The sequence below is a fragment of the Candidatus Zixiibacteriota bacterium genome (assembly GCA_029860345.1).
Classification (GTDB): domain Bacteria; phylum Zixibacteria; class MSB-5A5; order GN15; family FEB-12; genus JAJRTA01.
This window is the reverse complement of the sequence record JAOUBJ010000003.1, coordinates 1-57,671: the sequence shown is the minus strand read 5'-3', so window position 1 is coordinate 57,671 and position 57,671 is coordinate 1. Positions and strand designations below refer to the sequence as shown.

General features: G+C 54.0%; 51 protein-coding genes and 1 tRNA gene. 32 read left to right on the top strand and 20 right to left on the bottom strand.

The genetic code is table 11. The features are described 5' to 3' along the window. The first annotated feature begins 33 nt into the window (after positions 1-33). The 3 genes from OEV49_03940 (at position 34) to OEV49_03930 (ending at position 2,914) form a co-directional block, all read left to right on the top strand. Positions 34-945, top strand: coding sequence for a cation diffusion facilitator family transporter (locus OEV49_03940; protein MDH3890211.1), 912 nt, complete (start codon positions 34-36; stop codon positions 943-945). Between the two features lie 133 nt (positions 946-1,078). Beyond that, complete coding sequence (locus tag OEV49_03935) at positions 1,079-2,254, top strand: FRG domain-containing protein (GenBank protein MDH3890210.1); 1,176 nt, start codon at positions 1,079-1,081, stop codon at positions 2,252-2,254. A gap of 312 nt (positions 2,255-2,566) precedes the next feature. Further along, a complete protein-coding gene (locus tag OEV49_03930) occupies positions 2,567-2,914 on the top strand; it encodes a GYD domain-containing protein (GenBank protein ID MDH3890209.1) in 348 nt (115 codons plus the stop codon). Between the two features lie 292 nt (positions 2,915-3,206). Here OEV49_03930 and OEV49_03925 read toward each other — a convergent pair whose 3' ends face one another. After that, complete coding sequence (locus OEV49_03925) at positions 3,207-3,698, bottom strand: dCMP deaminase family protein (GenBank protein MDH3890208.1); 492 nt, start codon at positions 3,696-3,698, stop codon at positions 3,207-3,209. Positions 3,699-3,782: 84 nt separating this feature from the next. Continuing rightward, positions 3,783-4,460, bottom strand: coding sequence for a hypothetical protein (locus OEV49_03920; GenBank protein ID MDH3890207.1), 678 nt, complete (start codon positions 4,458-4,460; stop codon positions 3,783-3,785). Between the two features lie 277 nt (positions 4,461-4,737). On the opposite strand from OEV49_03920, the gene OEV49_03915 reads away from it, so the two are divergent. Next, complete coding sequence (locus OEV49_03915; GenBank protein MDH3890206.1) at positions 4,738-5,280, top strand: YfiR family protein; 543 nt, start codon at positions 4,738-4,740, stop codon at positions 5,278-5,280. A 160-nt stretch (positions 5,281-5,440) separates the two neighbouring features. Here the strand turns inward: OEV49_03915 and OEV49_03910 are convergent, their stop codons facing one another. From OEV49_03910 to OEV49_03900, 3 genes are all read right to left on the bottom strand, one after another. Continuing rightward, complete coding sequence (locus tag OEV49_03910) at positions 5,441-6,403, bottom strand: DUF4097 domain-containing protein (GenBank protein MDH3890205.1); 963 nt, start codon at positions 6,401-6,403, stop codon at positions 5,441-5,443. A gap of 128 nt (positions 6,404-6,531) precedes the next feature. Next, positions 6,532-7,047 carry a hypothetical protein gene (locus OEV49_03905; protein MDH3890204.1) on the bottom strand — a complete coding sequence of 172 codons (516 nt, stop codon included), beginning with the start codon at positions 7,045-7,047 and terminating at the stop codon, positions 6,532-6,534. A 607-nt stretch (positions 7,048-7,654) separates the two neighbouring features. After that, positions 7,655-8,650: a phosphotransferase gene (locus tag OEV49_03900; protein ID MDH3890203.1), complete on the bottom strand. Its 996-nt coding sequence runs from the start codon at positions 8,648-8,650 to the stop codon at positions 7,655-7,657. A gap of 139 nt (positions 8,651-8,789) precedes the next feature. Between OEV49_03900 and OEV49_03895 the strand changes: the two genes are divergently transcribed. Next, complete coding sequence (locus OEV49_03895) at positions 8,790-10,913, top strand: S9 family peptidase (GenBank protein ID MDH3890202.1); 2,124 nt, start codon at positions 8,790-8,792, stop codon at positions 10,911-10,913. Between the two features lie 235 nt (positions 10,914-11,148). Here OEV49_03895 and OEV49_03890 read toward each other — a convergent pair whose 3' ends face one another. Next, positions 11,149-12,741: an acyl--CoA ligase gene (locus tag OEV49_03890; protein ID MDH3890201.1), complete on the bottom strand. Its 1,593-nt coding sequence runs from the start codon at positions 12,739-12,741 to the stop codon at positions 11,149-11,151. Between the two features lie 298 nt (positions 12,742-13,039). Here OEV49_03890 and OEV49_03885 point away from each other — a divergent pair, with 298 nt between their 5' ends. From OEV49_03885 to lptC, 8 genes are all read left to right on the top strand, one after another. Then, entirely contained in the window at positions 13,040-13,459 is a 420-nt protein-coding gene (locus OEV49_03885) for an OsmC family protein (protein ID MDH3890200.1), read from the top strand. 61 nt (positions 13,460-13,520) lie between these two features. Further along, on the top strand, positions 13,521-13,910 hold the full coding sequence (locus OEV49_03880) for a DUF302 domain-containing protein (protein MDH3890199.1): 390 nt from the start codon (positions 13,521-13,523) through the stop codon (positions 13,908-13,910). Between the two features lie 452 nt (positions 13,911-14,362). Then, positions 14,363-14,560, top strand: coding sequence for a zinc ribbon domain-containing protein (locus OEV49_03875; protein ID MDH3890198.1), 198 nt, complete (start codon positions 14,363-14,365; stop codon positions 14,558-14,560). Positions 14,561-14,789: 229 nt separating this feature from the next. Next, the gene (gene kdsA, locus OEV49_03870; protein ID MDH3890197.1) at positions 14,790-15,587 is read left to right on the top strand and encodes a 3-deoxy-8-phosphooctulonate synthase; all 798 of its coding nucleotides are present in this window, start codon (positions 14,790-14,792) and stop codon (positions 15,585-15,587) included. A gap of 7 nt (positions 15,588-15,594) precedes the next feature. Beyond that, positions 15,595-16,125, top strand: a complete 531-nt coding sequence (locus OEV49_03865; GenBank protein ID MDH3890196.1) for an HAD hydrolase family protein — start codon at positions 15,595-15,597, stop codon at positions 16,123-16,125. Further along, positions 16,122-17,087, top strand: a complete 966-nt coding sequence (locus OEV49_03860; GenBank protein MDH3890195.1) for a KpsF/GutQ family sugar-phosphate isomerase — start codon at positions 16,122-16,124, stop codon at positions 17,085-17,087. The genes OEV49_03865 and OEV49_03860 overlap by 4 nt, the downstream gene beginning before the upstream one ends. A gap of 2 nt (positions 17,088-17,089) precedes the next feature. After that, the gene (locus OEV49_03855; GenBank protein MDH3890194.1) at positions 17,090-17,998 is read left to right on the top strand and encodes a lysophospholipid acyltransferase family protein; all 909 of its coding nucleotides are present in this window, start codon (positions 17,090-17,092) and stop codon (positions 17,996-17,998) included. Positions 17,999-18,050: 52 nt separating this feature from the next. Continuing rightward, entirely contained in the window at positions 18,051-18,614 is a 564-nt protein-coding gene (gene lptC, locus OEV49_03850) for an LPS export ABC transporter periplasmic protein LptC (protein MDH3890193.1), read from the top strand. 210 nt (positions 18,615-18,824) lie between these two features. Here lptC and OEV49_03845 read toward each other — a convergent pair whose 3' ends face one another. The 3 genes from OEV49_03845 to OEV49_03835 are packed head-to-tail and all read right to left on the bottom strand — an operon-like array spanning position 18,825 to position 21,645. After that, the gene (locus OEV49_03845; GenBank protein MDH3890192.1) at positions 18,825-20,534 is read right to left on the bottom strand and encodes a YgiQ family radical SAM protein; all 1,710 of its coding nucleotides are present in this window, start codon (positions 20,532-20,534) and stop codon (positions 18,825-18,827) included. A gap of 11 nt (positions 20,535-20,545) precedes the next feature. Next, entirely contained in the window at positions 20,546-21,298 is a 753-nt protein-coding gene (locus tag OEV49_03840) for a hypothetical protein (GenBank protein ID MDH3890191.1), read from the bottom strand. Next, entirely contained in the window at positions 21,295-21,645 is a 351-nt protein-coding gene (locus tag OEV49_03835; GenBank protein MDH3890190.1) for a n-acetylglutamate synthase, read from the bottom strand. The genes OEV49_03840 and OEV49_03835 overlap by 4 nt, the downstream gene beginning before the upstream one ends. A gap of 228 nt (positions 21,646-21,873) precedes the next feature. Between OEV49_03835 and OEV49_03830 the strand changes: the two genes are divergently transcribed. The 3 genes from OEV49_03830 (at position 21,874) to OEV49_03820 (ending at position 25,051) form a co-directional block, all read left to right on the top strand. Further along, positions 21,874-22,605 carry an ATP-binding cassette domain-containing protein gene (locus OEV49_03830; protein MDH3890189.1) on the top strand — a complete coding sequence of 244 codons (732 nt, stop codon included), beginning with the start codon at positions 21,874-21,876 and terminating at the stop codon, positions 22,603-22,605. Positions 22,606-22,607: 2 nt separating this feature from the next. Further along, positions 22,608-23,822 carry an ABC transporter permease subunit gene (locus OEV49_03825; GenBank protein MDH3890188.1) on the top strand — a complete coding sequence of 405 codons (1,215 nt, stop codon included), beginning with the start codon at positions 22,608-22,610 and terminating at the stop codon, positions 23,820-23,822. 161 nt (positions 23,823-23,983) lie between these two features. Continuing rightward, positions 23,984-25,051, top strand: a complete 1,068-nt coding sequence (locus OEV49_03820; GenBank protein MDH3890187.1) for a hypothetical protein — start codon at positions 23,984-23,986, stop codon at positions 25,049-25,051. A gap of 307 nt (positions 25,052-25,358) precedes the next feature. On the opposite strand, the gene OEV49_03815 is transcribed toward OEV49_03820, so the two are convergent. Then, positions 25,359-27,074, bottom strand: a complete 1,716-nt coding sequence (locus tag OEV49_03815) for a lectin like domain-containing protein (protein MDH3890186.1) — start codon at positions 27,072-27,074, stop codon at positions 25,359-25,361. A gap of 361 nt (positions 27,075-27,435) precedes the next feature. Here OEV49_03815 and OEV49_03810 point away from each other — a divergent pair, with 361 nt between their 5' ends. The 3 genes from OEV49_03810 to OEV49_03800 all read left to right on the top strand — a co-directional run bounded on the left by OEV49_03810 (position 27,436) and on the right by OEV49_03800 (position 31,199). Beyond that, complete coding sequence (locus OEV49_03810; GenBank protein MDH3890185.1) at positions 27,436-29,775, top strand: M28 family peptidase; 2,340 nt, start codon at positions 27,436-27,438, stop codon at positions 29,773-29,775. A 749-nt stretch (positions 29,776-30,524) separates the two neighbouring features. After that, positions 30,525-30,597 (top strand) — tRNA-Lys (locus tag OEV49_03805). A 92-nt stretch (positions 30,598-30,689) separates the two neighbouring features. Next, positions 30,690-31,199, top strand: a complete 510-nt coding sequence (locus OEV49_03800) for a hypothetical protein (protein MDH3890184.1) — start codon at positions 30,690-30,692, stop codon at positions 31,197-31,199. A 65-nt stretch (positions 31,200-31,264) separates the two neighbouring features. On the opposite strand, the gene OEV49_03795 is transcribed toward OEV49_03800, so the two are convergent. From OEV49_03795 to OEV49_03780, 4 genes are all read right to left on the bottom strand, one after another. Continuing rightward, positions 31,265-31,447: an Arc family DNA binding domain-containing protein gene (locus tag OEV49_03795; GenBank protein MDH3890183.1), complete on the bottom strand. Its 183-nt coding sequence runs from the start codon at positions 31,445-31,447 to the stop codon at positions 31,265-31,267. Between the two features lie 2 nt (positions 31,448-31,449). Next, positions 31,450-32,310: an SPFH domain-containing protein gene (locus OEV49_03790; GenBank protein ID MDH3890182.1), complete on the bottom strand. Its 861-nt coding sequence runs from the start codon at positions 32,308-32,310 to the stop codon at positions 31,450-31,452. A gap of 234 nt (positions 32,311-32,544) precedes the next feature. Continuing rightward, positions 32,545-32,874 carry a hypothetical protein gene (locus OEV49_03785; protein MDH3890181.1) on the bottom strand — a complete coding sequence of 110 codons (330 nt, stop codon included), beginning with the start codon at positions 32,872-32,874 and terminating at the stop codon, positions 32,545-32,547. 890 nt (positions 32,875-33,764) lie between these two features. Beyond that, positions 33,765-34,199, bottom strand: coding sequence for a hypothetical protein (locus OEV49_03780; GenBank protein MDH3890180.1), 435 nt, complete (start codon positions 34,197-34,199; stop codon positions 33,765-33,767). 257 nt (positions 34,200-34,456) lie between these two features. Here OEV49_03780 and OEV49_03775 point away from each other — a divergent pair, with 257 nt between their 5' ends. Both OEV49_03775 and OEV49_03770 read left to right on the top strand, forming a co-directional pair. Then, positions 34,457-35,368, top strand: coding sequence for an MBL fold metallo-hydrolase (locus OEV49_03775; GenBank protein ID MDH3890179.1), 912 nt, complete (start codon positions 34,457-34,459; stop codon positions 35,366-35,368). A gap of 444 nt (positions 35,369-35,812) precedes the next feature. Continuing rightward, entirely contained in the window at positions 35,813-38,668 is a 2,856-nt protein-coding gene (locus tag OEV49_03770; GenBank protein MDH3890178.1) for a hypothetical protein, read from the top strand. A 746-nt stretch (positions 38,669-39,414) separates the two neighbouring features. Here OEV49_03770 and fumC read toward each other — a convergent pair. The 6 genes from fumC to OEV49_03740 form a co-directional block, all read right to left on the bottom strand. After that, positions 39,415-40,806, bottom strand: a complete 1,392-nt coding sequence (gene fumC / locus OEV49_03765; GenBank protein MDH3890177.1) for a class II fumarate hydratase — start codon at positions 40,804-40,806, stop codon at positions 39,415-39,417. A 244-nt stretch (positions 40,807-41,050) separates the two neighbouring features. Next, on the bottom strand, positions 41,051-41,317 hold the full coding sequence (locus OEV49_03760) for an RNA-binding protein (GenBank protein ID MDH3890176.1): 267 nt from the start codon (positions 41,315-41,317) through the stop codon (positions 41,051-41,053). 189 nt (positions 41,318-41,506) lie between these two features. Beyond that, positions 41,507-43,093 carry a lysine--tRNA ligase gene (gene lysS / locus OEV49_03755; GenBank protein ID MDH3890175.1) on the bottom strand — a complete coding sequence of 529 codons (1,587 nt, stop codon included), beginning with the start codon at positions 43,091-43,093 and terminating at the stop codon, positions 41,507-41,509. 35 nt (positions 43,094-43,128) lie between these two features. Continuing rightward, complete coding sequence (gene coaD, locus OEV49_03750) at positions 43,129-43,647, bottom strand: pantetheine-phosphate adenylyltransferase (protein ID MDH3890174.1); 519 nt, start codon at positions 43,645-43,647, stop codon at positions 43,129-43,131. 54 nt (positions 43,648-43,701) lie between these two features. Next, positions 43,702-44,586: a hypothetical protein gene (locus tag OEV49_03745; protein MDH3890173.1), complete on the bottom strand. Its 885-nt coding sequence runs from the start codon at positions 44,584-44,586 to the stop codon at positions 43,702-43,704. Further along, entirely contained in the window at positions 44,583-45,008 is a 426-nt protein-coding gene (locus tag OEV49_03740) for a helix-hairpin-helix domain-containing protein (protein ID MDH3890172.1), read from the bottom strand. Before OEV49_03740 ends, OEV49_03745 begins: the two co-directional genes overlap by 4 nt. Before the next feature lie 194 nt (positions 45,009-45,202). Between OEV49_03740 and OEV49_03735 the strand changes: the two genes are divergently transcribed. From OEV49_03735 to OEV49_03685, 11 genes are all read left to right on the top strand, one after another. Then, positions 45,203-47,470: a C25 family cysteine peptidase gene (locus OEV49_03735; GenBank protein ID MDH3890171.1), complete on the top strand. Its 2,268-nt coding sequence runs from the start codon at positions 45,203-45,205 to the stop codon at positions 47,468-47,470. A 2-nt stretch (positions 47,471-47,472) separates the two neighbouring features. After that, positions 47,473-47,850, top strand: a complete 378-nt coding sequence (locus tag OEV49_03730; protein MDH3890170.1) for a cupin domain-containing protein — start codon at positions 47,473-47,475, stop codon at positions 47,848-47,850. Positions 47,851-48,374: 524 nt separating this feature from the next. Next, positions 48,375-48,995 (top strand): hypothetical protein, encoded by a 621-nt coding sequence (locus OEV49_03725; GenBank protein ID MDH3890169.1) that lies wholly within the window; start codon positions 48,375-48,377, stop codon positions 48,993-48,995. A 132-nt stretch (positions 48,996-49,127) separates the two neighbouring features. Further along, on the top strand, positions 49,128-50,135 hold the full coding sequence (locus OEV49_03720) for an HD domain-containing protein (GenBank protein ID MDH3890168.1): 1,008 nt from the start codon (positions 49,128-49,130) through the stop codon (positions 50,133-50,135). A 441-nt stretch (positions 50,136-50,576) separates the two neighbouring features. Further along, complete coding sequence (locus OEV49_03715; GenBank protein MDH3890167.1) at positions 50,577-50,942, top strand: hypothetical protein; 366 nt, start codon at positions 50,577-50,579, stop codon at positions 50,940-50,942. 517 nt (positions 50,943-51,459) lie between these two features. Next, a complete protein-coding gene (locus OEV49_03710) occupies positions 51,460-52,065 on the top strand; it encodes a TetR/AcrR family transcriptional regulator (protein MDH3890166.1) in 606 nt (201 codons plus the stop codon). Beyond that, positions 52,062-52,835 carry an outer membrane lipoprotein-sorting protein gene (locus OEV49_03705; GenBank protein MDH3890165.1) on the top strand — a complete coding sequence of 258 codons (774 nt, stop codon included), beginning with the start codon at positions 52,062-52,064 and terminating at the stop codon, positions 52,833-52,835. The genes OEV49_03710 and OEV49_03705 overlap by 4 nt, the downstream gene beginning before the upstream one ends. 12 nt (positions 52,836-52,847) lie before the next feature. After that, positions 52,848-54,065 (top strand): FtsX-like permease family protein, encoded by a 1,218-nt coding sequence (locus OEV49_03700; GenBank protein MDH3890164.1) that lies wholly within the window; start codon positions 52,848-52,850, stop codon positions 54,063-54,065. A 12-nt stretch (positions 54,066-54,077) separates the two neighbouring features. Then, a complete protein-coding gene (locus OEV49_03695) occupies positions 54,078-55,301 on the top strand; it encodes an ABC transporter permease (GenBank protein MDH3890163.1) in 1,224 nt (407 codons plus the stop codon). An 11-nt stretch (positions 55,302-55,312) separates the two neighbouring features. Beyond that, positions 55,313-56,017 (top strand): ABC transporter ATP-binding protein, encoded by a 705-nt coding sequence (locus OEV49_03690; protein ID MDH3890162.1) that lies wholly within the window; start codon positions 55,313-55,315, stop codon positions 56,015-56,017. Positions 56,018-56,061: 44 nt separating this feature from the next. After that, positions 56,062-57,330, top strand: a complete 1,269-nt coding sequence (locus tag OEV49_03685; GenBank protein ID MDH3890161.1) for a hypothetical protein — start codon at positions 56,062-56,064, stop codon at positions 57,328-57,330. The last annotated feature ends 341 nt before the right edge of the window (positions 57,331-57,671 follow it).

The window sequence follows — 57,671 nt, the reverse complement described above, 5'->3', positions numbered from 1 at the left end:
ACGATGGGTGGACTTGGCAGGGGAGACATCGCGATGCACGATAGATCCAACAACCAAATGAACTCCAACCATACCGATTTGACAGCCGGAATGCGGGTCACCTGGGTGGGTGTGGTCGTGAATGTGTTCCTGTCCATAATCAAAGTGTCGGCCGGGATACTCGGACGATCTCAGGCTCTGATCGCCGACGGCATTCACTCGTTGTCCGATCTGCTCAGTGATCTGGTTGTCATGCTGGGTCTGAAGTGGGGTCGCAAAGGTGAGGATGAAGGGCACCCCTTTGGACATGCTCGTATCGAAACGGTGGCCGGCATGCTGACCGGGATTATTCTACTAGCCACCGGGATTGGGCTGGCTTATCGGTCCATCGATGCTATCTACCGACATGAATATTCATCGCCGGGTTACTTCGCTATCGCTGCTGCCCTGGTAAGTGTCCTGCTGAAAGAAGGGCTGTATTGGTACACGGTAAGAGTGGGACGGCGTATCAAGAGTCTTGCCTTGATCGGAAACGCCTGGCATCATCGGGCCGACGCGCTCAGTTCGGTGGCTGTGCTGGTTGGTGTGACCGGCGCCCATTTCAGTCCGGCCTGGGGTATGGCCGATGCCTACGCTGCGCTGGTCGTCACTTTTTTCGTGCTGAAGGTCGGCGCAGAATTGATGTGGACCGCCGCCAAAGAAGTGATCGACACTGCTCCGGATGAAGCCGTGATGAAACAACTGACTCTGACCGCCATGTCTACCGACGGCGTCAGGCAGACGCATGACATCCGCGCCCGTCTGTCAGGCGGGCAGGTTTTTGCCGAGGTTCACATTGTAGTCAATCCCGATCTCACTGTTCGTGCCGGTCACGACATTGCCGCCACGGTCAAGCATCGTTTGTTGACGGAGATACCTCAGATAGCCCGTGTCATCGTGCACGTCGATCCCGAACTGAAAGAGTGATTGGGTGGATGTGTTGGGATACCTGCTGCTGTTAGAAACTCCAAAATGAGCAGAGCAAGGATCGTCTTCTTGACATTTGTGTAGGCTTTGCATAGTATTATGAGTTCATGTTAGGTAGTAGATAGGGTGTCTTATGTCAGATTGGACCAGGCTACTCAAACGAGTCGACGCCATCGTTGCTCACCACCCGCAGGCCGACAGAAATGAGCTATTCTTTCGAGGACAGTCAGACGCTAATTGGAGGCTGGTTCCGTCTTTGGGTCGGCAGTACAGTACTGCTCCAACGGAGAATAGAGTTTACAACAAATTCATGTCTCATGGAGGGCATTTGATCCGCCCGGGTGCCGAGTCCTGGGATATCCTCTTTCTCATGCAACATCACGGCATTCCAACAAGGTTGCTCGATTGGTCAACAAGCTTTTCAGTCGCACTGTACTTCGCAGTGAAGGACATGAAAAGAGGAGGCAAAGCCGCCATTTGGATTCTCAACCCTTACAGTTTGAATGAGAAGTGGTATAATCAGCGGGTAATTGCAAATGTCGACGATGATTTTGAGTATGGATATGTCGACTTCTTCATAAATGCTAAGGAGGTTGAAAGAAAGGAATTTCCTGCTGATGTTTGCGCCGTTTTTGGGAGCCCGTTACATTCTCGAATGCGTTCTCAACGGTCCTATTTCACTCTCCATAGAGAGTATGATATCCCACTTGAGAGTGTCCACCCAGATGTTCTAGATAAAGTGATTATCAACGAGAAATGCGTGCATGAGGCAATAAGATTTCTGACCTACTCGGGAGTAAGCGAATTCTCGCTTTTCCCGGATATTGATGGTCTTGTCCGCCAAATAAAACAAGAAGAGTTCTCCACCAATCGGCTATCCCTCGATACACGACCGCGCCTAGAAGTACGCATAAGAGATTTCAAACCAAACCAGGACATCTCAACGAAGATCATGCAATCGCTTGTCAAAGACGGTATTCCAAAAGCTTACTTCCGAAAAGGGTTGTATGACGAATCGACGGAAAGGAATGAAGCCATTTTGATAGGAAAACGATTCCCCGTAGCATTGGCAAAGAGAATTATACGAACTTCTCTCAAGTATGCTCCCTTCCTCAAGTACATTCGACACTACGATGATCACGACAGCTCCATCTTGATAGGTGGAAAATCTCAACTCGCAATCGGCTTGGGTGCTCGGATAGTAGGAGAGAATGAGTTCGCCGAGCTAGTCAAAGTGAGACTTTCAGCAAGCGAATTCCATAAAAGAATCGATTCTTTTTGTGACTCAAAGTTTGCGCCTCGTGGCTAATTGGGTACTTCCACTTCTCGGAAGATGGAAGGATTAGTATGTACCGTGGTTCGTCGGTTTGCAGCGTTGGCTATCAGAATGCCTATCGCAGACAGAAGGCGATACCGTTGATTGATGCTCATCTCTGATATGACAAATCAAGAAAAACACCTTGTATAGCCAGAAACCCCTGTTATCTTATTAGTGGACGTTGTTCACATTGAGATGACACTTCAACGAAATACCAATCGAGCCTGCCGGTAAAACCGGCTGAGCTTCATACAGTACGTTGTCACCGGTAGTCGGCAGGCCAGCAAACAGCCGGAGGTTACCATGAGAACGTATGTCCTTATGTCCAGGCTTGCTATCCAGGGACCCAGCATGATCGAGGTGGCGTCAAGTATGAAATCGGGACCCAAAACGCGCCGCGCCTGGCGAACCCAAGTTGCACGGCAGTGCCCGGAAGTCCGATTTCTGGCTTCGTATGCGCTTTTGGGAGGCTGGGATTTCATGGATATCTATGAAGCGCCGGATGAAGAGACGGCGGCCAAAGTGTCCATGATCGTAAGCGGAACAGCAGCTTTCCAAGTGGAGAGTTGGTCCGCAATTCCTGAAGAGCGTCTGCAAGCGTTGGCCGACGAGGTGCACACAGATGTCGAGGAAGTCCAGCCACATCCGTAGCGGAAGACCCTACGGTGATCGTGCTGAAGAGGTTGCCCTCGCGGGTGGTGTTGGGCGCCCCCCCCGACACAGGCAAGGCGACAAGTCGCTTCCTTGCGCTTTGCGCGCCGTCACTTACTGTCAGGCTTTGCTCCAATAATGTGCGCGGCGATCACTCAACAGCCGTCAGGCGAGTCGCCTGACAGCACCCACAATTTGGGTGACACAAGGCGCCCGCTGGGCAGTGTTGGAGAATGAGCGCTCAGATTAGTGATTAAGACGATGTCCTACTAATCCGGATTTAGCACCACCTCTACTCCAGCACCAGCTTGATGTCTTTGTGCTGTGGTGTCATCTGGCGGTACTCGACTAAGGCCAGGTCGAAAATCCTGCGGGCCGCGACGAAGATATCCTCGTCGTGATACTTGTCCGACAAGAACACCACCGCCCGGATTCCGACCTGGACGATCAGTTTGGCGCACTCGTTGCATGGAAAGAGCGAAACATACATGGTTGCGCCGTCCAGATCCGGCTTGTTGGCGGCGTTGGTGATGGCGTTCATTTCGGCATGGCAGACGAACGGATACTTGGTGTCGAGAAAGTCGCCTTCCCGTCCCCAGGGAAGTTCGTCGTCGGAACAGCCGGTGGGAAAACCGTTGTAGCCGATGCCGATAATCCGCTTGGTCGCATTTACGATACAGGCGCCCACCTGGGTGCTGGGGTCTTTGGAACGTCTGGCCGAAAGTTGGGCGATGGCCATGAAGTACTCTTCCCAACTTATGTAATCTTCGCGCTTGGTCACCATGGACTCATTATAGATAACGGTTGGTCGGGGGTCAAGATTTGACTCGGTGTCGACACGTGGATTTGCGTTCTTCGGGTTCCCAGTCTAGCGAGCGAAAGTATACACCAATCCCGCTGAGAATACCCAATTGCTGGCCGAGAGCGTGTTGATAGTCCGTCCAGCCAGGGTTCTAAAGCGACCTACTCGAAACTCAGCTTCTGAGCGCATCGCCACAGAGCCGGTAAAGTTCAACCTGAGCCCGCCGGCCAACCTGAGCCCAATTCCGCCGCCGTACATCTCTCTGACCGTATCCAGGGAGTCGGTCTCAAGATCAATAGCGCCTTCCTTCAAGACCAGAAAATGCAGCAATAAGCCGATTTTACCGAAAGGCTGCACCGGACCGCCCGGGAATAAGTACCCTCTGGCATCGGCGCCGACCTCATGGTGGATTGCTTCGCCCGTAATGCCCAACCATTCGGTAGCGTGGGTGGACATCTGATAGGACGCTTCGGCGCCGAATCGCTGATCGCGGAATCCCAGCCCTATTCGAAAGCCATTACCGGCCGCCAGTTTTGGGACAGTGTACAGGTTAATCCCATCGCTGTAGAAACTGAATCCGTCAAAATCGTCCGGGAAATCCTGATAGATGTAGTCTGCGGCAATGTATGTCCTAAATCTCGGTACGCCATCGAATGGTTTGTCCTGGCTCCGGGTCGGCGAGACTGGAGCCAAGATCAAGATTACGCCCATAACGAGCGGCCATGCATTTAGGTGGGTCTTCACCTTTTGGGGTCTCCGGCAAATCGACGATCGGCAGGATATTGATGGTCTATGTTAACCATTATTAGGAACTCCCGCCGATGCGGCGTTGTTTATCCATTGAAAGGTATAATAGGGTTTGTGTGCCGCGAGATCAAGCAATCCCTACTGTGATTTGTGCCGCCGAAATGGCCGGTGTTAAGTCCCTGCCTGCGTTTTGCGAGAACTAAGAAAATCGTGCTTGCAAACCGATCATTAGGAATAGATATTGTATAAAGAAGGAAGACAATAGGTACCTTTTATGACTTTGCGACTGTCCATTTTCACTATTCTGCTGCTGGCCTTGGCCGCTACCCTGAGCGCCGTCGAAGATCCGATCCAGGAGCAGATGGTTTCGATAATTAGTGACATTGACAATTATGTCTCCTGGCCTGCGGCCAAAGCCTCAGACAACGGGAAGCCGTTTTTTGTGGCCATTTTGGGAAAATCAGAACTGGCTACCCGGGTCAAAGAACTCAATCGTACCAAGCTGCCGGACGGTCGCAAGATTCGAGTTCGTATCGTGGCCGGTGATTTGCTACCTTCAAACGCCCATATCGTCATAAACTCGCTGACTGATGAAAAACAAGTGCGAAAGTATCTTAAGAAACTGGCCGGCACCAGTACTCTGACGATCAGCACCGGCGACATCGATGTCGAGACCATTTTGCACATGGATGTTGTCGACAAGGGGGGGAAGCAGGAAGTCCGCACGACACTGAATGCCAAACAGGCCGCCGATGAAGGGCTCAAGATCAAGTCCAAGCTTGAGAAAATGGCGGTTGGTACCGACGACAATTCCTGAACGACGGGGCAGCCACCGGCCCAGGCTGGACTAAGACCAATCAGGTCGATCTGCAAACAGAACATACAGTTCACAAGAAACGGCGGGAAGTTGCCTTCCTGCCGTTTTTCTATCGGTATCAACCCCGGCGCCGCTTGGCGCCTGAATAACTACTGTGCTACTACTCTACCAGTTCGGCCCGCCCCGAAGCCGTTTCGATAGCGATCATGGGTCCGTCGCTACCACGTTTGAAACTCTTGCGGACGTAGTCTTGTCCCCACCGTTCAAACTCTTCCTCATCGTCGAAGTCGAACGGAGCCACGATCCGTCCTCGGCGCATCCTGGCCAGGAACTCGAATGAACCGTTGATGGGGTGACCGTTGTAGTCCAGGGTAGCCGATCCCGACGCAGTCGACAAGACCAGATCGTACTCACTGCTGGCACCCAGAACAACATCGACATCGCCCGAAGCTGTCTCGAACATGGAGTGGCCGGTGACAACGACTTCTTCTGCCTCGACATTTCCGGACGCCACCCCGGCTTCGAACTCCCCTTTTGAATCTTCAATCTCAACGTCACCGGAGGCTGAGGCCAGTTCAAAAGTTCCGTCGCAGTGGTCGATTGAGACATCACCGGAAGCCGAACTGAAGTCGAACTCTCCATTGCAGTCGATGGCAAGGAGGTCGCCCGAGGCCGTCTCGAAATCGAATCGGCCGGAACAGCTCTCGATGACCATATCGCCCGAGGCGGTCTCAGCGCTCAGATGGCCGTTCATACCGGTTGCTTCAAAATCACCGGAGGCTGTGGAAAACCGGACTCGCGTTTCGGCGGGCACGGTAATTGTCCAGACGGAGTTGCCGCTGTTCGACTCATAATGATTTTCGCTCAGCCTAAGGACTTTGCCGCGTTCTTCAAACTCCGGCTCAAAAGAGCCGCTGGGTCGATAATTGTGGACCAAGTGGACGTGGATCTTGTCGACATCACCCTGCTTGACGATTAAGTCGCCACTGACAGTGTTAACGCGGACCGACTCCTTAAGGTCGAACTCCTTCTCGACGACCTCTTTACGGCCTGCAAAAGCGCTCATGCTGAAGACCAGCATAAGTAATCCCAAAATGGCGATGGTCTTTGTCGCTGACGACATGGAAACCTCCTGATCTGTGCGTTGCTCGCTGCTCCGGCGAACGTCAAATGCCGGTTGTTATCTGCAATATATACGGACCTGTGGTGGCGGGGTTGCATTTGACTGTGGTTGGGAGCCGGCGGTTCGTTTCAGCCAAGCGCGGAGCAAAGGCCAAAATACAATACGCCGGGAATGCCCGAGCCGAACTCAAACGGTCGCTGCTCCAAACGGGTTAGTTCACCCACGATCCGGTTGAGATGGATAGACTGCCATTGCTCGTTCTCATGGTCCAGCGGGAAAACCACAAACAGGATGCCGCGTTTCGAGTATCCAACCGAACGCCCGGGGTTGGATATCTTCAGAATATCTTTGATCAGCCCTTCGACGTGGCGGGTGGTCGGGCGCTTTACCGGGGGAGCCTTGGGGTGCGAGAAATTGGTGGTGAGAGTATGCACGTTGATAGCCCAGTCGCCGAAGGCCAGGTCGAACTTGTGGGCTTCCAACTCCGGATGCATGTCGGCTTCGAGCAAAACCTTACAACTCTCCACGACAAGCCAACCGGCAAAATCGGCACGCTCACGCGCAAACGCAGTCAGTCCTTGATGGCTCTGGAGCCTGTGCGTCAGGCCGTCAAAAATCAATCCAGCAAGTTTCTCGAACTCCATGGGACACACCTGTCGAATAACGGTGCGGACTAACACCCTCCCGCAAGGTTGACTCAGCCGGGACGGGCATCATCTTCCGCTCTATAATAGAATAACGTCGACCCTCGTGTCAAGCGGAGAATGGACCCCGTGGTTCGCGAATGTTGACTAAGCCCCCATGGCCCATTGCGACGGGTCTTGCGACTTCGCGCACGGTTAAGTCATGTCCTTCACCTTTCGCGCACTGTTCCGTCATTGCGAGGCAAGCCTTGTGTGCCGCGGCAATCTCATCTTATCATCACCCTGAGTGCCCCACCTCACCCCGAGCGGAGTCGAGGGGTGAACCCGGATTTGTCTGTTAGCAGGTACAGTCAAGCGACTCGCCTGACTGTCCTTGGGTAGTACGGAAAGTGTCGGGCGGGGTCGCCCAACACCACTTGAATGGTATGTCGGGTCAAAACCCAGGTCGAGTACCGGAAGGTCGTCTTCAATTCGCTGACGGCTGGGTGGCACCCTCAAACTCGGTTTGGGGGTGGTTCTTGTCATCCGCCCCAAACAAGGTTTGAGGCGGCCACCCCACGGGACACACGTACCGCAAAAATAAGACTTATCGGGATATATGAGCCGCTCAGAGCAGGCGCGAAAAATCCAGGTCGAGTACCGGAAGGTCGTCTTCAATTCGCTGACGACGACCTTCTGCAAACCTGCGACACCAATCATTTTCTTCGAATGCGTCTTCGGCGTGGAGGATTATGTACAGTTCCATCTCACGCACCTTCAAAAACAACGGGAGCGTCTCGCCCGCGCGGCTATCCAGGTGGTGTTCCTCTCGGTATCCTGTCAGGAAGTTGGTGAGAAAGAACTCAGCAAAGGCATTATCATGCTCCATCTCAGCGCTGCGCATCACGTAAAACAGAGGCATAGCAAGATCATGAGCAAACCAATCGTAATGACAGTCATCAAAATCAAACACGGTCATGCGCCCGTCGGCGATAAAGAAATTGCCGTGATGCAGATCACTGTGGACTAATCCGTAAGTATCTCCATCCGTGGTAAGTTCACTAAGCCGCTTTTGGAGTTCCCGGCAGCGCTCAATTACGGCGGTTTGTTCCGATGGTAGATGGCGGTTAACATACATTGAGACTTCTTCGCGCCAGTCGTGCCGTCGGATAGTTGGATCAGACGGTTCATAACTCATCGTTGCGGCATGCATACGGCCCAGGGTGCGTCCCCACGTGCGTATCATTGGTTCGGTCCAGTCATCCTTACCGGAAAGCCGTCCCTGAGCCTTCTCGAATCCGTAGACGATGAAGTACGAATCCTCCACATCTATCTTCTCCACCGTCTGTCCCCGGCTGGACAAAACCACCGGACTGCACGACACGCCGTTGGCCACCAGGTGATCGACCCATTCCAACTCTCCACGCACGGCATCAACGCTTCGGTGCAGACTGTGCGTTAGCTTGAGAATGGCACTACGGCCGTCGCGTTCAAACTCATACACTATGCTTTCGAAGGCGCCAAGGCGCTTTAGGTTCTCGGGCGTGATGCCGAAGAGCGCGGTGGCTTTGTTGAGGATGTCGTCCTTGTTATCATCAAACAGTTTCTTGCTTACCGGGTCCATTTGTACTACTCACTCTCCGTCAGAGGTTGATCTGGCTTTCTCCACACAATACAGCCCTATACGACTTGACGCGCCGGTTGTTGTCGCCTATACTCATGTTTCTGCAAGGTGCAGGTAGTTAAACCGAGAGGATACTCAAATGCGCGTCTCGATGTTTCTCAGAACAATACTGACTCTTATCGCTCTGACCACCAGTCTTACCAGCTGCGGGCGACGGCTCGAACCGGCGCCGGTGGCGAAAATAGAACCAAAAGTCGACACCATGTTTTCAATCGAAATGGTGGACAATTATGCCTGGTTGCGCGATGATTCGCGCACTGACCCGGAAGTCCTCGACTACCTGAAAGCGGAAAACGAGTACACGGCCAAAGTCATGCAACACACCCAGCAGTTGCAGAGTGATATCTATGACGAGATGTTGGGGCGCATCAAAGAGACCGACCTGTCGGTACCAGTGAAGCATGGCGATTATTATTACTATGATCGCACCGAAGAAGGCAAGCAGTACGATATATACTGTCGCAAAAAAGGGAGCCTTGAGGCCGACGAAGAGATACTGATAGATGTCAACGAGTTGGCCGTAGGCCACGATTTTATGAGCCTGGGGACCTATCTGGTCAGCCCCAATCACCGACTGTTGGCCTACTCAACCGACACGGCAGGCAATGAGCGATACACCCTTCGCGTGAAGAATCTGGAAACCGGTGAGCATTTCCCGGACATGATTCCCAATATTTCCGGATCGGTGGAATGGGCCGCCGACAACAGTACGCTTTTCTACACTGTCCCCGACGACGCCTGGCGGCCGTTCAAACTGTTTCGCCATCAACTCGGTCAGGATAACTCAGAGGACGAGCTGGTTTTCCATGAAACCGATGAAGGTTTCTGGATGAACATCGCCAAGTCCAAAGATGAAAAGTACCTCCTGCTGGAACTGGGCAGCGAAACCAGTTCGGAAGTCTGGTACCTTGACTCGGGCAATCCGACCGGCCAGTTCCAAGTCATCTCGGCCCGCCGGCCCAAGCTGGAATACTCAGCCTGGCATCACGATACCAAGTTCTATATTGTCACCAACGATGAGGCGAAGAACTTCAAGCTGGTAACGGCACCGGAAGAAGATCCCTCCCGCGACAACTGGACCGATCTGATCGAACACAATCCGGCCGTCAAGCTGGACTATCTGTCGATGTTCAAAGACTTCATGGCCATATCAGAGCGTGAGGGTGGTTTCAAACAACTGCGGGTGCTCGACTTCAAGACCCAGGAGACCCACCGTCTGGAATTCGATGAGCCGATATACCGTTGCGGCATAGGTGACAATCCGGAGTTCAACAGTCCAACCCTGCGTTATAACTACCAATCGCTGGTCACGCCAAGTTCTGTTTTCGACTATGACATGGGTTCACGTGAAGCGGAACTCATGAAGCAGAAGGAAGTACTGGGCGGCTATGATCCCGACCAGTATGCGTCGGAACGACAGTATGCGACGGCCCAAGACGGCGCCAAGATACCGGTGTCCATGGTCTATCGTAAAGGCATGAAAAGAGACGGCAGCCACCCCCTTTATCTGTATGGCTATGGCTCCTACGGCTACAGCATGGACCCGCGTTTTTCTTCCAAACGCCTCAGCCTGCTCGATCGCGGCTTCATCTTCGCCATTGCCCACATTCGTGGTGGCGGCGAGATGGGTCGGTCTTGGTACGAGGATGGTAAGCTGATGAACAAGAAGAACACTTTCACCGATTTCATAGCCGTCGGCAACCATCTGGTGAAAGAGAACTACACCAGTCACGAAAAGATGGCCATCACCGGCGGCAGCGCCGGCGGACTGTTGATCGGTGCGGTGGTCAACATGGCGCCGACGTTGTGCAAAGTGGCCGTGGCCGACGTGCCCTTTGTGGATGTTATGAACACAATGCTTGACGCCAGTATCCCGCTAACGGTGATCGAATATGAGGAGTGGGGTGATCCCAATCAGGAAGAGGCCTTCCGCTACATGATGTCATACTCACCCTACGACAATGTTATCGCACAGGGCTATCCCAACATGCTTATCACCGGCGGCCTCTACGACACGCGGGTGCAGTACTTCGAGCCGACCAAATGGGCGGCCAAATTGCGGGCCACCAAAACCGACAACAATAGGTTGCTGTTAAAGATCAACATGGGCGCGGGGCATGGTGGCTCTTCGGGACGGTATGACTATCTGAAAGAAATCGCGCTTGAGTACGCCTTTATTCTGGATGTCCTCGGCGTAGAGTAGCGAGACCGGTACGCTTCTCTGACAGTAACATATTAGGGACAAAGTTGTATTACTAAGCTGTTTCGCAGGGTCCTGATCACGCCGCCGGCGCGGTTGTGACCCTGCGATTCCACGAAAGCCGTTGCGGCCAAACAACCGTCAGCACCACCGGTTCACACGCTTGCCTTCGGCAAACGCAGGAACCAGTGGAACATTCGATTACAGTACAACTCAGTACGCCAATCATCTACGACCATTAGTCGGTGAGGGCTTGTTTGTTGACCTTGCCTGACTGGTAGCGGGGGAGACTGTCCATGAAAACGACATGCTTGGGTACTTTGTTGGCCCCCAGTTGGGCCTGACAATGTTTCTGAATGGTCTGTGTCTCAATCGTCTGCCCTTGACCAAGGACCACTACCGCCTTAAGCGCCTCACCCAGGATATCGTCGGCCACGCCCACCACGGCCGCCTCCGTGATATGGGGATGTGTTAACAGACACTCTTCCACCTCGCGCGTGCTGACACGATTGCCGCCGACCTTGATGATCTCCTTCTGGCGCGACACCAGCCACAGCAAACCATCACTCTCGATCCGTCCGAGGTCGCCGGTAAACAGGCGACCGTTCTTGAGGACCTGACCCTGCTCTTCGGGTTGATTGAAATAACCTAACATGACATTGGGACCCGACACCACAACTTCACCAAGTTCGCCTTGAGGCAACTGTTGTCCCTGTTCATCATGGATGGCCAGGGTTACGCCCGGCACCGGCACACCGACCGAACCGATTTTGGTTTTCAACAACTCGGGCGGCAGATAACTGATGCGAGGTGACGCCTCGGTCTGGCCGTACATGATGAATATCTCACGATTCGGAAAGGCATCAAGCAGATTGCCGATAATGTTCGGCGGCATAGCCCCGCCGGCTTGTGTGAGATACCTTAGATGCGGCACGCCCGAAGAGTTGAAACCGGCATTGTTCAAGAGGATCATGAAATTCGAGGGCACGCCGGAAAAACCGGTGACTTCTTGCTCGATCATCGTCTGCATCACCACTTGCGGATAGGCGAACCGGTTCTCTATGACCATTCGGCCACCGCACAAAAGATGCGTCAGCATGAGTGAGTTGCCATAGATGTAGTATAATGGAAGGATCACGATTATCGAGTCATCGGCTGTCAGGTTCAGGTATTCGACTGTGGCCACCGTGTTGGAGACCAGATTGCGATGGGATAGCATAACACCCTTGGCGGCGCCGGTGCTGCCGGAGGTGTAGAATATCGCGGCTAAATCGTCGGAGCAGTCTTTCAGGTCGTCATGCTTAACGGTCTTGGATGACGCCAGTTGTTTCAGCCTGGTCTGAATTGTATCCGGGACAGACGGAGCATCTGTTCCATCCAAAAGTTCGGCCACGGAGAGAGTCTCCGGCGGTTGGTTCTCAAACTCGACCGGTTTTTCGGAGATTATCAACTCTATCGGTGAGTTCTCGCCGGTCAGTTTCGTAAGCGTGGAAGCAAATCGTTTTGACACGATCAATCCGGCAGCGCCACAATCATTCAGGATTCTGAGTAGCGAGTCAGGTTTAAGGGATGTATCCAGCGGCACGACAACTTGCCCGGCAGCGCTCACGGCAAAGAAGCCGATAACATAGGTGATACTGTTCTCACACAAAAGGCCGACCCTCGACCCTCTCGGCAGCTTCTCCAGAGCCTGGCTGACCCGCACGGTTCGGGCCAACAGGTCGCGATAAGTTACATTCTCTCCACCGTGAAACAGAGCCACTCGTTCGGGAGTCTGGGCGCCGCCGGTCAGTAGTATGTCGAACAAATTGGTCAAATACAGTTCCCGCATCCAAAAAACTGGTTCACTCAGAACATAGTAAGAGTTTCACCACCGTTCTGTAAACCTGTTTTCTTGCTGGTGAGCCTGTCCGACAGAGTTTCGGTGTTGGTTGCCAAGTTCACTATGTGAGTTTTAACAGGGTTTTGCAGGGTTCTGATCTCGACGCAGTTGGGATTTCGGTAGTTGTTGTTTCTGCGGCCCCGGAGGGCTATTTTCGGAACTTGTAACTTGTGAATCGGTTGTGTCTATCGATGATCCGATGGCAGAATTTTTTTGATCGATGGAAGATGCCTGAGAAGGAGGACGAATGTTAGAGGTGAAAATGCACTGGACGGGCGGTCTTAAGTTCGAAGGGGATTCCGTGTTCGGCCATAGAATCGTGACTGATGGCGGCCGTCAGGCAGGTGGCAGTGAAGCCGGATTCAAACCGCCGGAGTTATTGCTCTTCGGTATTGCCGGGTGTACGGGGATTGATGTCGTGCGCCAGTTGGAAAAGCAGCGTCAAAAACTTGGCTCTCTGGAAATTCAGGTCACGGCGCACCAGAACGAAGATTATCCCAGGCCGTACCATACTTTCGAAATCAAGTACTGCTTCAAAGGTGACAACCTCAGTGCAAACATGCTGGCCAGGGCTATCGAACTGAGCGAAAGCAAATACTGCATGGTCAGCCAGACAATGCAGTCCGAGGCAAAAGTCACTTCGAGTTTTGAGATAGCTGAAGAATGAGTGAATCGAATCAGCCGGTTCAGTATCTAATAGCGTAAAGAAGCCCAATGGAGTCCTAACTATGACCGACAGACTTGCCTACCAACTGAAATCCGACAAACCATACGACGAAGTGGTCGCCAATCTTGAGCGACTGTCGCCGGAACATCAATTTCGAGTTCTGGCCGTTCATAACGTTCAGGAAACACTGGCCGAAAAGGGGTTCGAGCGTGGACCGTTGAAGATTATTGAAATATGCAACGCCGGTTTTGCACACCAGGCCACACAGAAAGATATCAATGTGGCGCTCTTCATGCCCTGTCGGTTTACTGTTTATACGGACGACAACCAAACGGTGGTCACACTGGCGCGACCGAGCGTGATTGCTGAGATGCTGCCGGAGGCCGGACTGAACGAATTGGCCGCCACCGTTGAAGAAACACTCAAGACGGTTATGACCGAGGCGGTTTAGACGATTGAGCATGATCCGACCGCTCTTTGTGTCGCCACAGGCGCATGCTGAAAAAGTCTATCTAGGTTGTTGCGGTGGGTCCTGCGTACCACGCGCTAAGCGTGGTTCGTGTGACCCGCCGCGGCTATCCAACATCGGGTCAGGTGTCGGGTCACCACTACGCCTTCGACGCGTTCAGGACCCGACACAACGGATCATGGGTCTTTCAACGCTCCCACAGGCGGAGGTTGTGACCCGACGGTTAGACAAGGAGGTTTCCAGGTGAACCGACGAAGGATTATTCGAACTCTTGTTTTCGCAGCTGCCGGCGGTTTGCTTGGTTTTGGCGCCATGATGCTGTATACTCAGTTTGGTTCGACCTGACCTTTGATGTGCGATCCGTTGATTACCAGCGGATTGGGCGCGGTGACCGGTGCGGTCCTGTCGATATCGGAGGGTGGTGGAGAGAAGTAGTGCCGATTTACGAGTACAAGTGCAACAGTTGCGGTGAAGAATTCGAAGAACTGGTTGGTTCGGACGCTGTGATTGTTCCCTGCCCCAAGTGTCGGTCTACGTCGGCGGAGCGACTCTTTTCTGTTGCGGCCGTATCTGTTTCTTCGTCTCGTCCGTCCGGCTGTGTACCTTCGGAGTGCCCACGCGGCGGCACTTGAGGCGCCACCTGACCCTGCGGTCGCAGGCCTGATAAATCAGCCATAAATGGCCCACTTGTCGCATAACCTTAGGCGGGAATCCATCTTCTGTAGCAAGGTTGGCCGGGTCCGTCATCGAACCCGCTTCTGCCGCCGGTTTTGAAGCCAAACCTGCACCACAAAATCAGCCCCCGACTTACCCCCTCACAAATCGCTGGCGTTTCGGTCGGCACTATTTATATTGCCCGGCATGACTGAGAATGTTCTGTCGAGAGTCGAGCGGGGTGATTTTTTCCTCATCGCCGGACCCTGTGTCATAGAATCAGAATCACTTGTCCTGCAAGTGGCTGACACCATGGCCAAGCTGGCCGCGTCGCATGATCTGCCGTACATTTTCAAAAGCTCGTTTACAAAAGCCAATCGAACCTCGGTAGATTCACCTACCGGCCCGGGCTTGGACGAAGGCTTACGCATTCTGGAGAAGGTGCGCCTGGAAACCGGTCTCCCGGTGTTAACCGATGTACACGAAACACCCGAGGTAGCGGCGGTGGCACAGGTGGCCGATGTTTTGCAGATCCCCGCCTTTCTGTGTCGTCAGACACAGTTGATCAAGGCGGCCGGGGCCAGCGGCAAATGGGTTAATATCAAAAAGGGTCAGTTCCTGGCGCCTGCAGATATGAACCACGCTGCAGCCAAGGTTGGTACATCCAAGGTCATGTTGACCGAACGTGGAACCACTTTCGGGTATCACAATCTGGTGGTCGATTTCCGCAGTCTGCTGATAATGAAAGAGAGTGGCCTGCCGGTCGTGTTCGATGCTACCCACTCGTTGCAACTGCCCAGTGGGGGTGACGGAGTATCAAGCGGACGACCGGAGTTCGTAATTCCTATGGCCAAAGCGGCCACCGCGGTAGGCATCGACGGACTTTTCATCGAGACCCATCCCGACCCGTCCGAGGCGCTTTCAGATGCCGGGGTTATGTTGCCCCTTGAACAGATGTCGTCCCTTCTGAATCAGGTGATGCAAATCAAACGGAGTGCAAAATGAGGATTACATGGCTCATCTGACCCGCGAACAGTTTGTCCAGCGATGGAAGAGTGTCAAACTGCTGGCCCTTGATGTTGACGGTGTGCTGACCGATGACAGTTTGTATTTCGGAACCGATGGATTCGAATTGAAACGCTTCAATATATCCGATGGGTTCTACATGGCCCTTTCGATGCGGGCCGGGCTTGAACTGGCTATTATTTCGGGGCGCTATTCGGCCGCCACCGACACGCGTATGAAAGACCTCGGGGTCAAGCATGTTCTCCAGGGGAAGAAAAACAAGGTGATTCATATTGAGCCGCTGCTTTCTGAGATGGGACTGGATTTTTCGGACATCGCCTTCGTCGGCAACGAGATTCTGGATATCGGATTGGCTAAGAAAGCCGGACTGTCAATCGCCGTGGCCGATTCGGCCAAAGAGTTGATCGAGGTGGTCGATTATGTTACGGTCAAAAACGGCGGCATGGGTGCCGTGCGCGAAGTGATAGAAGGCTATTTCGAAGCCACCAACCAAAACCCGCTGGATTTGCTTCCATGAACGACCTGAGAAAATACGCGCAGGAAGTTATTCGGATCGAAGCAGCGGCTGTGCATGATCTGGCCGAGCGACTCGATGCGAATTTCGAGAAAGCGGTGCAGGCTATCCTTGAGTGCAAGGGTCGGGTAATCGTGGCCGGGATGGGTAAATCCGGTCTGATCGGCAAAAAAATCGCGGCCACTTTCAACTCAACCGGTATATCTTCGTTTTTCTTGCACCCGGCCGAGGCGCTGCACGGAGATTTGGGTCTGATGCGGGCCGATGATATCCTATTGGTCATTTCAAAGTCCGGTCGATTGGGGGAGACGGCGACGCTGCTGGCGGCGGCGCGAAGGTTGGGCGTTTCATTGATCTACCTTGGCGGTACCATGAAATCGGAACTGGCCGAACGCGCCGACATTGTTCTGGATTGCGCCGTGGAACGAGAAGCCTGCCCCAACAACCTTGTCCCGACCTCATCGTCGACAGCCGCCCTGGTCATGGGCGACGCTTTGGCAGTGGCGCTGTTGAAAGCCCGCAAGTTCGGTCCCGATGATTTCGCCGACTTGCATCCGGGTGGGTCCATCGGACGCCGATTGTTGGTGCGAGTCTCGGAACTACACCACACCGGAAGCGCGCTGCCGTTGGTTGCGCCTGAGGCTACCATGCAGGAGATGATCCTTGAGATGACTTCCAAGCGTCTCGGTTGTGTTCTGATGCTGAACGAACAAGGAGGGCCGGGAGGGGTCTTTACCGATGGTGACCTGCGCCGCGTGGCGGAAAAGAGTGACAACTTTTTCAAACTCAAGGCAGCCGACGTGATGTTGACCAACCCCAAGACGATAGCAGAAGATGCCCTGCTGGACCGCGCCCTGGCCTTGATCGAAAAACACTCCATCACCCAGTTGGCAACGGTGGATGCATCCGGTCGACTGGTCGGCGTCATACACCTGCACGACATCCTGAAATCCAAACTGGTTTGACCATGCGTCTGGGCAAACGGCTCAAACGGGGCGCCACACTATACTTCGTGCGCGCCCTCAGTCTGGTCGTCAACTATCTGCCGCGCCGACTAGCGGTTTTTTTTGGCGCCATGACCGGATTGATCGTATGGCGTCTTTTGCCCAGAGATCGGCACCGGATATCGAGACATCTCAAAATGGTCTACGACGACCGCTTGACCGATTCGGAATGCAGGAGTATCGGACGGGGTTTCTTTGTCAAATCTGGCAAGAACCTGGTCGATCTGTTAAGGTGTCCCAAGCATTACCACACCGAGATCGCGCCGTTGATTGATGTTGAAGGTCTCGATCATTTTGATCGAGCCTATAAACGCGGCCATGGGGTCATCGGAGTTACCGGGCATATCGGGCACTTTGAACTGCTGGCCATCTACTTTGCACAGATCGGATACAAGGCATCGGCCATCGGGCGAGAGATGTACGATCCCAAACTGGACGAACTACTCGAGGCCAGGCGGCGCGCCAACGGTGTCACTATTTTTGCCACCACCGACTCACCGCGCGGTATTCTAAAATGGCTCAGAGATGGCGGCGTGCTCGGAGTTCTCATGGATGTTGATTCCATTCGTGTTCGCAGCGAGTTTGTCCCATTCTTTGGTCGGCCCGCCCTGACGCCGGTGGGGCAGACTATCGTCGGGCTGAAAACAGGTGCGGCGTTTGTGCCGGTGGCTTGTGTTCGCACCGAAAACAATCGGTATAAAATAGTCGTCAAACCGGAGATCCCGGTCGCGCCAAGCGGTGACTTTGATCGTGATGTCATCACTGTCACGGCCGCTTGCAACCGCGCCCTGGAGCCGATAATCGATCAATACCGGGATCAGTGGATATGGCTCAAAAACCGGTGGCTTACTCAACCGTCCGAGAAGACTTGACAATTGGCTGCATTTTCCGAACTTACCGGCCGATAAACGTATAAGAAGTGCTATGCGACAGATTATTGTAATATGTTTGGCAATCTGCCTGGCCGTCTTCCTGGGATGCTCCAGTCAGGATTCATCACGATCGGGACAGAACAGTTCGACCGACTCGAGTAACGTGCCGAATTCAGAACTGAGTGGAACTCGGATTATGCTGTACGACGGCGGTCGAGTTACCACTGAGATTCTCTCGGAACGGATAGTCGAGTTCGATGCAATTGACTCGTCAATGTCCTATGGTGTGCACGTGACCACCTACGACTCGCTGGGCAAGCCGGCCGGTTGGGTGATTGCCGACTCAGCTATCGTGCGTGAAAAAACAGGCAAGCTCGATCTGTTCAGCAAAGTTGTCTTGGTGAATCACCGTCAGACAAGACTCAAGACCAACTATCTACACTGGGATTCAGAAACCGACCGCATGGAAACTGAAGACTATGTCGATATCAAAAGGGGCGACGACTGGGTGACCGGATGGGGTTTGGAGGCCGACGGCAACCTCAATTGGTATCATATCAAGAAAGTCGATAAGGTCCACGGTGACCTGTCAAACATCGGCAACTTCAACGAGTAATAGTCCCGAAAACGCCGAGCCGCAGTCTTATGGGCTTTTATACAAACCCTCGTTTGGCGTCATTGCGAGGCCCGCCTTGCGTGCCGCGGCAATCTCATCTCGATGGTAACCTGCCATGCCGAGCGGAATCGAGGCATGAGATTGCCGCGCTCCTCCGCCTGCTGCGGAGTCGCTCGCAATGACGTGGAATTGGACTATTTCAACAGACCCTTATCGACGGGCTTTCTCCAGCATTCTCTTCTGACGAAGCTTACCGGCGACATCTTTTATCACCCGTAGCGATTTGCCTGTGAACGGATCCTTCTCCGTGTAGTACATCAGGGCCGAATATGTAGAGGGCAGCGGTGTGAACACCTGGACCTGCTCCGGGTTCAGTTTCAGTACTTTGCCCACGAATGACTTGAGTTCGGCCATGTGCGCATCGGAACAGCCCGGGTGGGCGGCAATCAGATAGTAGGTCAGAAACTGGTTCTTACCGGCTTGCTCGGTAGCTTCGAAAAACAGCTTACGAAACTCGATCAGTGATTGTCGGTCCGGCTTCCCCATCAGGTTGAGCACTGTGTTCTCGGAGTGTTCCGGCGCAAGTTTCATCTGTCCGGAAACATGATGCCTGACCACCTCGTGCAAGTAGCGACGACCCTCCCGCCGGTCGGCCAGCACCATATCATGCCGGATGCCCGAAGCCACCACCACCCGCTTGACACCTGTTATCTGTCGTAACCTCTGCAAAAGATCGACCTGTGGGCCATGGTTGACCGGCATGGCTCGGCAGACATCCGGATAGACACATCGTTTATTGGCGCACATCCCTTTGCTTAGTTTCTTTTGGCATTCGAAGCCGTACATGTTGGCGGTCGGGCCACCGACATCCGAGATGGTTCCCTTGAAGTCGTGACGTTTGGTCAGCCGCTTCGCTTCCCGTACCAGCGAGTCAGCCGACCGCCAGGTGACTGTCCAACCCTGATGGACGGTTATGCCGCAGAAATTACATTCCCCGTAGCAACCGCGATGACTCAGGAGCGAAAACCGAATCGTCTCCAGCGCATTGACCTTACCGAACTCTTCATAGCGGGGATGCTGGTCTTTCTGAAAGTCCAACTCATGCACACGATCCAACTGTTGCTGACTCAACGGCGGCGCCGGCGGATTTTGGATCAGGTATCGGGTGTCTTGTTTCTGGGCCAGCATTCGTCCGGTCAGATGGTCGTTGTTACGATAGAAGGTGTGGAACATTTGAGTGAACTGTTGTTTGTCATCACTGACTGACTCAAATGAAGGCAACTCATCCGCGTCCGTCGGGACTTCGTTGGCGATATAACACAATCCCTTCAAGCCGGCCACCGGTTCATTTTTTGTGATCCTGTCGGCCAACTGCACCACGCTGAAATCGGCCATGCCGTAGAGCAGGTAATCCGCCTTGGCGTCAAAAAGAACCGAACGACGGACTTTGTCGACATGGAAGTCGTAATGAGCCACACGTCTCAACGATGCCTCAACGCCACCAAGGACAATCGGTCGCGTGTTCTTGAAATACTTGCGGATCAGGTTACTGTACACGATCACGGCCCGATCCGGACGACGGTTGTTAACGCCCCCCGGCGTGAAATCATCCCGCCGTCGTTTGCGACCGGTCGCGGTGTAATTGGCCACCATCGAATCAACCGAGCCGCCGGTAACGCCCCAGAAAAGCAAGGGTTCACCAAGACGTTTCATGTCCGAGCCCGTCGCGATGTCCGGTTGTGCGATAATGCCCACTTTGTAACCGGCATCGGCCAACATGCGCCCAATCACCGCCACGCCGATAAACGGACTATCAATATAGCTGTCGCCGGTCACCAGGATAACATCGAGCTGCGACCATTTGCGCGCCTTCAGTTCGGCTTTGGTGGTGGGAAGGAAGTGGCTGGTCGGTTTGCTCATGTTGTGCTAAGCTAATCGTGTACTGTCCAGACGTTCGGCTCGACGTAGACACCTGTGTCGGCATCGCAGTCTATCTCAACCGGTGCCAGCGCTCCCGGTACGACATAATGGCCACTCTCCGGAAAACGCATCTTTGTCCATGACTGCCACTCGGCAACGGTTCCGGTGATACGCATCGCCCGTGGGCAGACTTTGACAATTCTTCCGCCCTGACGTGCATGCACTCGCAGCCAGGGATCGAAGGGTAGACCTTCATCGGTTGTCCATCGAATATATCGTTCAATCTCGGTCAGTGGATAGAGGCTTTTCGATGATGGCCGCACCGGAGCTATCAGCGTGGTCAGCCCGTGGGCGCGACCTATCTTCTTCATCTCGATAACTGCTTCGTGGCTGATACCCTTACCACGATGTTCCGGCGGCAGCATTATCTGGATGGCACAGAGGACGGTCGGTTGAACTCCGGCCTGATGATCTTTGATCCCTTTCTCAAGAGCCCAGTCCCAGCCCTCATCGGGGAGTTCCTGCGGGTCTTTGGTCCAGGCCAAGGGAACGCTGTTGCCTATGCAAAGCAGCTCACCGGACTCCTTGTCTTTGAATGCAAATTGAAACTGCGGGAGGTCGTTGTACAACTCGTCGAAATATCGAGCCACCGGATCGTGCAGCATGAACTCCGGCCAGGCAACCTGGGCCATTTGTACGTCTTGCCCCCTGAGATCGGGAGACTCTTCAACGGTGCTTACATTGTAGCGTTGCTCTGTTCTCATAGCTGGGCCGGTTTTTCCTCGATTACAGAAGTGCCGGTGGGTCCGTCAACCGTGCTCCAGGTCTCGGCAAGTCGCAATCGTCCATCCGGCAAGAGTTCAGGCGTTGACAGACACTCTCCCGATACAAACTGCCCATCGACATTCAGGTACTGCCAGATCATTTTAAGCTGGTTGTTCTGCAACACGTCGGCAAGGAGCGTCCCAAAACGCACACGACCACCCTGAAAAGTTCCCCAAACAGTGTTCCCGGTCTGGCGATAGTGAAACGTGACATCCTTAGTCAGGTCACCATCGTCATAATTGACGACACCGACAAACCATTTACCGTCGTAGGAGATATCTGTCATGCTCGATACTCTGCGATTTGTTCACGATCCATCACGCCCTCGGTATTAGTCAACGCAGGCAAGATAGGTCTTTGCAGGGTATTGTCAAGCCGAGCGCGCTCCCGGTGATGCTCCTTCATTGCTCGTCTTCAAGCCGTTATACCAATTCCCCGCCCGCCGTTTTCAAATGTAAAATGTTGCAGTTGGTCGAACGGAATGGTTAATTCCCATCGAAAGTCAGGAGATATAATGATAGAAGCTGCCAATCTTACCAAGATTTTCAAAGACCGTAAACGGGGTCAGGTCCGGGCGGTCGATTCTGTTTCCTTCCGATGCAAGCCGGCGGAAGTATACGGTTTGCTGGGACCAAACGGCGCCGGCAAAACGACTACTTTACGCCTTTTGTCTACAGCCCTCAGACCGGATTCGGGCAGCGCCGTGATAAACGGAGTCGATGTTTCAAAGGACCCGCAACAGGTGCGTTCGCAGATAGGCTTTCTATCCGGCAACACCGGGTTGTACAGTCGGCTGTCACCCAAGGAAATGGTCACCTACTTTGGACGCCTGTACGGTATGGCCCCCGCGCGCATCAAAGAGCGTATGGAAAAGATTTTCACCATGCTCGACATGCACGCTTTTGCCGACGGTCGTTGCGAGAAACTGTCCACCGGCATGAAACAAAAAGTGTCTATTGCCCGCTCCGTGATCCATGACCCCCCGGCTATGATCTTCGATGAACCGACCACCGGACTCGACGTAATCAGCTCGCGCACGATTGTCGAGTTTATCAAGCAGTGCCGCAACGAAGGCAAGACGGTCATCTTCTCGACCCACATAATGAGCGAGGCCATGAGGTTGTGCGACAAGATCGGCATTATCCACAAGGGGAAGATGTACTCAGAAGGTACCGTCGACGAAATGCTCGCGCAGACCGACACCGACAATCTCGAAAGCGCTTTCATAAAGATTGTGGGGGAATGACGATGCAGACAGCCAACGTTGTTACCATATTCAAAAAAGAAATCATCGACACTCTGCGCGACCGTCGTACCCTCATGTTCATGTTGCTGGTTCCGCTGGTGGCGATTCCCCTGCTCATGATGGGTATGTCGAAACTGATGATCAGCCAGATCAGCAAAGTGGAGCAGGAGTCATCTCGGATCGTGATTATGGGTCGTGATCAGTTACCTGCCGACTTGGAATCTATTCTTTCCTCCGACGGCGCACTCGAGTTGATGGATCCATCGACCTGGAGTGACACCAGCCTGACCGAGGCGTTGACCATGGGGTCTTTCGACGCCTTGCTGCTGGTACCGGACAGTTTCGGAATTGCGCTCACCCGGGAATCGAAGACGCGTATCGAAATCAAGTACGACCAGGCTGAGATAAGATCGGAAAAGGCGGAAGACAGGCTGACCCGGTTGCTTGAAGAGTACCAGGAGAAGCTGGTCCTGAGTCGTCTGGCCCAGCGAGAGATCAACGCCGAGATTCTCAAGCCGTTTGAGATCGAGCTCGATGACGTCGCCCCCATGCAGAAACTGGTCGGCGAACGGCTCGGCGCCATGCTGCCGTATCTGATTATCATCATGTGTTTCATGGGCGCCATGTATCCGGCTATCGATCTGGCTGCCGGCGAGAAAGAACGAGGCACCCTGGAGACACTTCTTGTATCACCGGCCACACGCGGCGAGTTCGTGGTCGGGAAATATCTGGTGATTGTCTGCACCGGCGTCATTGCCGCCCTTATGTCGCTGGGCAGTCTGATGTTTTCCATGACCTACATGGTGGATCAACTGGTGGCGCAGCTTGGTACCATGTTATCGTTGGAAATGGAGCCTAAGACAGTCCTACTGGTTCTTCTGGTGATTCTGCCTCTGGTCGGGATTTTCGCCGGGATGCTGTTATCGCTGTCGATTTTCGCCCGATCGTTCAAAGAGGCGCAGAGTTATGTCACCGTGTTGAACTTACTCATCATAATGCCGGCCTTCGTGTCTATTCTGCCCGGATTCGACCTCAACTACACACTATCGATGATCCCGGTGGTCAATGTCAGTATGATAATGAAAGAGGCTATCTCCGGGACGATCATGTGGAACTATGTGATCGTGGCGCTGGTCTCGAACTCGGTCCTTGCGGCCTTGAGTTTGGTTTTCTGCAAGAAATGGTTCGAGCGCGAGTCGGTGATTTTTAGGATGTGACACGGCCGTTATAGACCGCACGCTCGTAACCACAATGTCTGATTAGGGCTTGACGTTCTTGCCTATAGTCCACTATGTTTGGTGTAAGAAGTATGTCAGTCAGGTGTGAGCTATCAGTGATCTCCTCACAGTCGCATTTTGACTATGTTTGAATCCTACAGGTGAAAGACGAGATGGAGCAGTTGACCGAATTGCAGGACCCTTTGCTGTTAGTGTTGGTCGGTGCGGCTATCACGCTAATCGGCGTCCTAATCAACAACCTTGTCCAGGTCTGGCTGGCAAACCGTCAATCCCGAAGCTCCACCGTCAGTGTTTTCAGGACTTATGCTGATCCACTCGCCATGGCGGCTACGAACCTGCTGTGGCGCCTTGACGAAGTCTTTAATACTGAGGGTCGGGGTGTGTTCCTGAAGGGTCAGCATGTACTTTCAACGTATGGCAGTTACAAGCAAGTGAGTTCTCTGTACCGTTTGGCCTGTCTTCTTGGTTGGATGCGCGCCTTCAGACGAGAGCGCGCTTTCCTGAGATTGGTGGGGAGACGGCGGCTTCCCGATTTGGATGATGCCCTCAATTCTTTTGAGAGCGCACTGGCCGATGGACCACATGTGGAAACTGAGAGGATGACCGAACTGGCCAAACTGTGGCGCATAGAACTACCCATGGACGACGCGCAACTGCAAGGCGTTGGTACCGAAATCGAACTTGAGATCAAGACCAGTTATGCTAACCTGAAGGTCGAGAACGCCAGCGAAATGAGCGAGACGGAGCAGCTAAGCCTTTGTAATATGGCAGCCAAGAAGTTGGCACAGCTTGCCGGTAGCCAACCGCCAAGCGATGGAGTGATTCGTGAAACTCGTGAGCGCGCCGTCCGCTGCATTGCCATTCGCCAGGCTTGGCTTTATCGCGACTGGCAATCTGCCATCGGTGATCTCATGATTCAGGAAGTGTCCGGCGCCGAACGCAGGTTTGACATTATCGGCTTCGGCGTGTTTGAGTGGATGTACCAAGCCGGCGACGAGAGGGAGAGACAGTGGCTCGACCGCTTGGCGAATATCATCGACGACTTGGACGTTACCCGAACTGATATGTTTGATGCTCGAATTCAGCAACTCAGAAACACTCTGATATCAACAGCAAGAATAGTGCTCGCGCTATCAAATGTAAAATCCTATCACTCCGCAATTCCTGAATCCACGCTCGAGAAAGCACGCAGTATCGTTCCAACGTAACACAGCGATATCCGATTACGTTTCCTGACATCAAATTCACCCTTCGACTGCGCTCAGGGTGCGGTCGTTGTTACTCACACTGAGATTGTGTGCTTGAGTTGGGGTTACAGGGCGCGAAGTGCGAAAAACACGGCTTGACCGTGTCATGCTGAGCGGAGTCGAAGCATGAACAGATTTACCGAACAAGAAAACGCGGCGCATCAGGACATACACCGCGCACGTGAAAGGGTTTTGAAAGTCCCCTCTTGAGAGGGGATTCAGGGGTGTGTTATTCGCGCAACGCGCCCATTTATGGGTGGCTTGCCACTTACCGCAACAACACCATCTTGGCTGTCTCAGTGTGGTCGTCGGCCACCATGCGATAGAAATAGATACCGCTGGCCACGCCACGCCCTCCGAAATCACTACCGTCCCACGAAGCGTCATATTCGCCCGCGGACTTGACCTCATCGACAAGAACATTCACTTCCTGTCCCAGCACATTGTAGATCGTAATCGTTACATGCGAACGGCTGGCCAACGAGTAGTGAATGTTGGTCGAAGGATTGAACGGGTTCGGATAATTGTGCGACAGACTCCAACGATAGGGTGTCGCCGTCGGATCATCGTCGGCATCAAGGGCCAGAGTCGGGCTGGTGCGCACACGAATACCGACATCATCGGCAGCATAGGCGCCCAGGTCGGTCCAGGTGCCGGAGCCGCCATTGCCGCTGATATAGGTGGCACCGGTTTCACTCGATCCGTTGGCGTCGGCGACGATAGGATAGATGTAGCTGGCATTCTCGAACTTCACCACAGCGACTATATCGTCCCCGGCCGAAATCTGTGGCGGCGAACTCAACGCCACCGAGTGATACCCTGCCTGGGCATAATTGTTGTCCAGTTCGCTGGCCAGCAGAGTTGACAAACTACTGCCGTTGAAACTGTCGTAAATATATACATCGACATCGAGGGTGATATCGCTCGTCCAAAACTCAACATGCGTGATGAACTGCTGAGTTGCGATCGGAAACACGCACAGCCCCCATCCGGTAGGCGAACTGTATCCCCACTGCGACGTCCAGCCGTTGTCGTCGTAGGCCAAAAGCGAAACGCTGGCGTCGTAGTCCATATAGTCAGACATGTAAGAGGAATACTTACCGATAGAAGCCGATCCATAGGCCATATAGAAGTACCCGGCCTCGGCACCATAGTCGCAGGTGCCTCCCCAGGAGGTGCCCCAACTGTTTTTGCAAATCCAGGCGCCGGTACCACCGGAGTGCGGATGGTCGTCATCCCAGCCCACAATCAAAACAGCATGATTGATTGTCCAGGTGCCGGTATAGTACATCGCGTATCCGCCGTCGTAGTTGTTGAACTCGGTTTGGAAGGCCGGATCATTGCCATCGCCTGTGTACAGGGCTGTATAGACCGGGCCGTTGTTATATATGTGGTCTTGCAGCGTCGCTGTCGAGGGAACCGCATCGGCGGCTATGATTCGCCAACCGGTCAGCGTCTTTTGGGTGGTGCAGCCGGAATTGCAGGGGACATTGTTCGGTGTGTAAGCGTCGCAAGACTCAAGCACGGTACCGTTCTGCGAAAGGAAATTGGCTACGATCTCATAGTTGCCGCCGTTGCAAGCTGTGTTTTGGACATTGCACTCTTTCACATTATTCTCGGAGAAGTCAAAACTGCCCTCCCCCGCGATCAGCATCTTGGACTCAATGTCGGCGACGGTTGCAAACGAATAACAAGCACCGCAGGCTCCCTGGTTCTTGATCGATGTCACCTTACCGGTGGTACGCCAATCGAATCTGGCCGGCAGGGTGGCTGTGCTCTTGGCTGCGTCACCGTAGCTGTCCAGGTGTCTGAGGTCGTTGCGCGAAGGTATGAACCCCCGTCGCGGCGGCATCTCGGAGTCGCTCACCGGCCTCAGCGGAGCCAGTTGGGGAGCCTCGGACTGGGCATTCACAAAAGTGGGCGCGACCAGTACTGCCAGGACCAGTATGAAAGACGTTACAACAGTTACCATTTTGCTTGTCATTTTCTGCCTCTTTTTATTTCAGGAGTCGACATTGCTGTCGGTTGTCGCCATTTCTCTATGTTTCGACATGAAACAGCGATTCTTTAGGCCGATGTTGTGTCCTACGAACCGATTGCTCCATTTTTTCAGTAGACCTTTTGAGTATCCTCACTATATTGGGGTGAGAGTGCAATCTGCGCAGCCGGAACTACTTGCCCCAGGCTGCGACAATACCAGGCTTGTCCGAAAAGTGAAGCCAGATTGTCATACGAAGTACCGCTTGACATGATCCGAAGAGACTATTCACATTCCGGCCCGCTTTATCAGCCCACCGCTGGCGGACCACTATCCACTACGATGTCGGAGAGGAGACGACTTGAGGATGATTAGGTTAACACTGTTATTGAGCGCCCTGCTGGTCATGGCCACAACCGGTCTGGCCGGCGATCTTTACAAAGTACAACTGAATTCAGAAAGTGACGCCGAACAGTTGGCGGCCACCGGCGCGGAACCGATTGCGCGCCTCAACGACGGCTTCCTGGTAATCGCCGATGGTGATTCCCAGGAGCTTCTGAGAGCATCAGATTTGCCGCTGCTATTATTGGCTACTTCGGTCACCAAGGATGACCTGGCCCTGGACAACCGACTTGACAGTTACAACGTCGACCGGTATCCCCTGTTATACGAGGATGGTCGCATGCGTCTCTACCGGGTCAACCTTGTGCAATTGCTTGAGAGTGAGGGGCAGCCAGGCCTCAGCCCTGTTCGTAATGAACATCTGCAGATCACTTTCCACCAGCCGTCGTTGGACGACGCAATCAAAAGAGCGCCGACTCTCGAAATCGACCTCGACTCATTGATCGGGTTGGTAATACAGGACTCGCTCTACGCTCATGACAGCACTCTGCAGGCCTTCAACGGCCGGGTGGCCGGCAGTAGCAGCAACCGCGCCGCCCGCGATTGGATTGCCGGCAAGTTCACTGCGTTCGGCTATGACTCGGTGATGCTTGACACTTTTTCGGCGCCCATCAACGGCACGACGCAATGTTACAATGTCGTGGCCACCAAAGTGGGCACACGCTTTCCACATCATCATATCGTTGTCGGTGCCCACCACGATGCCGTCACCGGTTCGCCGGGCGCCGACGACAACGGCTCCGGCACCTCGGGTGTGATCGAACTGGCGCGCGTTCTCTCAGGTATCGAAACCGACATGACCTTCATTTTCGTCACCTTTGACGCAGAAGAATACGGCCTCTATGGTTCCTGGCATTATGCCGACGAAGCCTCAGCCCGCGGCGACACGATCGTCTACATGTTCAACATGGACATGATAGGTGCAATAAACAACGCCACAAATGTTACCGTACACCATGGAAGCGAAACTAACTACTCAGTCCTTTACAACCAATTGGCCGACTCACTCCTGGGTCTCACGGGGATTTTGTCGGGCAATATATCTCAGTCAGACCACTGGCCGTTTACTCAGTACGACTGGACTTCTACGTTCATAATGGAGTACAACTTTTCGCCGGTGTATCACACCTATCAGGACAGCACTACCTATATGGATTTCGTGTACATGACAAAAATGGTCAAGAGTGCGGTGGCCGTGGTCTACTATGTCAACGCCACCGAGGGACCCATGCCTTCGGTGTTGTTCAGCTATCCTTCGGGGCTCCCAAGTACCTTGCCGCCCATGCAGACAACGACGGTTGAAGTTGCTCTGACCGGCAAGTACGGTGGAACCCCGGTGGCCGGTAGTGGCATGCTGTATTACGATGTCGATGATCATGGCTGGGCGTCGTCGGCCATGACCGAGACGTCGCCGAATCTCTATGAAGCCACGCTTCCGGCGGCACCATGCGACAGTCGCGTGAAGTACTATTTCAGTGCCGAAGAAGCCGAGATGGGTACTCAGTACGATCCCAGTCCGTCCAATCCATACCGCGCCACGGTAGCCACCGATGTGGTCGTAATCGTCGCTGACAATTTCGAGACGGATCAGGGTTGGACGGCGGCTGTACAAGGCGCTTCCAGCGGGCAGTGGCAGCGCGGTACTCCCGTCAATGATCCGGACTGGTCCTACGATCCGGCCACCGACGGCGACGGCAGCGGGCAGTGCTATCTTACTCAGAACCAAATGGGCAACACCGATGTCGACGACGGTTCGGTTAGTCTCAGTTCGCCTGTCTTTGACCTCTCGCAAGGTGGCTTCTTTGAATATGATTACTATCTGAAACTCACCAACGAAGGCGGCTTTGTCGACCGTCTTCTCGTGGAGATTTCTTCCGATGGCGGCGGGTCCACCTGGACCGAGGTTACGCGACATGACATTGACGGCGGATCGACATGGCATCATGTCAACATTGATGAACTCGACTTGGCCGGCCTGGGTGTCTCACTGACGTCCAACATGGTCGTTCGTTTCACGGCCAACGATGCAGACCCGCAGTCTATCGTCGAGGCCGGCGTGGATGGTTTTAATGTGACCCGCTACGACTGCGAATTATTATATCTCTGTGCCGACATCGATGCCGACGGGGCGGGACCGAACATCGCCGATTTGGTCTACCTGGTCGACTATATGTTTAACTCTGGACCGGCGCCGCAGTATCCGGAATCGGCTGATTTTGACGGCGATGATCAGATTACGATTGCAGATTTGGTGACGTTGGTGGATTTCATGTTCAACGACGGCCCCGCGCCGGTTTGCTTTTGAACCGAACATGAGGGCGGCAAGTAGAAGCCACCTGTGGCCGTCCTCGTCTGCCCCTTGACACACATGGACAGACTATCATGTAGGTCGAAACCCCTGGCCCGAAGGGATGCCGAAGGCAGGTTTCGACGTAGGCGTGCATGTGGGCGGCAGGTAGAAGCCACCTGTGGCCGTCCTCGTCTGCCCCTTGATACACCACGGCGGAGCCCCTTGGAGGGTTCCGCCCAACTTGACTGAGCACCCACCCACCTCACCCTGAGCGTCGGGTGGCCGTCTCAAACCTTGTTTGGGACGGAGAAGACAAGAGTCACCCCCAAACCGGGTTTGAGGGTGCCACCCAACGACGTTCATGGTTCGACTCCGCTCACCATGACACGGACAAGCCGTGTGCTTGTGGCTTCGCCACGCGGGGAAGTGAGGCGCCTAGCGCAAAAAACGGGCTTGTTTATCACCCTGAGCGTCGGGTGGCCGTCTCAAACCTCGTTTGGGACGGAGAAAACAAGAGTCACCCCCAAACCGGGTTTGAGGGTGCCACCCAACGATGTTCATGGTTCGACTCCGCTCACCAAGAGGTTGTACGCGAAGCGCAAGTAACCCATTTATGGGTGGCTCGCCACCCGCGCAAAAACACTTGCGCCGTGGGCTGGTCCGGTTATATTTGGACGCGGTTTGAGGGCTTTTTGCCCTAGGTCGCCGGTTCTTTGATGTGATCTGGAATTTACGTCTGTCAATAAGACAGATTTATCTGTTGTGCGCCGCTAGCTCAGTTGGTAGAGCAGCTGACTCTTAATCAGCGGGTCCGGGGTTCGAATCCCTGGCGGCGTATTTTTTTTATGGATATCTGAGGGGGCGGAAGCAATTATCCAGCAATATAACTTACGCCTTTGGGATCGGATCATTACTTAGGGATTATGCTTATGCACACGAGAGCGTATTACCACAAACTGAGAGCGGTCTACACACCACGCCGACCGAAACTTGTCATCATCGCCGAGTCTCCACCGGCGTCCGGTAAGTACTTCTATGATCTTACCGGACGAGTAACGGAACCCCTGCTGCGGGCTGTGATGCGCGATATCCTGGGAATCTCACCCGACTCCAAGGAAGAGGGACTAACTAAGTTCGCCCGAGCCGGTTTCCTGTTGGTCGATGCTACATACACGCCGGTGAACAAGTCGTTTGCACCAAAGGAACGAAATGCAAAGATACTGAAAGACTATCCGCTTCTCGTGAAGGATCTGAAGAGACTGCTCCCAAAAAGGAACACCAGGATTCTACTGATCAAGGCCAATATCTGCCGTTTGCTTGATACCCGACTTCAGGCTGACGGATTCAATGTTATCAATCGCGGTGTCGTCGTGCCTTTCCCTGCTTATGGACAACAGGTCAGGTTTCGGGAGGCGGTTAAAGCCCTTTTAGGGACGTAGTGGAATTAGAACTGTTCGATATCAACAAATCATCAGTTCCCAGGGAACAGGCTTGCCTGACCAAATCACCCCTCCAACTTTTCCGCGTCATCTTTGGGTATCTTTTGTCTTCCCGCCTCCCGCAACGCCTTGCGCAGAAGGAATTCGATATGCCCGTTCACGCTACGCAACTCATCGTCGGCCCATCTGCGCAACTCTCGAAGCACTTCCGTATCTACCCTGATGAGAAATGACTTCTTCTGCGCCATGACTACTGATACATGGTCCCGGTGTTTATGACCGGTTGCGTCGATGTTTCACCACACAGAACGACCAGGAGATTGGACACCATGGAAGCCTTGCGTTCGTGATCGAGTTCGATAATCTGCTTTTTCGAAAGAGAATCCAGAGCCATCTCCACCATGCCAACCGCGCCTTCGACTATCAACGTCCGGGCCGCGATGATAGCGCCGGCCTGTTGCCTGCGCAACATCGCCTCGGCAATCTCCGGGGCATAAGCCAGGTGACTGATTCTGGCCTCCAGAACCTCAACACCCGCCTGCTCCAGACGCGCCTGAATCTCTTCGCGGAGTTTGTCGGATATCTGTGCCGTACTCCCGCGAAGTGACAGGACGGTGTCGTCGCTTGAATCATACGCGTATTGAGTGGCCAGATTGCGGACAGCAGCCTCGCTCTGGATCTTGACAAATGCCTCGTAACTATCAACCTCAAAAATCGCCTCGGCTGTGTCGACAACTTTCCAAACCACGATCGATGCGATCTCAATCGGGTTGCCGCCGATATCATTGACTTTCATTTGGCCTGTCTCGAAATTCCTGACCCTGAGGGAAACGCGTTTTTTACTATAGAGCGGGTTAGCCCATCTGAGTCCCTGCTGGCTGGTCGTGCCAATATACTTGCCGAAGAGTTGAAGAACACGGGCCTCATTGGGATTGACAAAAAACAAACCGGCTATCAGGAATAGATCGATCAGTATTCCAACGCCGGATGCGATCCTGACCCACATGGGACCATCTACTGTTACAAAGTAGGTCACCACGGCCATTATGGCGAGAAGAATGAAGAGGGCGGCCCATCCAGATACCGAGTTAAACTTGCGTTCTGTGATCATGGTATTTCTCCTTAAAAAGTGATATCATATTGATATTATAATGATATTACGGAGATTAGGCAAGGAAGTTTCCGGTTTTCTATAGGGCAGTGGTTGTTTCCCGGTCCTATTCGTCTAATTTGTTGATAGTCTGTATGTTATCACCCCGGGCGCCGAACATACAGAGTGGACTTTATTTCGGACGGGCTTCAAGACATAACTGATGAGAACTACCGACCTGCCGGCTGGATCGAGTCAGGGAGCATCTGCACGTGATGCTTGTCCTGACCGCAAGGCTAAAACCATGATGGTGGTTTCCACCAACTCTTCCGCAAGAAAGGCCAGCCCAAAGTAGATCGGCCATTTGGTTGAGAAACTGATACCGGCCGCTATGAAGATAACACTGGTTGTAATAATGATCCCTCTGATTCCCCGAACCACGTGAATCGTCTGTGACGGATTGTCGGTTTGGGTCAAGCCGCAACGCAGGTTTACAATACCGCGCACCGCAAAGAAGACAGCCACTGTCAGCAATCCACAAGCTGAGATAATATTGACTGGTTGTTGAAAGAAGAATTGCATCATCACTCAATCCTGACAGTTAAGCTATGCTACCATCAAAACAGTTCGGCAGCCACGTTGGTTCCGATCGGATGACCGATCAGTAATGGAGCGCTTCTTTTTACCCTTCCAATCTGCGAGTCTCGTGGATCAGGCTTGCCGGTTCAAGCCCTTGGGGGACCGTTTTCTTGTCGGTGTCTGAGGGGTCGGCGGGCTGCAGTTCTTGTTGAGTCCTGCAACCACAGGCCCTTGGTCGCGTAGATATAGTCGTGGCGGTGAACGATTGAATGGCTGAGGGAAATTATGCAACATCCAAATGATGAGAAAGATAGCCAAACTGACACAGGCACAAAAGCATTACCCCTGCTATCGCTAGGTTTTCTTGTCGTTGGCTCGGTTGGATATTTCTCATTGCAACGCGATCTCTGGGCATTTTATTTCTTTGCACATTTGGGCGCGTTGGGAGTTATGGGGTTGTGTGGTAGTGCGGCCGGCCTTTTGGCTCGATATAGGAATCGGAGTTTTTGGAGAGCGTTTTCGCTGGGTTTCTTGCTACCGATAATCTCAGGTGTTGTTGCTGTTCTGATATTTCTGTGGGGTGTGAACGGCCAACTGTATTGTGGAGGCTCGGTGAGTCTCATCGTGGCAGCCGTGACACTGATATGCTATCTGTTGGCAAAGAAGACGCCGTTTAAGTCGGGGCAATCTGGTTGACAACCTAAGCCCGCAGGAAGTCAGCCATTGTTCACTCCAGCGTCCACTTCTGCATGACAGTTTTTGGTAGAATCACTTCCCACTCCACCATTGTTTGTTTTTCCGGTTCACCGAGCGGCGGGCGATTGGGGAACATGTGCATAAGATCGTTGTTTTCGGTGGATTCTTGGTCTGTTGCCTACCGCAGTGAGCGTATCAAGTTAGCAATTATGCCACGCAACAAACAGGGAGAGTCCGCCAGTGATGATATTGGCCGAGCACCACCCGACTCGCAAGCTATTGCTGAAGAACTGATGCCCGGACTTGCGTCTATTTGCTTCCCAAAACCAGGCGTTGAGCCCATGGTAAACCAATACTGCACCCGGTATCCAGGTCAGCCTGAAAGCCCACTGTGCACCCAGCAACAATCCTACACCGGCAAGCCCATAGGTCCAGCCGATCAGCACATCCGCCACAGCCGTTCCGTGCTCATACACTTTGTGTTCTGGTAGCATTACCTGTTCCTGCAGACCCATCCTGGTGGCCAGGCCCCAATTGACCACGGAAATCAGTTGACCCAACCAATGGAAAATGAACCCTACTATCAAAACTAACACACCTGTCAAGATCGTGAGCCACTCTGGAGTCATACTCATATCGACCTCCTCGATTTTTGTCGTTGACCACGTCTCCGACTACAACTCAGAGGTAACCCACTGTTAAAGTAAGAACCACAACAATATCGATGGTTACCCAGCGAGCCCCATAGACAAAGCTGCGCCAGTTAGAAGACCTGATCGACTTTTAGTGAGAGGCAGGTTATGTGGCAGCCGGAACAACGGATTGCGGAAACTGTTGCCCATATTATGAGTCCGTGTTACCGTATTTGGAAATCAACCAGCGAGGTGAACCTATGTCACTCAAAATGTTTGTCTTATCCGTTGTGTCAGTCCTTTTGTTGGGCATAGCTATTGCCAACGCCCAGGGTCCCGATGGGACCCAATTCACAAGCGTCAAGGCAGCCGAGAATATTTACATGCTTCAGGGTAACGGGGGGAACATCGGGCTGTTTACAGGCGAGGATGGTGTCTTTCTTATCGACGATCAGTTTGCGCCGTTGCACGAGAAGCTTATCGCTCAGATCAAAAAACTCTCAGGCAGTGCCGACATTGATCTGGACAACGCCTTCCTGATCAACACGCATTTCCATCGCGATCACACCGGCGGCAACGAACTGTTGGGGAAGTCCGGAACACTGATCGTGGCGCATGAAAAAGGACGGCAGCGTTTGACCACGGAGTCGTATGTGCCGTTTTTTGATTCGCGTAACCCGGCCATACCCAAAGCCGGTCTACCGGTGATAACGTTCAGTGAAAACATGACCTTCCATCTAAACGGCGACAGCGTCCGGGTGGTGCATGTCGGAAGTGCACATACCGACGGCGATGCTTTCGTGCACTTCACCAAAGCCAATGTCATCCACGCCGGCGATATTCTGTTTTTGCAAACCTATCCCTTTATTGACCTCGACAACGGCGGCTCGGTGGCCGGTGTCATCGAGGGAACCGAAACGCTCCTGGCTATTTCTGATGACAGGACAAAGATCATTCCAGGTCACGGAAATATGACCGACCGAGCCGGGTTGGTAAGCTATCACAAAATGCTGACCACCACCTACGAGGCCGTGCGTCAGTTGGTCAAGGCGGGGCATTCGCTTGAGCAGATTCAATCATCCAAACCGACCGCTGAGTTTGACGGCGAGTTTGAGGGGTTTGTCTCGGGGGAGGACTTTGTCGGGTTGTTGTACCGTGATCTGACCGAGTAAGCGCAGGGCCGGGACACTCGGGTGTTGTCCGGCAACAGACGTCTGTTGATGAAGTCCTAGCCCGCGTCATTGCTGGCGACTCCGCCATGGGCGGAGAGCGCGGCAATCTCCTGCCTCGACTCCGCTCGGCATGACAAGAGTGTAACGAAATGAGATTGCCACACCCGCCTTAGGCGGGTACGCAATGACGGCTCTGTGGTTTTGTCGACACTCCCTGTCGTGGGGGACAAGACCCACCGCAACTGCTAAGCCGACTTGCTCAACCAACCCACAGGTCCACCATCCCAGACTCATGTTCCACGTTACCGGGGCCGACAACAGTTGTATGCCCTCAAAACACCTGGACAGAGGGCGAAACCACGTTATATTGTGTGAAACATAGTTTGACTTACCCGTATTCGTACAATCCTGACCGAGAAATCTGTCTAAAAGCAGGAGAACACCATGCATCGCAGCGGTCCGACCACCACTATCGCCAGCTTAATAGTCGTGTTGACTCTCGTCCTCTTAGTATCCGGCTCATTGACGGCGTCCACCCCCCACAAGATTAGTTACCAGGGCAGGCTGACACAAACCGACGGTACGCCGGTTGCCGACGGACCTTATACGGTGACGTTCACGATTTACGACGACCCCGCAGTCGGTGCATCCAAATGGACCTCAGCGCGACCGGTCGACGTGATTAACGGTTTGTTCGCAATTGTGCTCGGCGACCTTATCCCGATTCCGGATTCGGTCTTCAATGGTGACCCCCGGTATCTCGGTATCTCTGTCGATAGCGGACCGGAAGGAACCCCTCGTGTCCCGTTGGTGGCGGTGCCCTACTCCTATCACGCGCTCACCTCAGACACGGCGCGGCTTTCGGAGTCGGCCCTCTTGTCGTTGCAGGCTGTGAACTCAGACAGCGCCGGCTTTGCCGATCATGCGATTCATGCCGACACGGCCGGGTATGCCCTGGCCGCGGCGGGAGGAAGCGGAGCGTGGGTGGACGATGGTGCCGTGGTGCGTTTGACCACCGGCGGCGATTCGGTGGGTATCGGAACCACGACTCCTCGTGCCAAACTGGATGTGGCCGGGAATCTGTGGGCCACGGGTACTACCAACTTCGGTACCGACAATCTGGTGCAGGGAGCGGGTGCTTTGGTGGCCGGTACCAGCGACACAGCCAACGGTGAGGGTGCCTCGGTGACCGGCGGTCAGGCCAATTCAGCAATCGGTATCGGCGCGCACGTTGGCGGCGGCTTCACTAATAAGGCATCCGGACCGGTTGCGAATATTGCCGGCGGCGCCGACAATGTGGCCACGGACACAGGTGCAACAGTTGGCGGCGGTACTTTTAATCGAGCCTATGGCGTATACAGCACGATTTCCGGCGGCGGCGGTGAGGCTGTTCAATTTCGCAACGAAGCTCAGGGAAACCACTCCACGGTTGGCGGAGGTACCGGCAACCTCGCCGGATCGACCTACGCCACTGTCGCGGGTGGTCGAATAAACATCGCCATGGGCAGTTCGTCTACTGTCGCTGGGGGTACTTCGAATATCGCCGAAGGGAACAGCTCGACTGTTGGTGGTGGCGCCGCCAACGAAGCTCGCGGTACTCATTCCACGGTCGGCGGCGGTGGGGAGAATCTCGCGCGTGGTGATTTTTCCACGATCGCCGGGGGGGGCGGCCCGAATCAGGGCGACTCCAATTCCACTCAAGGGGCGCGATCAACCATCGGTGGCGGATCGGGCAACAAAGCCTTCGGTTTTCTTTCGACGATATCCGGCGGCTCCGGCAACAGAGCCACGGGAGTCGGTGCAACCATCAGCGGTGGCGACGCCAACATTGCCTCTGACACCGGCGCAGTAGTATCCGGTGGTTTGGCCAACCGGGCCACGGGAGCTTTCTCGGTTGTAGCCGGAGGAGGTGGGACAGATCCTGCCGACAGTAATTCTGCCAGTGGAAAGTGGTCGGTAGTCGGCGGTGGTATGAACAACTCTTCGTCCGGCAACGGGGGGGCAATCGGCGGCGGCTACAACAATCGGGCTGACTCCGAATATGTTTTTGTCGGCGGTGGCAATGGTAACTATGCGCAGAGAAGAGGGGCCGCTATAAGCGGTGGCGAAGGTAACGTCGCGACCGGTTTTATGTCATCGATCAGTGGAGGTCAGGCAACGGAGGCTTCGGGCGATTACGCCGTTGTCGGGGGTGGACACTATAATTGGGCGCAGGGTGATTACTCAGTCGTATGCGGTGGTGGCGGCCCCGGTTTGCCGTCAGGCTTTTATGCCAACAGAGCCAATGGACCCTATGGATTCATCGGTAGTGGGTCGGCCAACACTGCCGATAGTACCCATTCCTCGGTTGTCGGCGGGGCGGACAACCATGCCGGCGGCGACTACAGTTTTGTCGGTGGAGGAGTCTATGATTCCGCCCTTGGTGTGGAGTCTGCGGTTTTGGGCGGAAACACCAATGTCGCCAGCGGGGCAGGAAGCAGTGTACTTGGCGGTATGTTTAATACCGCTTCGGGAAATGTCTCTGTTGCGGCAGGAAGATCAGCCAAGGCCGTTCACCATGGGGCCTTTGTCTGGGCAGACAATGGCGTGGGGGACTTTTCCTCGGGTCAAACCAACGAGTTTGCCATCAGAGCCGAAAACGGATTCAGAATTCTCGCCGACAACGGCACCTATGGCGCGCAGATCGAAAACCTGGGCAACGGCGACGCACTGAGAGTGGCAGGACATGTCTCTCAAAACGAAGCCTGGGCTGCTATCTATGCCACCAACACCGGAAGCAGCCCAACGATGTCGATATGGCCCGGCACCGGCAAGGCGGCCAAATTCTTTGGTGACGTTGAAGTCACCGGGGTTTTCACAAATGGAGGGAGCGCCACAAAAATAGATCACCCTGTTGATCCAGATAACCGGTATCTCTCACACAGTCTTGTCCAGTCCCCGGAAATGATGAATGTCTATAACGGCAATGTCGTGTTGGACGTAAGCGGTGAAACGACTGTGACAATGCCGGACTATTTCGAAGCGCTCAATCGTGACTATCGATATCAGTTGACCTGCATTGGCGGCTACGCACCGGTGTATATTGCCGATGAAATCCGCAATAACAGTTTCCGTATCGCCGGAGGATCGCCCGGCCTCAAGGTTTCCTGGACGGTTACCGGCGTGCGTCAGGATGCGTGGGCCAAGGCTCATCGAATTCCGGTCGAGACCGACAAGAGTCAAGCTGAGCGTGGCAAGTATCTATATCCGGAAGAGCATGGCATGCCCGCCTCGTCGGCAGTGGTGGCGAGAGAAAAGTAGGGCGGGTCCTTCTTCGCCTGCGCGCCGCGGCGTGAACCCGCCAATTATGTGGGTGGTAGTCAATTCTTCACTTGCAGTAGGTCAGGACCCCTGTCCCGTCGGGTGGCCGTCTCAAACCTTGTTTGGGACGGATATTGGCACAATAGGTTCATCCTTCGACTCCGCTCAGGATGAGGTTGCAAACGCACGAGGTGCAAAATCAGTCCGGCCACCCACTGAGTCTGAAGACTCAGCGCGGAGAGCGAGAAACACGGCTTTACCCTGTCACCCTGAGCGCAGTCGAAGGGTGAGATTGCAGCAGATGTGGACATCTGCCGTTCACGGGGGTGTTATGTGGGCGGCAGACGTCCTCGTCTGCACCGGTTTCCCGCGGCGCATGAGGACAAACACCGCGCACACAATTTATACAGATGGATTCCCGCCTTCGCGGGAATGACAAAGTGTGGGTTCATCCTTCGACTCCGCTCAGGATGAGGTTGTAAACGCACGAGGTGCAAAAACAGGCTCGCCGTCACCCCCAAAGCGGCTTTGAGGGTGCCACCCATCGGCCGGACGTCCGGCCACCTACTGAGTCTGAAGACTCAGCGGACACAATACGCGGCGCATGAGGACCTACACCACGCACACGATAAACACAGATGGATTCCCGCCTTCGCGGGAATGACAGAAGGGGCGCGAAGCGTAAAAAAGCGATTTATCGCCCCGCCTTCGCGGGAATGACAGAGAGGCGGCTACAACCTGCGCCGCTACGCCTTCGGGCCGGTCATGTTCTCGGGGCGGACCTTGGCCTCGAACTCTTCTTCGGTCAACAAGCCCAACGCAACCACGGATTCTTTGAGCGTACTGCCCTCGGCGTGTGCTTTCTTGGCGACTTTGGCGGCGTTGTCGTAACCGATGTGAGGATTCAAGGCCGTGACCAACATCAGCGAGTTGGTCAGATGCTTCTGGATGCTATCTTTGTTCGGTTCAAGTCCGACCGCGCATTTTTCATCGAACATCTCGCAGGCATCGGCCAGCAGTCGGATCGACTGCAACAGATTGTAGATCATTACCGGTTTGAACACGTTCAGTTCGAAATTGCCGGATGAACCACCGACGTTGACGGCCACGTCGTTGCCGATCACCTGTGCGCACACCATGGTCATAGCCTCGCACTGGGTCGGATTGACCTTACCCGGCATGATCGACGACCCCGGCTCGTTGGCCGGCAGGTTGAGTTCGCCGATACCGCAGCGCGGACCGCTGCCAAGCCAACGAACATCGTTGGCGATTTTCATCAGCGAACAGGCGAGTGTTTTCATCACGCCGGAAGCTTCGACAATAGCATCGTGCGCGGCCAGAGATTCGAATTTGTTCGGCGCCGTCACGAACGATTTACCGGTTAGCTGGGCAATGGCCGCGGCCGCTCGCTCGGCAAACTCCGGATGGGCGTTCAAGCCGGTACCGACCGCCGTGCCGCCCAAGGCCAGCGGGTAAAGACGCTTGAGGCAATCATCGATCCGATCCAATCCCAGCGACAGGGCGGCTGAGTATCCGGAGAACTCCTGGCCGAGTGTCAACGGAGTGGCATCCATCAAGTGGGTGCGTCCGATCTTGATAATGTCTGCAAACTCCTCCGATTTCTTTTGCAGCGTGTCGCGCAGTTGGGTGACCATCGGAATCAGCCGACGATGGATCTCTTCAACGGCGGCAATGTGCATGGCTGTCGGGAAAGTGTCGTTGGAGGACTGGCCCATGTTGACATGGTCGTTCGGATGTACCGGGTCTTTGGAGCCAAGTTTGCCGCCGGCCAGTTCGATGGCGCGGTTGGAAATCACTTCGTTGGAGTTCATGTTGCTCTGGGTACCGGAACCGGTCTGCCAGACCACGAGGGGAAAGTGGTCGTCCAGTTTTCCTGCGATCACTTCATCGGCTGCGGTGAGAATCAGCTCTCCTTTGTCCTTGGGCATCTTGCCAAGGTCCATGTTGACCATACAGGCAGCTTTCTTGAGGATGCCCATGGCACGAATGATTTCGCGTGGCATTGTTTCTGTGCCTATTTTGAAGTTGGTCAAAGATCGTGCTGTCTGGCAGCCGTAGTATTTGTCGGCGGGGACTTTCATGTCGCCCATAGTATCACTCTCAGTTCGGAATTCCATTGTTCCTCCGGTCGAAAGACGACTAGTATAGTCGAATGGTTCTATCTTTTATCAGGCTTCGAATATACGTGCTGACAGGATTCCCGCAAGATGCTTTGGCGACAAAGTTGCGCCTTTGCAAAGTAAGCGAGACAAACCGGGTCTTTTCAGGTGGGCGGACAACGAAGTTTCACGATCTGCAAATAAGAAAGCCGAAGCTCAGAGGCCCCGACGATCGAAAGGTCACGTCGTCTGTTTGATTCGATCAGTCTCGCTGAGGCCGACCACCACTAGCGCGGTTTGCCTGGGTGACCTTGAGTTGGCGTCCGCCGAAATCAACGCCGTTCAATTGTTCGATAGCTGCTTGACCGCCGGAATCATCCGGCATCTCGACGAAAGCGAAGCCGCGCGACCTGCCCGTATTTCGATCCATGATTATCTGCACCGAGGAGACCTCTCCGTGCGCCTCGAATGCCTGTCGCAAATCATCTTCTGTGGTTTCAAACGGCAGATTGCCGATGTAAATGTTCATTTTTTGTCTCCCTCACACATGTCAATATCTCAACACCTCCATCCACCCCATTCATCCGGTCACGGTCATAGAGATCCCTCCAATATGCTGCCACGAGAACGGCGGGGGTGTACTTCTGTTGACAAGATGCAGGACGAAACCGGAAACCAACTCCCCTGGTCTGCGAAACAGTCGTTCAAACAATGGGCATCACCCCGGGCCGTCTGTCTCTTCTTCCTCGACCACCTGTGCAAGGATTTTCGACACCGGCACGGAGCCCTCCTTCATATCTTTCATCTGCGGAAACAAGAGCACGTCACGAATATTGTGTTTATTGGTCAACAGCATAACCAGACGATCTATCCCAAAACCGAGTCCGGCCGTTGGCGGCATGCCGTACATCAGCGCCGTGATAAAATCATCATCCAGGATTTGTGCTTCTTCATCACCAGCTTCCAGCGCTTTTCCTTGCTGCATGAAACGCTGCAACTGATCGACCGGGTCGTTAAGTTCGCTGAAAGCGTTGCCCATCTCAAGTCCTGAGATAAACAGTTCGAATCTCTCGGTGAGCCCCGCTTTCTCGCGGTGTTTCTTGGCCAGCGGTGATATTTCCACCGGGAAGTCGACTATAAACGTCGGTTGGATCAGGCACGGTTCAACTTTGGCCTCCCACACCGCTTCAATAACCTTGCCACGATTGATCAACTCCTCGCCCTCGACCCCCAGATTCTTGGCCGCCGTGGTAGCTTCATCGAACGACATGGGATAAAAATCCACGCCGGTCTGTTCGGTGATCGAGTCGATCATACTTATCCACTTGAACTTTGGTTCAAAGTCAATCTCGTTGTCGCCATAGGGAATCTTGTAGCGGCCATGAAGTTCAAACACCACCCGGCGAAGCATCTGTTCAAAGAGCTTTGCCATGTCATGGTAGTCTGCATAGGCCCAGTACATCTCGATCATGGTAAACTCGGGATTGTGCAGCCGGTCGATCCCTTCATTGCGAAAGTCCTTGCAAAACTCCCAGACTTTGTCGAATCCGCCGACGATCAATCGTTTGAGATAGAGTTCGTCGGCAATGCGCAGATACAAGTCACGATCGAGCCGGTTATGATGAGTCTTGAACGGCAGGGCCATCCCGCCGCCGTATAGTGGTTGCAGGATAGGTGTCTCCACTTCGAGGAAGGACTCGCTGTTGAGAAAGTCACGGATGATCCGGACAATACGACTGCGTTTGGCAAAATCGTCTCGTACTTCCGGATTTGCGATCAGATCGGCGTATCGTCGTCGACTGCGTGTCTCAACATCGGTCAGACCGGCATGCTTGTCAGGCAGGGGATGAAGAGTCTTGGTCAGGATTTCGAAGGTGGTAACCTTCAGTGTACGCTCACCTGTCCGGGTAGTAAAGAGGCTTCCTTCGCAGCCAAGAATATCGCCGAGGTCAAGGGTGTCAAAAAGGTCAAACTGCTCTTGCCCGACGTTGTTCAGCTTGACGTATACTTGTAGCCGTTCGGTGCTGTCGCGCACATCAGCAAAGATGGACTTACCCATCTTACGTTTGAGCATCACCCGTCCGGCCAGCCGCACCGCCGTTTCATCTGTGGCCAATTGGTCGAACTGGTCAAGTAATTCCTTGATATGATGGCTACGCTCGTAACGGTAGGGGTAGAGATTTATTCCCGCCGCGGACAGTTCGGTAACCTTTTGCCGTCTGGTTTTGATCAGTTCCAATAGCGGAATCTGGATTTGTTCCGGCGCGGCTTCGTTTGGGTCTGGCTGTGTGGTTTTGTCGGTCATTCGGTCGGGTGATCCATTTCGGGGTTGCAGGTTTGTCACGCCTTCGCTTTTGGAAACTTTTTCAATATCTCCTGGTTGGTTGTCGGCGGTACCAACTCACCGACGTCGCCGCCGTGCACCGCTACGTCCTTCACCATTGTTGACGATAGATAGACCCAGGACAGGGCAGGCATCAAAAACACTGTCTCAACCGAGCGGGCCAGTTTTCGGTTCATCAGGGCCATCTGAAACTCATTTTCAAAATCAGATACGGCTCTCAGGCCTCGCACGATGGCAGCGGCCTTCATCCGGAAGGCCAGATCGGCCAGCAGGCCGTCGAATCCGATCACATTCACTACAGCGGCGTAGGGCTGATCCGCAATGGCCTGTTCGACCAGGCGGATGCGTGTTTGGTGGTCAAAAAAAGGCTCTTTGCCTGCGCTGGCAGCCACCGCCACGACTAATCGGTCAAACAGGCCGGCGGCCCGCTCTACCAGAGACAGATGTCCGAAGGTAATCGGGTCAAATGATCCGGGATATATGGCCAGTTTGGTGTGGTCTGTTTCTTTCGTCATAGGTAATAATCAGCTGTCAAGCTATACAAAACCATTCGTCAATGCAACCGATAATCAAGAGGCTCGATCTTTCTTTAGCACCGTGAGGCCAAGCGCTACAACGTAATCACCGGCCGGTATCTCTGACATCTTGTCGGGTTGGGGGAAAAAGCCTGAGTTGAGCACGACCTCGCGGATTCCCACAGAGAAATGTCCGTGCAGGATCTCACCGGCCTGCGTATCAAGGTGGCTGCCGGACAGGAACACAGCCGACAAGGGGACACTGATATTCTGGCGTGAGAATGCGGCCAGTTTGAAATTGACTATTGTTTTCAGTTCCGCAGCCATCTTTTGGAGTCCCGGAGTAGATGTCATGTCATATTGACTGGTGGCCAGGTGCGCCACGCCGATGATTTCTCGGCGGTGCACGAAGCAAAGTGAGGCCAGACGTTCGTTGAAATCGATCAGGCAGGCAAAGTCTCCATACTCAGTCGGTGCGTAATGAATGAATCCCTGCCCGAGCGCCTCAGCCCGCAAAGTAAATCTCACTCTGGATGTATCGCCTCCCGTCACCTGAGTGAACGGTTGAATCATGTTGCTCAGATGGGTTTGTCTGACCTTGAGGGCCAGGCAGCGTTTGGAATCTGCACCCACCTGAATGGCATCGAAGAAGTAGGACAGCCCATCTTCGATCAGTGACTGAGTATGTTCAAACTCGATCACCTCGGCCGGCCGGTCCGACTCTCTGCTCGGCAGACTGACCTCGTTAACCGCTACCATATCGTCGGCTACGGAAAAAACCAACTGGCCACTCTCCAACAACTGGTGGCTGCGGATCAGGGAGCGATCGAAGCGGGCCAGGGCTTCGACTCGGGAGCGACCCGGCTCGTGGCGCACTCGCGCCACATAGAAGTAATGACCGCGATCATCAATCCCGACCTGTACCGATGGGTCGTTCATGGTGCCACCACTTTCAAGTAGGGCCGTATGTGCTCCAGTGTTTTCTCTCCGATACCGTGGACGTTGAGGAGATCCTCTAAACTTTCGAATCTCAGCGTATCACGACACATAACAATCGCGTCGGCCATCGAAGGACCAACCCGAGGTATAAGCTCCAATGAATCGACCGGCGCAGTATTTGGGTCCAGCACGAACGTTCCCGTGTACACAGATGATCCATCAGATACTATCACCGGCAGGCGAGGCGTGTCGCCCGTCGGCCAGGCATGGGTCCGTATAAACAGGTAGCCACCCAGTACCAGCGCGGTTCCACTGAGGAGGGCTACAAAAGTTATCTGTCTGTGGGTGAAATCGAAAAACCGATTCATCTTGTTTGCCAGGTACCTCCGGTTTGACATCGATGCGCCGGACAGTATAGCCAATAGCCCTCCACAAGTCAACCGGGCGACCGCCTCTAAGTCTGGTAAGGATCGAATGACGGGTTTCGACTTCCTCGACTAGGTCCCCCGAACCCTCTCGGCCGGGTCCGTTCGTTCGGTGGCGCAGTATTGATTGACCGCATCGTCCAGATTGGCTATATTGGTGAGAAGACAATTTCAGACGATGAGGTGTAGCGATGAAAAGGTATCCAACCCCCGTGAGTTTCTGCGCTGTTTTACTCACCGGACTACTAGTGGTCTTGCTCTCCGGGTCAGTCGATGCAGGTAATCTGACCGTCACAATCGAAGCCGGTGATTATCTGGTCAGACAGGCGGGCGACGGTCACCATACAATCGATGTTGAAGGATTTGGGTATCTTCTGACACCCGGCACACCCAAGCTGCCGGCCAGGACTTTCATGATTGCCCTGCCGCCGGGTGCGTCGGTGGTATCAGTGGCGACACAGGCCCATAGCACGGTAGGGTTGCCGGGAACGTTCAGGGTTGCGGCCACACCGCCAATAATGGTTCCCAGTGCCGACCCCACAAAACAAAGCGAGTCACTCCAACAGTGGCAGAGCACGCGCGATCAAGTCTACACTTCGGATAATACCTACCCCGGCCGGATCGGCGATTACCTCGGGGAGGGCGCTCTCAGGCAGTACCGGTTTGCAAAAGTCAGGTTCTGTCCGTTCACCTACAACCCGCTGTCCGGACGCCTGACATACACCCCTTCGCTAACTGTTTCCATTGATTACGACCTGACAGGCTCGGCCCGACCGATCGTCGATGCCAAGGCCGAGGCGCGAGCCTCGCGGTTGCTCGTAAACTATGACCATGCAAAACAATGGTATCATGTCGATAAGCAAGGCGACATGCCTACCGAGTTGTACGACCTCGTAATAATAACCTCCGACGAATTGGTCTCAACCCTGGATGCATTTGTCGCCTGGAAAGAGCAAATCGGTTTCAGTGTTAACGTGGTCACGACAACATGGATATATGACAACTACTCGGGCGCAGACAACGCCGAACAAGTCAGAAACTTTCTCATCGACAAATATGCCCAGTGGGGGATCGAGTATGTCATGCTGGCCGGCAACTTTGATGTTGTGCCGATGCGCATCTGCTACCCGGATAGCGCCAACCACGGCCATGACCCTGATTTCTGCATGCCGACCGACATGTACTATGCCGACCTGAGCGGCGACTGGGATTCCGACGGTGACGGCTATCACGGTGAGTACGGCCAGGACAATGTCGACTTTGTCCCCGAAGTTTATGTGGGACGTATCCCCTGGAATCAAGCCGGGCAGATGGATAGCATACTTCAGAAACTGGTCAACTTCGAAAACGACACCGGCGTCTGGAAAAATCGTGCTCTTCTGATGGGTGCATTCGCCTGGTTTGAGGGTCAGAATCATAATCCGCTATACCCCCGTACCGACTTTGCCGACCTGTCCGAGTTCATCAAAAACGATATAGTCTCAACCTGGACAACCACCCTTATGTATGAAAAGTCCGGGGTGGATACTTCGTACTTCCCGTGCGACTTTCCTCTGACCTCAGCCAATGTTGTCAATGATTGGTCGACCGGGCAGTACGGTGTCGTCAGTTGGGGCGGCCATGGAAGTTATGGCGCTTGCTGGCGCACCGTTTGGGGCTGGGATGACGGCGACGGTGTCCCCGAGTACGAACCACCCGAGTTGTACAGTGAGTATTTCATTTCAAACAGTGAAGCCTTGGCTCTGGACAACAATTATGCCGGGATCGTATGGTCGACCGCTTGCAATACCGGTGTGCCGGAGTATGTCGGCCTCGGTCGGGCGCTGATGCTCAGTGGCGCCGTCGGCTTCCTTGGTTCCAGTCGGGTGGCCTATGCCATTGGCGGATGGGCCGACAAAGACGATGGTCTGGTAGCAACAATGAACTACTACTACTATCATTATCTGTTGAACGAAGGTCTCAAAGTGGGTGAGGCGCTCGGCGCCACTGGAGAGTTGTACTACGCCAATTTCATGGGTGATCATGTCGCCCACTACCACGACCTGTTTTGTTACAACCTGTATGGCGATCCCTCGATGACCTATCAGGGTCTGTCTTATGTCTGTGTCGACACCGACGGCGATGGATTCGGCGATGCCGGCCATCCGGAAAACATGTGCGATGAAGACAACTGCCCCGACGTGTTTAACGACGACCAGATGGACACCGATATGGATGGTGTCGGTGATGCCTGCTGCTGCGCTTTGCGTGGTGATTTCGATCACGGCACCAAGGGATTGGTCGACATCTCTGATCTGGTGTGCGTAGTCGACTTCATGTTCAACGGTGGGCCCGGACCGGGTTGTCCCATCGAAGGCGATATCGACGGCGACTCAGGCGAAGTGACAGATATCGGTGACCTGGTATATCTGGTTGACTTCATGTTTAACTCAGGGCCGACGCCGCCCCCTTGTCCGTAACTATGCATCATGAAATCAAGAGTATAAACTTAGCCGAACGTCTGGCCTCATTCGACGAAACCTGGGTCCCTAAAATTGTCGGCGAACTAAACGACCAGTATGTCAAAGTGGTGAAGTTCGTCGGCGAGTATGTGTGGCATCAGCATGATGAACAGGATGAACTTTTTCTGGTGCTGCACGGCTCCATGAAACTCGAACTGGAAGATAAATCGATTGAACTGACCGCGGGGGAGTTGGTTATTGTCCCGCGCCAGGTTCGGCACCGGCCGGTCGCGGATGAATTGTGCGAAGTTTTGCTTTTCGAGCCTGTGAGTACCCGCAACACCGGCGACGTAGACCATCCATACACTATCGAGCCGGACGACCTCGAAGCCATTTAGTGTTTAGTAGGGCAGGAGCCCTGTGCTCCTGACACAAATGGCGGGTTCGAAGACGGACCCGCCCTACAACTGCGATCGCGCCATCAACGAACGGGTGGCCTCCTCAAACCTTGTTTGGGGTGGGATACACGGTACCCCACCCAGAGCGTTCCGCGCCGGGTGGGATATCTGTGACGGGTGGCCGCCTCAAACACGGTACCCCACCCAGAGCGTTTCGCACCGGGTGGGATATCTGTGGTCTTGGGCGACCCCGCCCCTGTTCAACTCTTGAGCAGCACAGTCACTACCGCTCTGCACAAAGTTACACAACCGTGAATCCACCTGCAAAGATCGACGCTGGCCTGCATGATTGCACAGCCTGGATATTGCGCCAATCGGCTATCCACAACTCCGCCGACGTCCTCCAAACCGACAGCGCCGCAATTAGATAATATCGACGAGTGGGCACCGTCATCGAATTTCACGCCATCGGCACAGCCTATGCTCAAACAGGCTCCAGAGACGCGAACGACAAAGGAGTGTAGATGCTTGACGCCAAATTTCAACGAGGATTCACCGACGATAAGCTGGCCGACACCAAGGAATCGCGGATTCGCAAAGATGATGTCGGGTTTTTCCTGATGTCTCTGTCTGAGAACACCAAAGTCTATTTCGAAGACTACTACCGGTTCCTGGGCATGGTCTACTCGCGCTGTCTTGAAGAGCGGGCGAGCCTGGACGAAAAAATCGCCGCCACCGCCCCCGATAGTGTTGAAACGCTGGCTTACTACCGAGCCAGAGGTGTGATTGTCGACCTGGTTTTGCAGTCGGTACGTCGGTTCTACACCGACGGTTCCAATCTGGGCGTCGTTATGACTCCCTGGTGCTTTGGTACTGTCATGCTTGAAAAAGTCGAAGTCTACCGTGACCGTCTCGGCAAGGGTGAGGTCCGCGACGCCAATGTGCCGGAGTTTCCATACTACGTAATTCAGTATATCGATGAAATATACAAAGCCACGCTTTTGGAACTGTTCGATTTTCCGGAGAAAGCTTTCCGTATGCGCTGGCAGTATTCGGAACTGCTTAAGAAGTACTCGAAGATATTGACCAATATCACCAATTCTCTCAACTCGGTGTTGGGGATGGTTCGCAACTACGGTTCATAGAAAACCCTTACGTCTCCATATACTCTCCTTGGTAACCTCCGGCTTCGGCCGGAGGTTTTTTTTAACCTACCAGCGCCTTTTGCCGATAATCAACTGAACGCAGTTTTTGAACGTTTCTGAGGAATTAAGCCTGTGTCGGAACCAAAACTATCAGCCCCCACCGCCTGGCCGGCCACCGATAAGGATGACCAGAAGTTTATCCCAATCTACCTGGACTGCCTGCGAGTCGATTCGATTTTGGATTTTGACCTCTACCTGAAAGTCAACACCGGCCTGGTGCTCTATCGATCAGCCGACCTTCCATTCACCGACCGTACGCGCCAACGGCTGATGGAAAACAATGTCGATCGGCTCTATGTCAAAGGTGAGAACAAAGAGCATTACCAGCGCTATATCGAGCAGAATCTGGACAAGGTGCTGGTCGACCCGGCCATACCCGAGACGAAAAAGGCCAACATCCTGTATGAGACCTCCAAGGGGTTGGTCAAAGATATCTTCGCCAATCCCACCTACGGCGACAACGTGCAGAGGTCGCAGGATTTGGTCAACACCACCGTCGGATATATTTTGCGCGGACAGGAAGCCTTTCACAACCTGTTGAAAATCACGTCGTTCGATTACTATACCTACACCCACTCGGTCAATGTCTGCACTTTTTCGCTGGCCCTGGCCCAACAAATGGGTAAACGCGACGAACAGTTCCTGCACGAATTGGGCGTGGGAGCGCTGTTGCATGACCTGGGAAAATCGAAGATTTCCGAACGGATAATCAACAAACGCTCGGCTCTGAGTCCCTACGAGTTCGAGATCATGAAAAAGCACCCCCGATGGGGCGTTGATATCCTCGAAGATGATAACAACCTTCCGGCCAGCGCAATCCACCCGGTGTTGCAGCATCACGAGCGAGGTGACCGCTCAGGTTATCCCTCCGGGATCAGCCTCACCGAGATGCACGTCTTCTCACGGATCGTAGCTATCGCCGACACTTTCGATGCCATGACCACCGAGCGGGTCTATCAGAAAGCTGTCGACAGTTTCCCCTGTCTGAAAATCATGTTCTCGCTCAAAGGGGCGTATGATCAGAATATGTTAAGGTCATTCGCCGAACTGATGGGCCCCACCGGCCTGCTCGAAATCTGAGCAAACCGGCATTCCGACGATGCCCCCAGTTGGCTTCACGTATTCCCCCCGAGCGCGTCATTGCGAGGCCACGCGCTTCGCGTGGCCGCGGCAATCTCAATTCGTTGTACACGTGTCATGCCGGGCGGAGTCGAGGCATGAGATTGCCGCGCTTCTCCGCCCCGCCTGCGGCGGGGATCGCTCGCAATGACGCGGAACACGCCTTTCTCAATACTCTGTATATTCTAATCACAACTTCACGATTTTCGGAAACCCTACAGTCTCAGTCTTGTTATAGGCCCGAAGCAAAAGTTCGTGTTGTTACTACCTGTCAGATGCGCAAGCAAAGCAGGTCCAGAAGAGATTGGATAGCAAATGAGCAGAGTATCAGATAAGCAAGTCGTCCTGCAAGTCAGCATCGAATACTGCGGGGAATGAAACTATCTGCCCAAGGCCACCAGTTTGGCGGCCGCGATTAAGAAGCAGATGGGTCTCGAAGCCGACCTCATCGAAGGAAGTGGCGGTATACTTGAGGTGCAGGCAAACGGCGCTCTCGTCTACACCAACAAAGGAGATGCCGCCGAACAGTACCCCGGTGATGACGGCATCGTGAAGAAGCTCAAATCGTTCAGCGCGAGCTACCTCGGTGCCGAGCCCCAGGAAACGTCAGACTCTAGCGGTGAAGACTCCACGCCCAGTTGCACAATCGAGCCGCCGCCGGTTGTAAGAGCTCCGGCTCCGGAACACCGCACCGATATCGACCGGATGAGTTTCGCCTGCAACTGCGCCCCAGTGACCGGCCCCGAAGGCTGCACCTGCCACAACTGAGTGATAAATCAGCCATAAATGGCCCTCTTGCGCTTCGCGCATTTCCCACCTCGTGCTGAGCCTCTTTCCCACCTCGTGCTGAGCCTCTTTCCCACCTCATCCTGAGCGGAGTCGAAGGATGAAATCATGGCAGATGTGGACATCTGCCAGCCACGCATAGAATTGTCGGGACCACAAGGGGTCCCGACCTACGAAGAAAACCGCATGGGGGTGGCAGACGTCCTCGTCTACCCTCGGCCGGTCCGAAGGCGGACCCACGCTACAACTTTCCCACCTCATCCTGAGCGGAGTCGAAGGATGGGCCTTTTGTGCCGTAACCCGTCCCAAACAAGGTTTGAGACGGCCACCCGCAGCGACACGCGGGATTCGCTCGCAATGACTCAGAGAGAATCGGGTGGCACCCTCAAGCCTTGCTTGGGGGTGGTGTTTTCCCAAAAAACTGGTGAACAATTCGTGGACATCGGCGTACTATTAATATAAACTTGACCGACCGGTCAGTATTGGAGAGACAGACAGAATGAGTCCCAAAGTTGTCGACAAACCGGCCAAACGAATAGAGATTCTCAGAAGTGCCATGGCCGTCTGCGCCCGACGCGGCGTACACAATTTCAAGATGATCGACATTGCCAACTCAGCCGGTGTCGGCAAGGGAACGCTCTACGAGTATTTCACCGACAAGGAGGACCTGGTCTCAGGTTGTTTTGATCTCTTTCTGGACGATTACGACGTTTTTCTGCGTGCCCGCCTGGCCGGCATTGTTGATCCCGTGACCAAACTGGAGGTCATGGTCAAGGCCAGTTTTGAGTTCTTTGTGAAGAATCGTGAAAGCCTGGACATCTTGTTTGATTTTTGGGCGGCCAGTGTTCGTTCGCATAAAGGCCAGCCGCTCATGTCCGGCGGCAGCGAAGGCTACTCGCACGTAATCGACGAGGTGGGCGGCATGATTCGCGAAGGGATCAAAAAAGGTGTCTTCAGACCGGTGGACCCTAAACTGGCCGCTAATATGTTACTGGCGCTCCTGGACGGGCTCTGGCTTCAATCGGTGATGGGTCTTATCAAAATCAACAGCCGCAGCCTGCCGCAGAAAATCAGCCGGATGTTCTTGGAGGGAATACTGAAGTGACGCACGCAAAAAACATGATTACCGTCTTGATCGTCGCCTCGACCATTGCGATAACTGCTTCAGCCGAAGTGACGCCCACTACCGACGCCGAGGTCAGAAGGATCATCGAGGAGATAGATCAATTGTACCGGTCTGAATCAAGCCGCGCCGTCTTCGAGATGGAGATTGTCACGCCGCATTGGCAACGAACCCTGAAGATGGAAGCCTGGAGTCTCGGCACCGAAAGAACCTTGATACGCATCAACTCACCCAAAAAGGAAAAAGGGGTGGGGACACTCAGAGTCGATAACGAGATGTGGAACTATCTACCCAAGACCAACAAGGTCATAAAGGTGCCTCCTTCTATGATGATGAGTTCATGGATGGGTTCTGATTTTACCAACGACGACCTGGTGCAGGAGTTTTCGTTGTTCGAGGATTACAGCTATGAACTGGTCACGCCGGACAGCGCCCGCGAGGACTTGATCTATATCAACTGTGTGCCTCGCGAGGACCTGCCTATAGTATGGGGAAATATCGTCATCGCAGCCACGCGCAAGGAATACCTGCCGGTCTGGCAACGTTACTACGATGAAAGCGGACGATTGATGAGAACAGAAAACTTCTCTGAAATACGCACTTTTTCGGGACGCCGGATTCCATCGGTAATGGAGATGGTACCTCAGAGCAAGGAGGGGCACAAGACGGTGATCAGGTATCTCGAACTGGAACTTGATCTGGAATTGGACAGCGCCCGGTTTTCGTTGAGAGACCTTCGCAATCCCAACTGAAGTGGACACGCCGTGCTGATCTTTAAGATAGCCTTCCGAAACTGCCTGCGCCAAAAGCGCCGAACGACACTGACCGTGTTGACCATGCTCGGTGGTTTTGTTTTGGCCTCAGTGTCGATTGCCTGGTCGGACGGCAGCTATGACTATGTTATCAACATGTTCACTCGTCATGAGATGGGTCACATCCAGATCCACCGCCAGGGATACCTCGACCGTCCTACCTTGTATCAGACAATCGATGATTACGAGTCGCTCGGCGCGGCATTCGAACAGGCAGAAAACGTACAGTTCTGGACACCCCGTCTTTTCTCAAGCGGGCTGGCCTCGGTTGCCGGAAAGAGCTCCGGAGTGAAGATCATCGGAGTCGACCCAGTCCGTGAAAACAGCGCCACCAGCTTCGACCGTAAAGTCACAAAAGGAAAGAGCCTGGCCAAGGTACCGTCGCACCAGGCTCTTCTGTCCGAGGCCTTGGCTCAAACGTTGAAGGCCGGTATCGGTGACGAGGTTGTCATCGTATCGCAAGCGGCCGACGGTTCTATCGCCAACGATCTCTATCAAATTGTCGGTCTGACCGAAAGCGGCGATGCCATCACCGACCGGACATCGTTGTACTTGCACATAGAAGATGCTCAGGAGCTATTGGTGCTTGAGAACCGGGCCCATGAAATAGCGGTCGTGGTAGAGGATTTGGACGGCCTGGACGAAGTCGCGGTGGTTATTGCGGAGAGTATTGATCGACCGGAGTTGGACGTGGCCACCTGGCAGGTGTTTGCCAAGTCGTTCTATACGGCTATGCAGGCGGACCAGAAAGGGACCTGGATTTCGTTGTTCGTGATCATTCTGGTCGTATCGGTCGGCGTACTTAACACCGTCCTGATGACGGTTCTTGAACGGACTCGTGAGTACGGTGTTCTGCGGGCGGTCGGCACCGCCGGGGGACAGGTGGTGCAGATGGTGATTTACGAAGTGCTGGTGATGGCGGTGGTAAGTGTGATCATCGGAAGTGGGATAGCATACGGTGTAAACTACTTTTTGTCAATCGAAGGGATACCTCTGCCGACACCGCTCACTTTTGGAGGAATCGTTTTTGATCGCATGTTTACAATCGTGAACGTTCGCAGTTTCGTAATCCCGGCCGTAACGGTTTTTTTGTCGGCGATGGTTACATCGATCTTTCCGGCCGGTATGGCGGCTCGAACAGCACCGGCTAAAGCCATGAGAAGCGAGTAGGAGGAACAAGTCGTGCGCTTGTATCTGAAACTGGCCTGGCGTAACATCTTTCGCAATAAACGCCGCACGTTTATCGCAGGCACCGCCATCGGCATCGGCCTGGCGTCGCTGATACTGGTCGATGCTATCAGTCTGGGCATGGAAGAAAACATGCTTCACTCGGCCACGGCATCGTTCATGGGCGAGGGACAGATTCATGGTGAGGGTTTCCGGTCGAGCTTTGAAATGGAAAGCTGTGTGATTGATGCAGCGTCGGTCATGACAAATCTGTCCGAGGAACCGATCGTGGCGCGGTTTACGCCCCGCCTGTTATCCTACGCCATGATCTCATCACCGGCCAATGTCACCGGAGTCAGCATGGTGGGCATCGACCCGAACACAGAGCCGGGACTGTCACAGATAGACGAAGCCGTCGTCGAAGGAACCTATCTGACACCGGACGGTCGTCGTGAATTGGTCATCGGCGACAAATTGGCCGAACTAATGGAAGTCTCCCTGGGCGACCGCGTGGTACTGACCACGTCACAAGCGCACGGCGGTGATCTGGCGCAGGAGATGTTTCGGGTTACGGGTATCTTTCACTTTAACATAGATGCTATGGATCGGGCCATGGTGTTCACCCGGCTGAATGTGGCACAGCGAATGCTGAATCTTGAGGGTGACATTCATGAGATCGCTCTCAAATTTGTCGATGGATCGGGCGGCGCAGATTTGGACTCGTTTTGGGAAAAGTACTCAAAAAATGGTAACGAGGCGGTCGGCTGGGCGACATTGCTGCCGCAACTGAAGATGGTCTTCGAGTTTTCCGATTTCAGTATTCTCCTGGTGGGTATCATACTCTTTTCAGTGGTGGCGCTGGGCATCGTCAACACGCTGTTCATGTCGCTGTATGAGCGCATGTTTGAATTCGGCGTCATGCGTGCGGTAGGCACTCGTCCGTTCGTTATGGGACGGCTTGTGGTTTTCGAAGCCGGTGCCCTGGCCGCGGTGAGTTGCCTGCTGGGAACCATCCTGGGTTGGGTCGTAACCTACGCTTTCGCCCAAACCGGTATAGACTACACCGGGATCGAATACGCCGGGGTTACCTTTCGTGAATTGCTGTACCCGGTTATTCAGTTGGAGCAATACATTCAGTATCCAATAGCGGTTTTCATCTTTACCATCATTATTGGAATCTACCCGGCCTGGTACGCGGCCCGAATGAACGCGGCCAGGGCGATGCGGCGGAGTTTTTAGAGAGGCACACAATGACTACCGACGAAAACAAAACGGTAATAGAAACCAAGGCAGTTACCAAAGAGTACTCGGACAACGGCGTTCCGGTGATGGCTCTGCACGGGATCGATCTAACTATTGAGAAAGGTGAGTTCACGGCCATCGTGGGGCCGTCCGGTTCGGGTAAGACCACGTTTCTGAACATTATCTCAGGACTCGACAGTGCCACCGAGGGGAGTGTCCGGCTTGATGGAAAGCTGCTGTCTGAGATGTCCGGGCGAGAACTGTCGGATTACAGGCGCGACAAGATCGGCTTCATCTTCCAGGCGTACAACCTCATTCCGGTGCTGACGGTACAGGAAAACATCGAGTACATCATGCTGCTGCAATCGATCGATCAGTTCGAACGCAGCCGTCGAGTCGAAAATGTCCTCTCGCAACTGGGACTAAGTGGCATGTCCGACCGGCTGCCGTCGCGTTTGTCGGGTGGTCAGCAGCAGCGGGTAGCAGTTGCCCGGGCCATCGTTTCGAGGCCTGCTCTGGTATTGGCCGATGAGCCGACGGCCAACCTCGATTCCAAAACGGCCCTTGAGTTGATCGACATGATGCGAAAGCTGAACGAAGAAAGCGGTACGACGTTTGTTTTCTCCACCCACGACAATATGATTATGGAACGCGCCCGCCGTTTGATCGTGCTCAAAGATGGACGTATAGACCGGGACGAGGTCAGGGCATGAGTGTCTGCCGTGGCGACCGGACAATGCAAAAAGTGAGATCGACCGTGAGCTTATTACGAACTTGTCGAGTAACCGTCTGGGTCATCGTTGGGCTGCTGACCTCAGGTCAAAGTGGGGCCTTTGATTTCGGTGGCTACTTCAAGAAATTCGGCTCGGTGTATGACCTGCCCAGTCACTCACTTAGTGGTTTGGTTGAGGACCCACCGGCCCTGGGGCGGTTCATTTCACGCATGCGTCTCCAAAGTCGGTTGACCTTGGGCGATCATGGGTCCTTCAATGTTGCGTACGATTTCGCACCTCGGATTGAGGATGAGTTGCTTAGGCAGGCGAACCTCTTTCTCAACGACTCTCCCAGTAGCAGCTACCGTGCCTTCGACTTCGACCAACCGCTCTATCCCAACCCGGACGATTCCACCGCGAGTTTTTCCATTCATCACAACCTGGACCGAGTTGAGCTCACAATCAACGCCGGTCGTTTTGATCTTTTCCTGGGCCGACAGGCTGTGGCCTGGGGATCGTCGCGGACGATCAATCCAACCGATGTGGTGGCGCCGTTTGGCTACACCGAACTGGACACCGAAGATCGTGCGGGCGTCGACGGCGTGCGGCTGCGCATACCTGTCGGCTTCATGGCGGAAATCGATGCCGGGTATCTCTTTGGTGAGGACTTCAGGTTTGAACAGAGCGCGTTCTTCGTGCGGGTCAAACAGTATCTGGCTCGCACCGATGCAACGGTGTTGGTGGTCGGCTTTCGCGAAAACTTGCTGTTGGGTGTTGATCTTGCCCGCTCGGTCGGCGGCGCCGGCGTTTGGGTGGAAGGTGGGTACGTGCTGGACAATGTGCTTGCCAACCAGCGGCGGCCGGATTATCAGAATTACTTACGAGCTACGATTGGGATGGACTATAGCCTGGCTGCAACATTGTACGGATTTGTCGAATACCACTACAATGGCCCGGGCGGGCAGGCTGAAAACTTCCAAGACAACACCACCGCCACGGCCTACACCGCCGGTGGTGTCTACCTGATGGGTCGGCACTATCTTGTTCCCGGCGCAGTCTGGCAGATCACGCCGTTGGCTACCTTCGGAGGGGAGGTTCTGGCCAACCTGAACGATCCTTCGATATTGCTCGCACCCTCTCTGGAGTACAACGTGGCTGCCAACGTATACCTTTCGGCCGGGGCATTCATCGGCGTGGGCAAGAGGGTAGCAATCGAATTGGGTGAGAATCTAAAGCTCGATCAATTCCGTCTGAGGTCAGAGTTCGGCACCTATCCGGACATTTACCACACCTCGTTTCGTGTGTATTTCTGAGTGGCAAGCCGACCCATCGTGCTCCGCTTGTTGTTTTGCTGTCTCAACTTGTAGTGCAGTAGGGTGGGTCCGTCTTCGGACCCGCCAGATTCCTGTGCGTGGTGTGCGTCCACGTGCGCCACGTCCGTGTCATGCAGTCTTGTGGGCCAGGTCTCTCTTTTCTTGGAGACCTGACACAATCGTCGGGACCACAGGGGTCCCGACCTACAAGACAAAGATGGATTCCCTGATTTCACAAACGAAGTGCAACATCTGTATAAGGTGTTGTTATGGGAAAAAAATACAATCAACTCAATCTTGAAGAACGGTGTGAAATATCCAGACTTCATACCGCGGGCTGG

Coding starts and splice junctions, on each gene's coding strand:
- OEV49_03940 (MDH3890211.1), top strand. CDS start 34: ATGCACGATAGATCCAACAACCAAATGAACTCCAACCATACCGATTTG.
- OEV49_03935 (MDH3890210.1), top strand. CDS start 1,079: ATGTCAGATTGGACCAGGCTACTCAAACGAGTCGACGCCATCGTTGCT.
- OEV49_03930 (MDH3890209.1), top strand. CDS start 2,567: ATGAGAACGTATGTCCTTATGTCCAGGCTTGCTATCCAGGGACCCAGC.
- OEV49_03925 (MDH3890208.1), bottom strand. CDS start 3,698: ATGGTGACCAAGCGCGAAGATTACATAAGTTGGGAAGAGTACTTCATG.
- OEV49_03915 (MDH3890206.1), top strand. CDS start 4,738: ATGACTTTGCGACTGTCCATTTTCACTATTCTGCTGCTGGCCTTGGCC.
- OEV49_03910 (MDH3890205.1), bottom strand. CDS start 6,403: ATGTCGTCAGCGACAAAGACCATCGCCATTTTGGGATTACTTATGCTG.
- OEV49_03905 (MDH3890204.1), bottom strand. CDS start 7,047: ATGGAGTTCGAGAAACTTGCTGGATTGATTTTTGACGGCCTGACGCAC.
- OEV49_03900 (MDH3890203.1), bottom strand. CDS start 8,650: ATGGACCCGGTAAGCAAGAAACTGTTTGATGATAACAAGGACGACATC.
- OEV49_03895 (MDH3890202.1), top strand. CDS start 8,790: ATGCGCGTCTCGATGTTTCTCAGAACAATACTGACTCTTATCGCTCTG.
- OEV49_03890 (MDH3890201.1), bottom strand. CDS start 12,741: ATGCGGGAACTGTATTTGACCAATTTGTTCGACATACTACTGACCGGC.
- OEV49_03885 (MDH3890200.1), top strand. CDS start 13,040: ATGTTAGAGGTGAAAATGCACTGGACGGGCGGTCTTAAGTTCGAAGGG.
- OEV49_03880 (MDH3890199.1), top strand. CDS start 13,521: ATGACCGACAGACTTGCCTACCAACTGAAATCCGACAAACCATACGAC.
- kdsA (MDH3890197.1), top strand. CDS start 14,790: ATGACTGAGAATGTTCTGTCGAGAGTCGAGCGGGGTGATTTTTTCCTC.
- OEV49_03865 (MDH3890196.1), top strand. CDS start 15,595: ATGGCTCATCTGACCCGCGAACAGTTTGTCCAGCGATGGAAGAGTGTC.
- OEV49_03860 (MDH3890195.1), top strand. CDS start 16,122: ATGAACGACCTGAGAAAATACGCGCAGGAAGTTATTCGGATCGAAGCA.
- OEV49_03855 (MDH3890194.1), top strand. CDS start 17,090: ATGCGTCTGGGCAAACGGCTCAAACGGGGCGCCACACTATACTTCGTG.
- lptC (MDH3890193.1), top strand. CDS start 18,051: ATGCGACAGATTATTGTAATATGTTTGGCAATCTGCCTGGCCGTCTTC.
- OEV49_03845 (MDH3890192.1), bottom strand. CDS start 20,534: ATGAGCAAACCGACCAGCCACTTCCTTCCCACCACCAAAGCCGAACTG.
- OEV49_03840 (MDH3890191.1), bottom strand. CDS start 21,298: ATGAGAACAGAGCAACGCTACAATGTAAGCACCGTTGAAGAGTCTCCC.
- OEV49_03835 (MDH3890190.1), bottom strand. CDS start 21,645: ATGACAGATATCTCCTACGACGGTAAATGGTTTGTCGGTGTCGTCAAT.
- OEV49_03830 (MDH3890189.1), top strand. CDS start 21,874: ATGATAGAAGCTGCCAATCTTACCAAGATTTTCAAAGACCGTAAACGG.
- OEV49_03825 (MDH3890188.1), top strand. CDS start 22,608: ATGCAGACAGCCAACGTTGTTACCATATTCAAAAAAGAAATCATCGAC.
- OEV49_03815 (MDH3890186.1), bottom strand. CDS start 27,074: ATGACAAGCAAAATGGTAACTGTTGTAACGTCTTTCATACTGGTCCTG.
- OEV49_03810 (MDH3890185.1), top strand. CDS start 27,436: ATGATTAGGTTAACACTGTTATTGAGCGCCCTGCTGGTCATGGCCACA.
- OEV49_03800 (MDH3890184.1), top strand. CDS start 30,690: ATGCACACGAGAGCGTATTACCACAAACTGAGAGCGGTCTACACACCA.
- OEV49_03795 (MDH3890183.1), bottom strand. CDS start 31,447: ATGGCGCAGAAGAAGTCATTTCTCATCAGGGTAGATACGGAAGTGCTT.
- OEV49_03790 (MDH3890182.1), bottom strand. CDS start 32,310: ATGATCACAGAACGCAAGTTTAACTCGGTATCTGGATGGGCCGCCCTC.
- OEV49_03785 (MDH3890181.1), bottom strand. CDS start 32,874: ATGATGCAATTCTTCTTTCAACAACCAGTCAATATTATCTCAGCTTGT.
- OEV49_03780 (MDH3890180.1), bottom strand. CDS start 34,199: ATGAGTATGACTCCAGAGTGGCTCACGATCTTGACAGGTGTGTTAGTT.
- OEV49_03775 (MDH3890179.1), top strand. CDS start 34,457: ATGTCACTCAAAATGTTTGTCTTATCCGTTGTGTCAGTCCTTTTGTTG.
- OEV49_03770 (MDH3890178.1), top strand. CDS start 35,813: ATGCATCGCAGCGGTCCGACCACCACTATCGCCAGCTTAATAGTCGTG.
- fumC (MDH3890177.1), bottom strand. CDS start 40,806: ATGGAATTCCGAACTGAGAGTGATACTATGGGCGACATGAAAGTCCCC.
- OEV49_03760 (MDH3890176.1), bottom strand. CDS start 41,317: ATGAACATTTACATCGGCAATCTGCCGTTTGAAACCACAGAAGATGAT.
- lysS (MDH3890175.1), bottom strand. CDS start 43,093: ATGACCGACAAAACCACACAGCCAGACCCAAACGAAGCCGCGCCGGAA.
- coaD (MDH3890174.1), bottom strand. CDS start 43,647: ATGACGAAAGAAACAGACCACACCAAACTGGCCATATATCCCGGATCA.
- OEV49_03745 (MDH3890173.1), bottom strand. CDS start 44,586: ATGAACGACCCATCGGTACAGGTCGGGATTGATGATCGCGGTCATTAC.
- OEV49_03735 (MDH3890171.1), top strand. CDS start 45,203: ATGAAAAGGTATCCAACCCCCGTGAGTTTCTGCGCTGTTTTACTCACC.
- OEV49_03730 (MDH3890170.1), top strand. CDS start 47,473: ATGCATCATGAAATCAAGAGTATAAACTTAGCCGAACGTCTGGCCTCA.
- OEV49_03725 (MDH3890169.1), top strand. CDS start 48,375: ATGCTTGACGCCAAATTTCAACGAGGATTCACCGACGATAAGCTGGCC.
- OEV49_03710 (MDH3890166.1), top strand. CDS start 51,460: ATGAGTCCCAAAGTTGTCGACAAACCGGCCAAACGAATAGAGATTCTC.
- OEV49_03690 (MDH3890162.1), top strand. CDS start 55,313: ATGACTACCGACGAAAACAAAACGGTAATAGAAACCAAGGCAGTTACC.